This is a genomic window from Tenacibaculum sp. TB-53 (assembly GCF_059716285.2).
This window is the reverse complement of record NZ_CM202790.1, coordinates 1,616,543-1,674,213: the sequence shown is the minus strand read 5'-3', so window position 1 is coordinate 1,674,213 and position 57,671 is coordinate 1,616,543. Positions and strand designations below refer to the sequence as shown.

The following is a 57,671-nucleotide window of genomic DNA, read 5'->3' as shown; positions in this document are numbered from 1 at the left end:
AGATAAAAGTATTCCAAAAAGTGCTTTTTATGAGTATGCAACAACTAAACAAAAACAGTTGTTTGTAGATGTGGTTGATAAAATTAGGTGGCAAAACAAATTAGCAGCGGATACAATTAACTTAACAGGTGTTGAAGTACAAGAAATTCAAATCTTTGAAATACAATTAAAACAAAAAAAGAATATTGAATCCGTATTGCCTATTATAGAAAAAGCAATCCCTTATCATATCATATTTATAATATCATATAATGATGAGGTAATGTTGTATACATCACAAAAGCATGCGCATCCAGTTAATGAAAATAATGCAGTAGTAGATTGGGTATTTAAGACAGATTGGTTTTTAGATAAAAAAGAAGAATACCAATTAAATTTAAAAGTTAGTTTAGATAAGATTTTTGAAGATTTTTGTTTCAAAATTTCAAATAATAGTAATATAGCATCAGAAGAAGATTTAAAATCTTTAATTGAAAAAGAACAGAAAATACAAGAGCTAAAAAATCAAATATCTAAAATAGAAACACAAATAAAAAGAACGAAACAATTCAATAAGAAACAACCTTTAAATAGTAGGCTCAATTTACTTAAAGAAAAACTCAGTTTTCTTTCATAGATATAAGTTTTTAAAAAAAAAACTTGACAACTTGACTAAAGTCAAAAAGCCAACTTTTAAAAAAAAATATTTTTTTCATTTTTTTTGACATTTTCTTTCTGGCAAAAGTACACGATAATTAAACAAACACTCCCCCCTTAGTTTGAGGGTGGCGGAATACCCCCACTATTGTTTAATTTAAAATTTAAAAAGATGGTTACTATTAAAGGACACAAACAAAGAGAAAACTCAGAAGGAGAAAAGTTTAATGTATTAGTTGTTCAAGGAGGTGTTACTCCTGTAAAAAGTAAAGATACAGGAAGAATGTATTTTACAGCTAAAACAGCAACAGTTTCATGTACTTTCGATGAAAGTATGTGTAAAGATTTAGTGGGAACAAAATTCCCTGGTGAGATTGTTAAAATAGAATGTGAACCTTTCGAGTATGTTATACCTGAATCAGGTGAAGTAATTACATTAACTCATCGTTGGGAATACCGAGATGAAATCTTAGAAGAAATCAACGAACAATTAATACCAGAAAGAGATGTGATATAATCACATTTTGATATTACTAATAATCAAAGAGCCATAATAGGCTCTTTTTTTTTGATATATACATTAATTAAAAATTCATTTTATGAAATTACAACAAGCAAAGAAAGAACAAGTTAAACTCCGTATTGGTTTGAGTGGAGCTTCTGGTTTTGGTAAAACCTATTCAGCACTTTTATTAGCCTATGGTATAACCAATGATTGGAGCAAAATAGCTGTTATTGATACAGAAAATGGTTCAGCCAATTTGTATGCGGAACTAGGCAATTACAACACAGTTGCATTGCATTCACCTTATGCACCAGAAAGGTATATTGAAGCTATTGAATTATGTGAAAAAGCTCAAATGGAAGTAATCATCGTTGATTCAATTACTCACGAGTGGAATGGTACTGGTGGTTGTTTACAAATTCATGAGCAACTTGGGGGTAGGTTTCAAGATTGGGCAAAAGTTACTCCAAGGCATCAAGCTTTTATTGATAAAATACTACAATCAAACTGTCATATTATTACTACTGTACGTAGAAAAATAGATTATTCTTTAGATGTTAATTCTAATGGAAAATCAAAAGTAATCAAGCATGGAACAAAGGAAGTTACTAGAGAAGGCTGGGAATATGAGCTTACTGTAAATTTCGAGTTAGTAAATGATAAGCATTTAGCAGTAGCAAGTAAAGATAGAACAGGCTTATTTATGAATAAACCTGAATTTATTATCTCTTCTGGAACTGGTAAACTACTTAAAAAATGGTGCGATACTGATACTACCATTGAGAATATTTTCAATGAAATCAATCAATGTTTAACAGTTGAAGGATTAAGACATATTTATACTAAATACCCTAATCTACAAGAAGCTATTAAAGAAAAGGTATTAGAGAGAAAACAAGAAATAGAATCTTCTAATTCTGAAGTTATAGATAATAAACAAATTGTTGAATCCATAAAACCAAGTAGTAATGGAGTTAGTTCTTAATAACGTAAATTCTCAATCGAATCTTACACCTCCAGAAAAGAGAGATAATTCAAAATTTAAAAATCCATTTATCGAAGCTAACACAAAAGAGGTTACTGTTAAGCATTTGATCGATGACACTATTTTACCTGTATTCTCAAAAGACAATGAAGTTACAATTAGCCATGCAGAGTTTATTAATACTACAATAGAAGCGTTGGAACAAGTATTCCCTACATATCAATTCAATGAACCTAATGTTAGAGTTTCACATATTGTAAAAGGAAGAATACCAAGTGCTATTGGTAAAACCGTTAAAGAGCTTGAAGAACATGAGAAAACTATTTATTATGAAAGAATGGCTTTCTGTATTGAAATACCAAGTATTAGACAAAACATAAATGGTAATGATTTATCACTTGTAGTTGGAGGTGTAAGAGCTTTTAATAATGAGAATTTATATAGTAAAAAATCATATGAAAAGTTTAAAGTTTTTATTGGTTTTGTGAATGCTGTATGTACAAATTTATGTGTTGCTACTGATGGTTTTAAAGATGATTTAAAAGTGCTAAATACTAATGATTTACAGCAAGGAATAATTAATCTTTTTAAAGCTTACAACCAAAAGAAACATTTAGGGAATATGGAAAGGTTAAGTAAGTTTTACTTATCAATGGAACAAGTGGCTCACTTAATTGGTAAGATGAAAATGTATCAATATTTAAACAATTCAGAAAAGAAGCATTTATTTCCTTTGGATTTTAATGATACTCAAATAAATACTATTGCTAAAAACTACTTCAAAGATGAAAATTTCAATGTTTCTCCTGAAGGAATGATAAACTTATGGGAACTATATAACTTATTTACAGGAGCAGTAAAAAGCACTTACATAGATACTTTTCTGCAACGTGAGTTACGAGCATACGAGTTTATCCAAGAACTAGCTAATTCACTACAAAATGAACAGCCTAATTTTTTTCTCCATTAATAATATTATAGCCAAAAGTGATAAAAGTAATGTATAGGATTTTGGAGAAAATGAAGTATGAGAAAAAATGAAATAGTATCGTTTAATAAATATTATGCACCCAATAGAATTTTAGTTGTTACTCCTTGGAATAAATTAATTAGTCTGCATTGTCCTTTCCCTGTACAGTTTTTGTACAATGTTGATAGGTTTAAGAAAAATCAAATAGTGATAGTAGAAGCTACAGCATTAGCTCAAAATGGAAAATATGTATTTAAAATAAAGGGTAAATGGTTTTTCTACTATCATTTTGAGATTTTATGCTATTTAATTTAGCAAGCTATGTATAGCTAAAAGTGTAATTTAGGAGTTATGCTGTATTAACTTTTGAGACGGTTTCTCCTTTATCAAAAAACCACTGAAAAGAACAACTAGTTTTGATTGCATTACTTACATTTACTACATTTGGAATTAACACTTTGTGCAATAAGTGCATGTAATGCAATTATTTTAATTATGAATAATAGTTTTTTTAGAATTAATGATTTCACATCAAAAAATAGGTTTGATAAATTAAGGAATAATTTTATAAGTCAAGATATTGATTTTTATAATCCTATTGTCAAAAATGACTTTGATAAAACAAACCCTAAGATAAATACTTATGAAATTATTAAAATAGATGAAGAAATAAGTGATACAATAATTATAGAGCAAGAGTTTATTAAAGATTTTCTTCTTTCCGGAATAGAAAGCATTGTTAAAAATGAGATATTTGATTTTGATAGGTATTGTCATGAAAAAGGAGTAGTAACCAAACAAGCTAAGAAAGAATTATTGAATCAAAATCAAAGTTTTAAAAAAGAGCTTAAGGCCATAAAAAATGCTAAATATTTAAATGAAGAAGTCAGATTGGCATTAACAAGCTCAATAGATAAATTAATCAGTCGATGCAAAGAACGTATTGATTCAAACTACCGTAAAATACCAAACAGATTAAAGTTTAATTGGAGAAAAAACAAAATACAAGCTTTGTTCTACCTTTTATGGAAAAATGACTACATAAGTGCAAGTAAAGTCTCTGATATAGGTAATATTCTTGATTTTAGTATAGAGTATTTAAAAGATGAAAATAACCAAGAAGGTATCTACGTAGAAATGAATGACTCTAGAAAAGAACTTTCAGATTTTACTAGAGCTAAAGGGGATAAAACTCCGATAAAAGAATTACAAGAAATTTTCTCTAAGGCAGATTTTTACAATCACTAAAAAATCAACCGCCATTTTATTTTGGCGGTTATTCAATTCTGTAAACCACCTCACCTTTGACACATTAAAAGTCAGAGGTGTTTTTTTATCATCTAATTATACCTGACGTAATTAATTGTTTAATACCGATTTGTATAATTAGAGGTTAAATAAAATAAATCATGGTAGACAAAGTTAAGAGAGCTATTATTTTTAGAGAAATGTTTAATAGATATAAAAAACGTCCACTAGACAAATTCCTTGTTAGAGGTATAAAAATAGGTTCATTTGGACTTGTATTTGGACCTAGTAAAAGTGCTAAAACCACTTATTGCGAGTACTTAGCATTATGTATTGCGTGTGGAAGAAATGATTTCTTAGGAGATAAGATTGATATTACAGCTCAAAAAGTTTTATTCCTTGGACTAGAAGAATTTTGGGCTAACCGAGTTAGTAGAAATCTCAAACAGTATAACTCATTGAGTGATGCAGAAAAGAAGTTGTATGAAAAAAACTTCCTTTATCAACCTCTTGATTTTTTAAGATTTATACAAAAAGATAAAGATTGGAAAGAACTAAAGAAGTTGATTGAAGATTCAAATGCAAAATTTGTCTTTATAGATAGTATAACTAGAATGAACCACGGAAACTTAGAAGATAGTAGTGTTGCACAAAAAATTATGCAAAAATTACGTGATATCTGTTATGACTTAAATATCACTTTGGTATGCATTCATCATACACCTAAAATGTACGGAAAATCAATTACAATGGATTCTATTAAAGGTAGCTCTGTATTTGCACAGGAAGCTGATTTTGCAATAGGAATTAACCATGTGAATAAGAGACGCTATCAAAAAGATGTATTCTTTCGTTATATATCTGATGATATTGAGACTGTAAAAGAATTTGAAATAGATAAAAATGTTTGTGTTAAATTTATTCAAGAGACTAGTGAATATAGTATTTTAAATGGAAATGACAGAAGGAAAACAGATGATAAGAGAGAAACGTTTGTAGAATATTTTAAAGAGACTCCGTGTAAGGAACATAAGACTTCGGATATAGTTAAACATTTTACTACAACTTTTTCTATCAAGGAAAGGCAAGTGAAAAATTATTTAAAAGAGTTTGTAGCTGATAAAAGTCTTGTAAACCCTAAAAAAGGGATTTATGTTTACTCTGGTTGCGATAGTTTAAGAAAGGAGGTTGATAATGACTAAAAATAAAAAAGGTAGCGGTATTATATATACCGTTACCAACAATAAAACAGATAAAGTAGTCTATGTTGGTATTACTACTAAATCTCTTTCTTCCAGAAAAAAAGACCATGAACAGAGAGCAAAAAGAGGTAAAACTAATTTGTTTCAAGAAACTATAGCTACACTAGGTGCTGAGAATTTTAAATGGGTTACAGATAATACTTTATATGAAAATGATGAGTTAGCTCAAAAAGAACAGGAGTTAATTGAAAACTATAAGAAACAAGGTGTTAGGTTGCTTAATGAAGATAGAGGTGGTGGGATTCAAAAAACTGTGTATCGTTATAATGTAAAGGATGGTAGTTTAATGAGTAAATATTTCTCACTTGAAGAAGCGTCTAATTCAGTCAATTCAACTAAACAACAAATTAGTAGAGCATGTATTAATAAAACTCAATATAGGAATAACTATTGGAGCTATAGATTACAAGTACCTTTTCAGCCTAAAAAAGATAATAGATTAAAGGGAGTAATTCAATGTTATCCATCTTCAGGAAAAACAATTAAGATTTTTAAATCCATAGCTGAAGCGAGTAGGGTAACGGAAGTAAATAAAAACAGTATAGCTAAATGTTGTAGAGGTGAGAGAAAATTAGCAGGGGGGTATTTTTGGAAATATAAATAGAGTTAAAAATGTAAGAAGTAAGTAAATAAGGTATGATTTAAGGTAGTCAAAAAAGAAGAGCAGGATGAAAGTACTATAAATACTAATGATATACTCACAGGTTCGAATCCTGTCGCGATCACAATAAGCCTTACTAGTTTTAGTAAGGCTTTTTTGTTTTTGTAGGTTTTATAGTAGATACAGATTGTTTTCTTAAAATAGTAAAGACTTACTCCTTTTAATAATTATACTTATATCTTGTGAATTTGGTGTGTAATTAGGTGTACCACTTTTTATTTTTGGTGTACCATTTTTTCAGCAAAAAAATTGTATTATCCCCCCCCCAAAAAAAAATATCAATGAACATAAAAGCCAAACTTTTTGTTTGTGATGAAGAAAGAGAATTACTTTCTACAAGTTTAAATTACAATAGACTTACTGATTGGAACGGTAAACCTACATCAGCCTTGATGGGAGGAGCTTTTACAGTTACCTATGAATCACAAATGTATGATGATACCTTTATTGAGTGGATTATAGCCGATAGAAAAGATAATAAAAGACCAGAAAAGAAGGGACAAATACTGTTAAAGTTAATGAAGAAGGAACTTCATTAATGTAAGTAAAACATGAGTTTGTTATGTGTTTAAATAGTTTATTAAGTGGTTTTTATGCGTTAATTTATCGCGCCTGGTTGTATTTTACTTTTTAAATTTAATACTTTGGAGTATAGCCATAGCTTCTTTAAGATTAATGTCATAAATATTTTTAAGAGAAGAATAATTGTAATTATAATATTCCTTATTATGTTCAAAATATACACTATATCTTTTATAGTTTTGTCCATTCCAATTTGATTCGGTAATAACAGTATAGATATCACCAAGTTGACTGTTTTTAACTAGTCTTACTTCAAGAGGTGTATTTGTTTCTTTTTTTTGAATTAAAGAAAATAATTCACTTAGTGTTGACGGCTTTTCTTTTAGTTGATATTGAAAAATAGAGACTAAATTATTAAAATGATTTTCTCCTTTTTTAAGAGGGGTATAACCTACATAACCATGATGTTTAATAGGTCTCCAATTGTTAGGTTTAACAATTGTAAAGTTCTGATTATTTATCCAATTCTGTGTTTCAATGTCAGTTTTAATTGTCTTGACTGAAGAGCAATTAAATAACGTTAAAATCAATAATAAAGAGATAATTTGTTTCATATAGTTTTGTCATATTAAGTGGTGTTTTTCTTTTCTTTGAAGCTATTAAATTAAGCAAGTATACGTCAAACTAAAAACAAAAAGTATAAAATTTATTGTTTTTATCTCGGCTCTTTGTTGTGAACAGTATTTTTATTTTTTAAGTTCAGTAAACCACCAAGTATAACACAAGACATACCAATTAAGTATGCTATGTAAAATGGCTCGTTAAAAAAGATTATTAAAAAAATTGATGATAAAACAGGTGTTAAAAAAACAAATGGCGCTATAAGAGAAGCTTCTCCAATTTTAAGAGCTTTAATCCAAAATATATACGAAAGACCATTTACTAAAAATCCATTAATTAGAATTGGTATAACAGTATTTAAATTAGGAATCTTAAATTCAGAATAAAAGTTCATTGATAGAAAAGAAGCGAAACTAGCTGTTAAAAAGTAAATGGTTAATAATAGTATATCATCCATTTTTATTTTTTTACTTAACACAGAAAACAATGCAAAAACAAATGCTCCTGTAAATACTATTAAGTCGATATTTATATTTTCAAATTTTAATTGTTCAAAATCCCCTTTTGTGAGAACTAAGAAAACACCTATAAACCCCAAGAGAATAGATATTGTTTTAAACATTGTTAGTTTTTCTTTCAAAAGAATGAGGGATAGTAAAACAATTAAAATAGGCCAAGAATATTGAACAATTAACACCTCCATTCCTGGTGCATTAGCATAACCAAAATATAATAATACATAATACAGATAGGTGCCTAAAAAACCTAAACAAATAGCTTGCAACCATTTGATTTTTGCAATATAATATAGTTTTTGAAGGCTTTTTTTATAAAGGGTAATACCAAAAAAAAACAGTAAAGAAGATAGACTTGACCAAAAAAGAAATTGATGGTTATCTAATTCATTTTGTCCTAATTTAGATACAACAGGTATCAATGCCCATAAAAATACACAGACTATAATATAGATGAAAGATTTATTCATAGAAGTTTACTTTTATTAGAGTGCACAAACTTCTATTTTCTAATTATAATCTAATAGGACTATTTAGGATTAGTATGGTACTATTTGGAATTCAAATTTAATTTAGAAAATTTTCTATAAGTTATAGGTGTTTTTTCAAAGTGTTTTTTAAACGCTTTTATAAAATAAGAGCTTTCAGAGTAACCAAGTTCTCCTACAATTTCTTTAACACTTAAGTTACTGTAACGTAACATTCTTGCTGCTTCATTTAATATATAGGTTTCTAGAAATTTAGCTGATGTTAGCCCAGTATTCTTTTTAAGTATTTGATTCAGTTTTTTTTGAGAAGTAGCCAATTGCCTAATATAGAAAGCCAATTTTTTTTGTTCTTTATATTGTGTTCTAACCAATTGTACAAATTGTTCTAATATTTTCACATCATTATCCAAGTCTTCTATTTCTGTAAAGCTTTTAAATCCCTTTATTTTAGTGAGTAGTATATGTAAATAATCCTGTAAAATTGTGATAGTACTGTTTTGGTTCTTATTAAAATAATGATTTAAAAGATTGAATTCATTATTAAATATTTTAATTTCTTCACTCGGTATTTTGACATAAGCTTGATTAATGTTGTGAAACAGTAGAGTAGATTTATTTTGAAAACGGTCTAATAAACTATCGCAAAAACTAACAACATAACCTTGAACATCTTTGTTATATGTTATTTTGTGTAAATAATAAGGTGCTAAAAGAAAAATAGTCCCACCTGTAAAAATATATTTTTTATCCTCTATTACATGAACTCCAGAACCACTTTCAATCCAGACAATTTGATAAAAAATATGTCGATGTAATGATGTTCCATCATTATTTAAGGTTTGGTATCTACCATCAATAATTTTGTCTATTATAATTTTTTTATCATACTTTTTAAGTAATTTTTCAAACTCTTTTTTTATCATTAAATAATCTTTTATAATTGTGCACAACGATCTCAGCTATGGTTAGTGCGGGATTGAAAAACGATTAATTTTTGATTAAGCACTTAGCCAAAACTTTTTACTTTTTTTTATTTTTAAAGCCAAATTTAAAAATTTTGGAGTCTTAGTAAATAAGCACAACCTTTTCGGTTTAGTACTTGTTAGGTATGTTTTATACACCCTGTTGTATACAGTAATTTTTAACAGCAATCCCAGTAAAAATAGGCTTTTGAAAAATTCTTTTTAATTAGATTCTCTTCGCTTATAAAAACATGTCCAAGTCCACTGTCTCCAAACATTATATGGTCATCGACATCTATTTGTAAAACTTGTATATCATTTTTTTGGTCAACATTGTAATCTCTTGGGTCAGACTGAGTAAATTCCGCATACCCTCCAATTTTATGTCCCATTGCATTAAAATATTCTCCAAATAATTTCTCTTGTTCCTCATTCAAACTTTCATTAAAATCCCAATAGTCACCTCCATCAAAAAGATAATCGAATTGAGAATCCTCTGAACCTCCTTTATCAATTCCTTTTTCAAATGACAGTTGATGAAGTTTATAAACAGGCATTTCATCATAATCCTTTTCATTAATGAACGAAAAATCGCTTATCGGTTCTTTACTTAGCTCTTCAAGTGAATGATAAATGATAGCATAATCTTCTTCATACCAATCCGTTGCTGATAAGAATAGTTGAAGAATTCCGTTTGCAGGGAAAGGTGTAATTTGTGGAATTTGTTCAAAATTCAGTTGAGCAACCATTACCATAGGTTTTCCATTTCCATCTTTTGGATATTCTTTATCTCTTGGAAAGAATGGACTTCCTAGAAATTTGCTGTCTTTCAAATCTAAATTATCTTCAAGAAGCTTTTCTTCTCTTGGCTTTGCATTTATGCGCACGAATTCTCGTTCGTACTTTTTTAAATCGAACTCAAATTTCTTTATAAAGTCAGGAATCATTGATGTTTCTTTTATTGTGCACAACGGTCTAGGCTAAGAAACGTAGGGCTTTCGAAGCGATTCACTTTCCACCGAAATCAAAGTTTGTTAAATGAGCGAACCTTTCTGTAAGCCTTATCTGCCCTATGTTTTCTTAGCCATTGTTGGCAATAGTGTTTTTATTTCATAATCTCAATGTTTCGTCTTTGACAGACGTCTATAAAGTCTCCAATATTGAAACTTAGCAGATAGTCGATTTTCAATTTATTGTCGTCTAGCATCGCCCTGATAACTGAGTCAACTAGGCTTATCGGTCTATTAAACAGTAAAGTGGTCTCAAACGAATGATTCAATGCGAAATCTTTGTACTCAGTATCATCGATTATTTGAACATTATTTAATCCTAAGAGTCTTTCAAACTCCTTCATCCAATCGCTTCTTTTTGTAAAGCGTGTGTTGATTGACTCATAGAGTGTTGGAAAAGGCATCACTATATTTCCCAATTCAAGATATTCAGCAAGTTCATTTGCTTCTACATGATATTGGTCGCGTTGGTCATATAGAGCGTACCAAAAACCCGAATCAACTATTATGTTATTCATCTCCGTCCGTTATATCAGTGTCTTTCTGTCCATAACCTTCCCAAGGTGAAGCTCGCCTGTTTCCAATTATAAACTTTCCGCTGATTTTGTGGATTCCTTTATCAAGTCTCGCTCGAACTACGTAGATTCTATCACCTGGTTTAAAAGCTACGTTTTTCTCTAGGTCCTTTTTTAATGTGCTTAAAAGCTTTGCGTCAGTTCCATTGAATTCATAATTCAAGAATGCAATGCTGTTTCCTGCTTCTTTTGCATCGTTATTGTCGAGCCAAGCATAAAGTCCCGGAAAATCTCCTTTGATCCCAAGGTCATATGATATCCAAATTGCTTTTTTTGCCATGTTATCTTCTTTACATTATTGCCAACGGTCTCGGCTATGAGTAGTTGCGTGGGTTAGCGATTAACTTTGCAAGTACACACCAAACTGAAAATCCGCGAGGATTTTCAGAAGTAGGCGAGAACAAGCAATTACTTATAGCCATTGTTGGCAACTGGCTTTTACTCGAATAGTTTATTAATTTCTTTAAATACTTTTTCAAAATTATCCAATGTCTCTTTTTCAAAAAAATCTTTATCCACACCTAATTTAGCCAATTCATTTGCAGGTCTGTAATGATTAAAACGGTCTTTTGAAATATGTTTGTTAATCTGAATAATAATTTGATTAATACTAGTATTTAGGTCTGTTTCTTTAATATCTGTATATTCTGAATGAGCTAAATTGAAAAGTTTTAAATAATCAGTTTTAACGAACAAATCTTCAAGGTCTGCTTTTGTATGACTGTCTAGGAACTCGTCAAAAAACCTTACTTTACTTTTATGAATTATTTTGTCTGCTATCATTTTATCCATTTTTGCTTTCCCTTTCGCATCAGTATAAGAATCCAATAAGCAAACCATTTCTAGATTGGAACCTCTTAATAAAGAAATAAAGGTTGCAACTTTCTCCAATCCTCCTGTTGGAACAATTGTAATATCATCTCTAATTCCTTCTCTTCCTGCTGATTCAAGAATTGCCGATAAAGCGGTTAAGATTATTAAATCCGAAACACCTTCCACAAGTAAATTTTTCTTACTTACGAATAAGTTTTGTGCGATGTCATAACCTAACGCTGCTTGTAAAGGAAACAAAGTGTTTGGGTCTTTTTCTTGAATACTATCCGAAATTATAGAGCCTTTGTCAGTTTCGAGTACGGTTCTAACTCTATCCAAATTTTGAGGTGAAATCATAAATGGCGAATGAGTTGTATAGATAATTTGATAGTCTTCTGACAAGTCTTGAAGAAATCTTAACAAATCCGCTTGAGCAGAAGCGTGAAGATTTAAACCTGGTTCATCGAGTAGAAGTATGTAGTTAGAAGTATTGTCTTCTTGTATTTTTTTAAACCAAACCAAAAATGAAAAAAACCAATTAAAACCTTTACTTCTATTTTTTAATGGTAATGATACTCCTTTGCTTTTCACACGAACATCTAAAATATGCTCAACAATTCGAGTATTATTTCTTTGGTCAGTTTCTTCTTTTTTGTCTAATTGAAAAGTTATATGAAGATTTGAATTTGACTTCCAATACTTGAAGAGTTCTGCTGAAATTATTGCTTCTGTTGCTTCAAGTTCAGCTATAAAGTCTTCAAAGTCATCCGCCTTTAAAAGTTCTGTAGTATTTATGTCGGCTAATTCAAATAATGCTTTTGCAGTTTTATATTCGTTTTCTTGAAGCTGATTGCTTTCAAGTTTTTCAATATTTATTCTAGAAGGTAAAGTGAAATATTCATCGTAGTACAAAAATTTCGGAAGGTTTACGTCCAAATAATTGCGAAAAATATATTCTTCAATTGGGTTGTCAAATGAAAGCTTAAATTCAAAGTATTTTTTTAATCCTTTGAAAGCACTTACATAGTTTTCATCCTTATAAGTTGCTGCTAATTCTTCAAACTCTTTAGCTGTTTTTACTTTTTCTAATTTTTCCGTAAGAGCATTGCTTGATACTCCGAGTTCTTTTGTTTTATGCTCAATAAACTTCTTTTTGTCTGCTGAAAGATTACCTATTGTTCTTCCCGAGGTTTTGTATTTTGTTGTAACAGAAAAGGTTGTCGATTTTAGTACATCTTTTCCAACATCATCACTAATTTCGTTTATTAACCAATCTTCAAGTTCATATGTGCAAGTTATTGCTTTTGGATTTTCTCCACTTTTATCAATCTTCTTTTTTTCCTTTCTAGGGTAGTCGTGAGTTAGATTAAATTCAAATTGTTCGTCTTTTTGAAAATAGTTGGTTTTAGCAATTGCCTCTAAAGCAGATGTTTTACCTGATTCGTTCATACCAACCAAAATCGTTATGTCTTTATTCAGGTCAAATTCTTGGTCTGATTCAAAAGATTTGTATTTGTGTATTATTGTTTTAATTAATTTCATAGTCTTTGTTTTTCAGCTTGTTGCCAACTAGTTTATATGCGTAATAAAATTACTTATATATTCCTTTTACGGTAGGATATGCGGAACTTTTAGCAATTTTATTAACACTTTCAAATATAAAGAAATAAGATAAAAAAGTGCAAATTTTTTATCGGGATTACAAACGAAGTCTAATAGGGGTGTCTTTCCTCTTGAGTAATAGGAGGAACTTTAACCAAGTTGACACACTTTATTGAATACTCCCATAACACGGGTCGCTAATATCACGGCACGGGTCGCTAATATCACGGCATGCTCCGCAGACACCGCGGCACGGTTCGCTAATATCACGGCATGCTCCGCAGACACCGCGGCACGGTTCGCTAATATCACGGCATGCTCCGAAGATACCGCGGCACGGTTCGCTGATATCACGGCATGCTCCGCAGACACCGCGGCATGGGTCGCTGATATCACGGCATGCTCCGAAGACACCACGGCAAGGGTCGCTAATATCACGGCATGCTCCGCAGACACTACGGCACGGGTCGCTAATATCACGGCATGCTCCGCAGACACCACGGCATGGGTCGCTAATATCACGGCATGCTCCGAAGACACCGCGGCATGGGTCGCTGATATCACGGCATGCTCCGAAGACACTACGGCACGGGTCGCTAATATCACGGCATGCTCCGTTAACACCACGGCACGGGTCGCTGATATCACGGCGTGCTCCGTTAACACTACGGCATGGAGAGCTAATACTACGGCAATAGATAAATTAATAGCACTCGTAAAAAAGCTGACAGCGGTGCTAGCCGTAGCCTTAAATCCCAACAGATTTCATAAAAGCTCTCGGAGAAAACATTAAAAGAGCTTAAGAAAAAGCTACCAACCAATGCTTAAAAGTAGAATTTTGTTAGTTGTAGTATGAGTAAGCAGGTGTAAACAGTATTGGTTTTTACTATTAAAGATTACTTGAAAGTATCATCTCGATTGAAAAGAGGAATCTTATTAAAGTGAGTAACTCCTATTGTTGAGATGTCTCATTACTCATACCTCATGCTATCGACACGAACCCTATTGATTTTAGTTAATTTATAAAACTCAGGTTATACCAAAATTTTATCAAAGGTATAGACCATTTTTGCTAATTTCGCCGCTTAAAATTATTTGTATGATTACGGTAGATCAATTAACGGTTGAGTTTAGTGGTAACACCTTGTTTAGCGACGTTTCGTTTGTAATAAACGAGAACGATAAAATTGCCTTAATGGGTAAAAATGGGGCAGGAAAATCCACCATGATGAAAATTATAGCAGGAGTTTCTAAACCTACTAAAGGAGGCGTTCGTAGTCCGAAAGATACCGTAATCGCTTACTTACCTCAGCATTTGTTAATGGAAGACAATTGCACGGTAAAAGAAGAAGCGTCGAAAGCATTTGCATCTATTTTTGCTATGAAAGCTGAAATGGACGACCTCAACAAACAATTAGAAACCCGTACCGATTACGAATCGGATGATTATATGAAAATCATCGAGCGCGTATCAGATTTAGGGGAGAAGTACTACGCGTTAGAAGAAATAAACTACGAAGCAGAAGTAGAAAAAGCTTTAAAAGGATTAGGATTTAAACAAGAAGATTTTGAAAGAGCGACCTCAGAGTTTAGTGGAGGTTGGCGTATGCGTATTGAGTTGGCGAAAATCTTATTACAAAAACCCGATTTAATTTTGTTAGATGAGCCTACCAACCACGTAGATATCGAATCGGTAATTTGGTTGGAAAATTTCTTATTAAACAAAGCCAAGGCGGTAGTAGTAATTTCGCACGATAAAGCATTTATCGATAACATTACCAACCGAACCATTGAAGTAACGATGGGGACTATTCACGATTACAAAGCGAACTACTCACACTATTTAGAGTTGCGTAAAGAGCGTCGTGCACATCAGTTAAAAGCTTACCAAGAACAACAAAAATTTATTGCAGATACCAAAGCATTTATCGAACGTTTTAAAGGAACCTATTCAAAAACGAATCAAGTAGCTTCGCGTGAACGAATGTTAGAAAAATTAGTTCCTGTAGAAATAGATGAGGTAGATACTTCAGCATTAAAACTGCGTTTTCCACCATCACCACGTTCAGGAGACTATCCTGTAAAAGTGGAAGGATTGACGAAGCAATACGGAGACTTAACCGTATTTAAAGACGCAAGTTTTTCCATAGCTCGTGGAGAAAAGGTGTCGTTTGTAGGAAGAAATGGAGAAGGAAAATCGACCATGATTAAAGCAATTATGGGAGAAATTGATTTTGAAGGTGAATGTGGTTTAGGACACAACGCCAAAGTAGGATATTTTGCTCAAAATCAAGCATCATTGTTAGATCCTGAATTAACAATTTTCCAAACCGTAGATGAGGTTGCCGAAGGAGACATTAGAACACAAATCAAAAATATATTAGGACGTTTTATGTTCTCGGGCGATGATTTAGAAAAGAAAGTAAAAGTACTTTCTGGAGGAGAGAAAACACGTTTGGCAATGGTGAAATTGTTACTAGAGCCTGTAAACGTGTTGATTTTAGATGAGCCTACAAACCACTTAGATTTAAAATCGAAAGAGGTAATCAAAGAAGCCTTATTGCACTTCGACGGAACGTTGATTTTAGTATCTCACGATCGTGATTTCTTACAAGGATTATCTCAAAAAGTATTTGAATTTAAAGACCAACGTGTTATAGAACATTTTGAAACGATTGATGCTTTCTTAGAACGTAACAACATCAAAGCGTTAAAGGAGATTGACCTGTAAAAAACGTCATTGCGAGTGGAACGAAGCAATCTGTATATCGTGTACCGAGTAAAAGATAGCCAAGTCGTTCATTTCGACTTCGCTCAATGAGCCTCCTTACTATGACGTCTCGATTACTGTCATTTCGAGTGATAACGAGAAATCTTATTCATGTGAGTAACTCCCATTGTTGAGATTTCTCGTCGCTCATAAAATCGCTCTGTCGAAATGACGTCTAAGTTATCGTCATTGCGAGTGGAACGAAGCAATCTGCTAGTCGATGGAGAGATTACTTCAGTCGTACCTCCTTCGTAATGACGAGTAGAGAAGACGGTTTAGTTCACTCCACAACACTTTTTATACTTCACTCCACTATCACAAGGACAAGGATCGTTTCTGGAAATATCAAGGCGTTTTAAATGCAGGTTCATGTCGTCCATATCTTGTTTAAAGATTTGCTCTAGCAACGCATAAAGCTCAGGATGTTTTCTAGCTAATAACTTCGGACGCTCAAAAAAGTATTCACTAGCTACTGAGAAAAATTCTGCTTTGTTAGTTCCGCCATACGGATTGATATCAGAAGCGTCGTTATATATTTCTTCAATCTTTTTGTTGATTAAGTCTACCCACGGAATACTGTATTGCTTTTCTAATAATACATGTGGTACTCCGTCAATATTACCATCTAGTTTATCAATTAAATGTACAAACTCATGGATAGCGGTATTCTTTTTATCGGTTTCATTCTCAAAACCTAGATGTAAAGCAGGTTTCGATAAAACCATTTTTCCTTCTAAATATCCGTTACCTACCATTCCTAAAATTCTTCGGTTGTCTCCTTCGGTTTCAAAATGCTCGTTGAACATAGCAGGGTATAAAATAATTTCTTTGATATTAGGATAACGCCATTCAGGAAAATTAAAAATAGGAATTACAGCACTAGAAGCTATCAGAAGTTTGTCCATAATCGTAACTGTAACATCAACACCAATAACTTCATGATTTAACATGAATTCAAAAACTTTGAATTCAAACAATTCTTTTTCATCAGGAGTGAGTGCGTTGTAAAAAGCGACTTTTTTAGTTAAAATAACTTTCCATTTGTTTGGAAAAGGAGTTGTAGGTTGTTTCCACTTTGGTGTTGAGGTGCTTTTTTTGAATACAAGAAAAATACCTACGAGTATAATTATAGATAAATAAGTCATTTAAAATAGCATTGAGACTACTAGTAATTTTTTTTTCAAATATATAAAAATAGGGTAGAGTACAAGCGTCATTGCGAATGGAATGAAGCAATCTGTATATCGTGTACCGAGTAAAAGATAGCCACGTTGTTCATTTCGACTTCGCTCAATGAGCCTCCTCGCTATGACGTTTAGGTATGGTCATTCTAATTAACTTAACGTCATTCCAAACGGATGTGAGGAATCTCATGAAGAGAGTAACTTCTATTCTTAAGATCTCTCACATTCCGCGTTGCTTCAGTTCGAGATGACGGTATGTTTCGTCATTGCGAGTAGAACGAAGCAATCTGCTAGTTGATGGAGAGATTACTTCAGTCGTACCTCCTTCGAAATGACATATTATTACAATTAACTTAACGTCATTCCAAACGGATGTGAGGAATCTCATGAAGAGAGTAACTTCTATTCTTAAGATCTCTCACATTCCGCGTTGCTTCAGTTCGAGATGACGGTATGTTTCGTCATTGCGAGTAGAACGAAGCAATCTGCTAGTTGATGGAGAGATTACTTCAGTCATAACCTCCTTCGTAATGACGTTTTATTTATAATTATTGTGAGGGAAACGAAACAATCTTCTTTAGTAATAATATTTAAGTTTCTGTTTTTGAGTGTTTTGTAGTTTAATATTGGTTTTATTGAGTGTTTGTTAAAAATCAACTCCTTATTTTGTGTAAATGTTAAATTTTATATTGTTTTGTTGTATTGTTTGTAAATGAAGTTCGAAATGTATACATTGGCAATGAGATTTTAGTTCTATAACTTAAATCTTAATTTTATAAAGTAGTAACCTTAAATTCCCCAATAATATGACTACAAAAACAGGTTTTATAACTGTAGCAAAAGAACAGATCAAGTTCTTGAAATTTCCAAAAGAAGAGGTGTTAAACAAAAAGAAAGCAATAGTAAATCGTATTTTAGATTTACAGCGGGCTTTGTCTTTAGGAAATTTAGAAAGAGAAAAGGTAAAAATATTTTTTATGGATGTGGATGGTTTAAAGAGAGTAGAAACAACCGTTTGGGGTATTACTGATGCCTCGGTAATTTTAAAAGAATCTACTATTATTCCATTAGAAAGAATTGTAAGAGTTGCATAAATAAAAAAGACCTCGAAATTTCGAGGTCTTTTTTATAGGTGTTATATTTATTAAGCTTCTGCTTCCATATAATCTTCAATAGGATTACAAGAACAAATTAAATTACGGTCACCAAAAGCATCGTCTACACGGCGTACTGAAGGCCAAAACTTATTGTCTGCAATATAATCTAAAGGAAATGCTGCTTGTTTACGAGAGTATGGTAAATCCCACTCATCAGCAGTTAACATTTCTTGCGTATGTGGTGCATTTTTAAGCGGGTTGTTAGGATTTTCTTTACTCGCTTCGGCAATCTCTTTTCTAATAGAGATTAACGCATCACAAAAACGGTCTAATTCAGCGACACCTTCCGATTCGGTTGGCTCTACCATAATTGTACCCGCTACAGGGAAAGATACCGTAGGCGCGTGGAATCCGTAGTCCATTAAACGTTTCGCAATGTCAGTAACTTCAATTCCGTTTTGTTTAAACTCACGACAGTCTAAAATCATTTCGTGAGCAGCACGGTTCATTTCACCAGTATATAAAGTGCTATAATGTCCGCTTAAACGCTCTTTAATATAGTTTGCGTTTAAAATAGCGTTCTTAGTAGAGTTTGTTAACCCGTCAGCACCTAACATGGTAATGTATCCGTAAGAGATTAAACATACCAATGCAGAACCCCAAGGAGCTGCTGAAATAGCCGTAATGGCATTGTTACCACCAGTTGCTATTACAGGGTTGGTAGGTAAAAATGGAACTAATTGAGGAGCCACACAAATTGGTCCAACACCTGGTCCACCACCACCGTGAGGAATCGCAAATGTTTTATGTAGGTTTAAGTGACAAACATCGGCACCAATAGTTGCAGGATTTGTTAATCCTACCTGTGCGTTCATGTTTGCACCGTCCATATATACTTGTCCACCATTATCGTGAATAATTTGCGTAATTTCTTTAATCGCCTTTTCAAATACTCCGTGAGTAGATGGGTAGGTTACCATTAAAGCAGCTAAATTATCAGCGTGTTTTTCAGCTTTAGCACGTAAATCTTCTACATCGATGTTTCCTCTTTCATCAGTTTTGGTAACCACCACTTTCATACCCGCCATAACAGCAGATGCAGGGTTCGTTCCGTGAGCTGATGCAGGAATTAAACAGATGTTTCTGTGGGTATCTCCATTTGCTTCGTGATAGGCTCTAATAGTCATTAATCCGGCAAATTCACCTTGCGCACCAGAGTTAGGTTGTAAAGAAGTACCTGCAAAACCAGTAATAACGTTTAATTGGTTTTCAAGGTTATCTAACATAATTTGGTATCCTTCTGCTTGGTTTAATGGAGCAAATGGGTGAATATTTCCCCATTGAGGATTACTCAATGGTAACATTTCAGAAGCAGCATTTAACTTCATGGTACAAGACCCTAAAGAAATCATTGAGTGATTTAATGCTAAATCTTTACGTTCTAATTTTTTGATATAACGCATCATGTCAGTTTCTGATTGATACGTGTTAAATATTTCGTTATCTAAGAAAGAAGTAGCTCTTTTTACGTCTGCAGGAATTACATCTGTTGAAGTAAATTCAGTAACTAAAATATCTTTGATATTGAATGCTTGTTCAAAACAATCAACAATTTCATTGATTTCCTTTAAACCTACTGTTTCGTTTACAGAGATTGAAATATGCTCTGCATCGATGTAGTTAAAGTTGATTCCGTTTGCTTCTGCTACTGGACGTAACTTGTCAGCTTCAACTTCCACTAAAATAGTATCGAAATAAGCACTATTCTTTTGTTTGAAACCTAAATCGTTTAACGCTTTTGCTAGAGTTGTAGTGCTCGTGTGTACACGATCTGCAATGTATTGTAAACCATTTTTACCGTGGTATACAGCATACATACCTGCCATAACCGCTAATAATACTTGTGCAGTACAAATGTTTGAAGTTGCTTTTTCACGTTTAATGTGTTGCTCACGCGTTTGTAATGCCATACGTAACGCACGACCACCATCAACATCTTTGGTAACTCCAATAATACGACCAGGTATACTACGCTTGTAAGCTTCTTTAGTAGCAAAATATCCAGCGTGAGGTCCTCCATATCCTAAAGGAATACCAAAACGTTGTGTAGTACCTACGACAACGTCAGCACCAAATTCAGCAGGAGCTTTTAACTTTACTAATGATAAAATATCAGCAGCAACCGCTACTTTAATGTTATTTGCGTTACAGTTAGCAACGAAGTCAGTATAATCATATACTTGTCCGTGCTTACTAGGATATTGTACGATAGCACCAAAGAACTCTTCTGAGAAGTTAAACTCTTCGTGGTTACCAACAACTAATTCAATTCCGATAGGAATAGCACGTGTTTGTAATACCGATAAGGTTTGTGGTAAAATTTCTTCTGAAACAAAGAACTTGTTTACGCTTGCTTTTTTTTGTGCTCTTTCACGAACATCAAATAATAAAGCCATGGCTTCTGCAGCTGCAGTACTTTCATCTAATAATGAAGCGTTAGCTAATTCCATTCCTGTTAAATCACAAATCATAGTTTGGTAATTTAACAAGGCTTCTAAACGTCCTTGTGCTATTTCAGCTTGGTAAGGGGTATACGCAGTATACCATCCTGGGTTTTCTAAAATATTACGTTGGATAACACTAGGTAAAATAGCTTCGTGATATCCTAAACCTATATAGCTTTTAAAAACTTTGTTTTTTGCACCTAATTCGTTAATGTGATTTAGGTATTCATATTCGCTCATTGCAGGGGCTAAATCAAGCTCTTTTTGTAAACGAATATCGTCGGGAATAGTTTCATAAATCAATTGGTCTAAACTCTCAATGCCAATTGTTTGAAGCATTTGGTCCTGATCTTTAACACGAGGACCTATATGCCTAAGTTGAAATGAATTTGTGTTCATTATTGTGTTGTTGTTTTTCGTGCCTCAAAAATAGTGAAATTGGTTGATTTGATACTACATATTTTTTTGTTAAAAACAATATTTTATTAACCAAAACAGCTGGTTATAAACAGAAAAGTTATTTTTGTTAGATGAACCTTTTTAAAAAAGTACTTGATTTTTATATAAATTCTAGTATCCATGTAGCCTTATCGGTGATTTCTTTGTTTATAATTACGGAATTATACTTTGGTTTTTCGTCTGATGAATCACTCGGTTTTTTTGTGTTTTTTGCCACAATTACTGGGTATAATTTCGTTAAATATGCAGGAGTAGCGAAACTCCATCATCGAAGTTTGACTAAAAACTTGCAAATCATTCAAATATTTTCGTTGATTTGTTTCTTGCTAATGTGTTATTATGCATGGTTACTACCTTTAAGAACTTTATTGTTTTTCGTGCCTTTAGGGGTTTTAACTTTTTTATATGCAGTGCCTTTTTTAAGTGGATTCCAAAAAAACTTACGAAGTATTGGCTATTTAAAAATAATAGTAGTGGCCTTGGTATGGGCAGTAACTACGGTGTTATTGCCAATATATGCTAGTGAAATTTCTTTCACAACTAAGGTGTACTTGTGTCTAATACAGCGTTTTTTGTTGGTAATAATATTAATCCTTCCTTTTGATATTAGAGATGTGCAATACGATGCTATTTCTTTACAAACAATTCCTAAAAAAATAGGTTTAGAAAATACTAAAAAGTTTGGGGTTGTTTTGCTTGGGGTGTGTTTGGTGTTGGAGTTTATGATTAGTCCGAATACTCAATATCGTACAGCTTTTTTATTGGTGTTTTCCATATTGTTAATTTTATTGATGAGAGCAAGAGTAAATCAGTCTAAATACTACAGTTCTTTTTGGGTTGAGGCAATTCCCATTTTTTGGTTGTTATTTTTGTTAGTTTAAGATTGAAGCTTTTAGCAGGTATTGAAACTTGAAAAGTAATAGCTTGTAAGCAGCGTGTTTTTTATAGTTAAAAACTGAAACTAAAGGGTTTTGTAATATGTGTTTTTAAGAAAACCTTTGTACATTCGTTGGCTTAACAACACAACAACAAAAATACAAATTAAGTAACATGAATTTAGTAAAACGAAATTTCGTTTTCGATTTCGATAGCACACTTACCAGTGTGGAAGCATTAGATGTTTTAGCCGAAATCACCTTAAATGGGAGTCCGAAAAAAGAAGAGGTTATTCAAGAAGTAACCCGCATTACCAATCAAGGAATTGATGGAGAAATGTCCTTTACGGAATCCTTAGAAAAACGTATTCGGTTATTAAGTGCTAAAAAATCTGATTTACCTTTATTAATAGAGGAGTTAAAACAGAAAGTATCTCCTTCCATAGAAAGAAATAAAGAGTTTTTTGAAAGCTTTTCTGATGATATTTATGTGATATCAGCTGGTTTTAAAGAATTTATAGACCCTATCGTTGCTGAGTATAACATTCCGTCGGAAAGAGTATTCGCAAATACTTTTGAGTTTGACAAAGATGGAGTTATTGTTGGATTTGATACCCAAAATCCATTATCTAAACATAATGGAAAGATAGATTGTTTAAAATCCTTAAATTTAGAAGGTGAAGTACAAGTAATTGGAGATGGTTATAGTGATGCTGTTACCAAAGAAGCAGGTGTTGCTGATACTTTTTTTGCTTATACAGAAAATGTGTCGAGAGATAAGACAATAGCAAATGCCGACCATATTACTCCAAATTTAGATGAATTTTTATACGTTAACAAATTGCCTAGAAACCTATCATACCCAAAGAACAGAATTAAAATATTATTATTAGAAAACGTGCACCCTGATGCTTTTACAAAGTTGACAGGTGATGGATTTTCTGTAGAAACTGTTTCAAGAAGTTTATCGGAAGATGAATTGATTGAAAAATTAAAAGATGTTCATGTGTTAGGAATCCGTTCTAAAACACAAGTAACTCGTAAAGTAATTGAAGCTGCTGAAAAATTAATGGTGGTTTCTGCTTTTTGTATTGGAACGAAGCAAATCGATTTAGAAGCATGTAAAGAAAATGGAGTAGTAGTTTTTAATGCACCATATAGTAACACTCGTTCGGTAGTAGAATTAGCAATTGGAGAAATCATTATGTTGATGCGTAGTGTGTTTCAAAGAAGTACAGAAATTCACAACGGTCAATGGAATAAAACAGCACAAGGTTCAAGAGAGGTGCGTGGTAAAAAGTTAGGAATTGTTGGATACGGAAACATAGGAAAACAATTATCTGTATTGGCAGAAGCTTTAGGAATGGACGTGTACTATTATGATGTTGAAGATAAATTAGCTTTAGGGAACGCAACAAGATTAGATACATTAAAAGAGTTGTTGAATATTTCTGATGTGGTAACCTTGCATGTAGATGATAATTCAGCAAACAAAAACTATATAGGAAAGGAAGAGTTAGCTGAAATGAAAGATGGAGCGCATTTGGTAAACCTTTCTCGCGGATTTGTAGTAGACATTGAAGCATTGGTGGATGCGTTGAAATCAGGTAAACTTGCAGGTGCTGCTGTAGATGTGTATCCTGAAGAGCCAAGAAAAAATGGTGAGTTTTATACTGAGTTAAAAGGATTAGATAATGTGATTTTAACTCCACATGTGGGAGGTAGTACAGAAGAAGCTCAAAGAGATATTGCTGATTTTGTTCCGAACAAAATTATGGCGTATATCAATTCAGGGAATACGGTTGATGCGGTTAATTTCCCAAATATTCGTTTACCTAAGCATAAAAATGCACATCGTTTTTTACATATTCATAAAAATGTACCTGGAATAATGGCAAAGATTAATAAGGTATTAGCAAAATATGAATTGAATATTACAGGACAATATCTTTCTACAGATGAAAAAGTAGGGTATGTAATTACTGATGTTGATAAAGAATATAATCAAGAAGTAATAACAAAGCTTAAAAAAGTTGAAGGAACAATTAAATTTAGAGTACTGTATTAAAAACGTATTCTATGTAATTTTTACTATTCGAGGTTTGCAGTAAAATGTAGACCTTGTTTTTGTTTGTAGTTATTTCTTTAAGGTGGAAAAGTAAACCCAAGCAATAAAAAAGAGTTGTAATGGGATTCTAAACCACAAATAAGAAAGTCCTTTTCCGTTATAAGTTCCCGTTTGATAATTCAAGTTTTCTAAACTAGCTTTTATGTTTGCAGGGAGCATAAGTAGTAAGAAAAAGATAAGAATCCAAGCAGTTGTTTTCTGGTAAACTGGTAATAATAAGCCTATAGCTAATATAATTTCTAAAATTCCTGTTGCTAATACTAAAGTTGGCTTTAAAGGAATAAAATTTGGAATCATTTTACTCATGCCATCAGTAAATAGAAAATGCCCTAATGCAGTAAACAATAGCATAGTGCACATGGCTATTCTGGCAGAAAGCAGGTAGTTAATGTTTTTAGAAATAAGTCTTTGTATTCCTATAGAAACTATAAAAGTTAGAAGTAAAATAAATAATGGTTTCATTGCCTAAAAAGTTTTATCCAAAATTGAAGAAACTTTAAGAAGGAGTCAATGAACTTGGGTTAATAAATTCGTTTTCTAATTCTACTCAGTGCTTGTGGAGTTATTCCAATATAAGATGCTATGTATTTTAATGGAATGTGTTGGATTAATTCAGGTCTTTCTTGAAAAAGGTTGAGGTATCTTTCTTCAGGTGTATTGTTTAAAAGAGAAAGTTCTCGTTTCGATTTTAGTAAAAATAAATTCTCCGCGTTTTTCCTTCCTACTTCATTGCCAATGGAGGTGTTTTGATAAATGTCTTCTAAATCATTAAAAGATAATCTCCATAAAATAGTAGGGGTTAACGTTTCAATACTATATTCAGAAGGAGTTTGTGCTAAAAAAGAGTCATAAGCACTGATAAAGCTGTTTTTAAAAACAAAACCAAATGTTACATCATTTTCAATTTTAGGAATGAATAACCTTAAAATTCCTGTTTCAACAAAAGAAAGATAGTTTTCAGTGGTTCCTTTGGTTAATACAATTTCTTTCTTCTGAAGTGTCACTTTTTGGAGTTTAGAGCAAAAATAGTTAGAATCCTTTTCAGAGATGTCAGCAAAAGATTGTAAGAGTGTTTTTATTTGTTTCATAATTTTATAAACTATCAAAGTCACTTAAATTCTGTTCTATGATATTGGCTCCTTTCTGTAAAATTTGAATATAACTTGTTACGTTCTCCATTTTAAACCTACTTAAAGGTCCAGAAGCACTGATTCCAGCAATCACTTTTCCTTTGTTATTATAAATTGGAATAGCAATACATACCAAGCCTAATTCTGATTCTTCTATGTCTAATGCAAATTTTTGTTGTTGAATTAGTAGTAATTCTTCTTTGAGTTTTGAAGTAGAGGTGATGGTGTTTTTGGTAAAAGGTCTTAGAGTAACCGAATCTAGAAAGTCTTCTTGTATTTCTGGTGAAGCAAAAGCTAGTAATAATTTTCCAATAGCACTTCCATTAATGGGAGCATAAGAACCTATAGAAGTACTTATTTTAAGTCCTTGTAAACTATCAGCTTTATTAATGTGTAGCACTTGCTGCTCTTTTAAAATACCCAATAAAACCGTTTCTTGAATTTCTAAAGCTACCTTTTGTGTAGGTTCATTAGTTAAATTTCTTAGTGATTTGTATATTGAAACTCGATTGCCTAATTCAAACAACTTACTGCCCAGTTGGTATTTCTCATTATCATTCTGTTGTACAACATTCAACGAAACTAAAGTACTTAGTAATCGGTATACGGTACTTTTGTTATGGCCTGTTTTAGCAGCTAGTTCTCTAACACCCCATTCTTTTTTATTACTGGTAAAAGCATCTAAAACCGTAAATGCTTTGATGATGGATTGATTTAAACTTTTGGAATCTAGCTTCATTTTTTTGGAAAATTATTGACTAATATAATAAAGTTATGTAGATTTATGAAACAACGTTTTATTATATGAAACACTTTAGTTTTTTATTTAGAATCAAAAATGAAGTATCTTTAGTGTTTTGAAATGGTTTTTAGAAATAAAGATAAGTATGTACAAACCAACACTTGATTACGCACAGCAACAAGATAAAGAAGATAAATTAGCACACTTAAGAGCACAGTTTCATATTCCTAAAGATGCAAAAGGGAATGATTGGTTGTATTTTACAGGAAACTCTCTTGGGTTGCAACCAAAACAAACACAACAATACATTCAACAAGAATTAGACGATTGGGCAAAATATGGAGTAGAAGGTCATTTTGAAGCTCGAAACCCATGGATGCCATATCATGAGTTTTTAACCAATTCAATGGCAAAAATAGTGGGAGCTAAACCAATTGAAGTAGTGGTGATGAACACGCTTACGACCAACTTACATTTGTTAATGGTGTCGTTCTATCAACCGAGTAAAACAAAGTATAAAATCGTTATAGAAAGTGATGCTTTTCCTTCGGATAGATATGCAGTACAATCGCAATTAAAATTCCATGGATTTGATACAGAAGAAGGACTGATAGAATGGAAACCTCGTGAAGGAGAAGAATTATTGCGTATTGAAGATTTAGAGAAAATAGTAGATGAGCAAGGTGATGAAATAGCCTTGTTGTTGATTGGAGGAGTAAATTATTATACAGGACAGTATTTAGATATCAAACGTATTGCAGAAATAGGACATGCTAAAAACTGTATGGTAGGGATTGACTTAGCACACGGTGCGGGAAACATTTCGCCAGAATTACATGATAGCGGAGTTGATTTTGCAGCTTGGTGTACCTATAAGTATTTAAATTCGGGTCCTGGAAGTTTAGCAGGATTGTTTGTACATGAAAAACATGCACATAATAAAGAGTTACCTCGTTTTGCAGGTTGGTGGAACCATAACAAAGAAACTCGTTTTAACATGCGTCAACCCTTTGATGTAATGCCAGGAGCAGAAGGTTGGCAGTTATCAAATCCTCCTATTTTATCGATGGCAGCAATTAGAGCTTCATTAGATATGTTTGAAGAGGTAGGAATGGAAGCGTTAAGAGCTAAATCGGAAAAATTAACGGGCTATTTTGAATATCTAATTAATCAGATTGATACCGATAGAATTAAAATAATTACGCCATCGAATCCGAAAGAAAGAGGCTGTCAATTATCTATCCAAGTAAGGAATGCAGATAAAAGTTTACACAAAAAACTAACCGAAAATAATATTATAACCGACTGGAGAGAACCTGATGTAATTCGTTGTGCACCAGTGCCAATGTATAACAGTTTTGAAGATGTATACAGAATGGTTGAAATTTTAAAAACATTGCTATAAATGAAAAAAGTAGTTGTTGTTGTTTTAGTTCTATGTAGTTTTAGTAGTATAGCTCAAACTAAGTATCAAAAAGATTTTGATTATTTGTGGAGTATGTTTGATGGATTCTACGCTTACTTTGATCAAAAACAAACAAATTGGGATGAGGTAAAAAAGATTTATCAAAAAGAGGTAGAAAATGTTTCGGATGATTCTCAGTTTATTAGGTTAATAGAGAGTATAACGTACGAACTATACGACCCTCATACGGGGATTAACCGAAATTTAAAATCTTCATTTCGACTAATTCCAACATCAACTGATGCATGGGTAAAAATAAAAGATGGAAAATATTACATAGCTGACATTAGGTCGGGTTTTGAAATTGAGGAAACAGGATTAAAAGTTGGAGGTGAATTACTTAGTATTAACAATCGTAAAATTGAAGATTTAGTAGAAGAAGTATTGCCAAAATCTTTTAAAAACCCAAAAGACGATGTAAAAGAGTTTTTTGCGAATTTGTGGTTTGCTGGAAAGCATAATGAAGAAAGAGTGATTCTAGTACTAGAAAATGGAAAAGAAAAACAATATAAACTAAACAAACCTACAGCTTCAAAAAAAGAAAACGGAACTTTAAGTTCAAGAATTATAAAAGGAAATATAGGGTATATAAAGCTAAATAATTCTTTAGGAAACAATGAGGTAATTAAAGCTTTTCCTAAAAAGGTAGATGAGTTTAGAGATACCAAAGCGATAATTGTAGATTTAAGAGATACACCAAGTGGAGGTAATGCCGAAGTAGCAAAAAGTATTATGGGAAAGTTTATATCGGAAACAATTCCATATCAAAAACATGAAAAAGTAAGTTTAGAAAGAGAGTTTGGTATAAAAAGAAGTTGGATTGAGTTATTAACACCTTTAAAAAATCCATATAAAAAACCAGTTATTGTATTAGCAGGAAGGTGGACAGGAAGTGTAGGAGAAGCAATAGCACAAGGTTTTGATAACATAAAATCGGCAACAGTAGTAGGGACTGAGATGGCAAAATTGTTAGGAGCTATTGAATGTGATAGGTTACCAAATACTAAGATCAATTTATGTTTTCCTGTTGAAAAACTGTTTCATGTAAATGGCACACCAAGAGAGGAATTTATACCTGAAGTTCACACTAAATCAAGTGAAGAAACATATAAAAAAGCGATTAAAATACTAAATGAGTAAAAAAGACAACATAGTAATCATAGGTGCTGGTTTATGCGGAAGTTTATTAGCACTTCGTTTAGCACAAAGAGGCTATAAGGTAGCAATGTATGAAAGTCGTCCAGATTTACGAGTTACCGATATTTCAGCAGGACGTTCTATCAACTTAGCATTATCTGATCGTGGTTTTAAAGCACTTCGTTTATGTGGTGTAGAAGAAAAAGCGCGTGAAATTTGTATTCCGATGTACGGACGTTTAATGCACGATAGAGAAGGGAATACGTTTGCTTCTAATTATTCAGGTAGAGAAGGAGAATATATCAACTCTATTTCGAGAGGAGACTTAAACGGAATCTTATTAAACGAAGCGGAAGCACACGAAAATGTAAGCATTCATTTTAATACAGAGTGTACTTCGGTTGATATTGAAAATACCGTGGCGCATTTTAAAAACTACAATACGAAGGAAGAGTTTTCAGTAGATGGAGATGTGATTTTTGGAACAGATGGTGCAGGATCTGCATTGAGGAAAAGCTACTATTTAGAAAGAAAATTCTTGTTTAGCTATTCGCAGAATTTCTTGACACATGGATACAAGGAATTAGAAATTCCTGCAGACAAGTCAGGGAAACACCAAATAAGTAAAGATCATTTACATATTTGGCCTCGTGGAGAGTACATGTTAATCGCATTGCCAAATTTAGATGGAAGTTTTACGGTAACCTTGTTTTTAAGTTACGACGAAGGAGAATACAATTTCAACAACTTAACTTCCGAAGAAAAGATAACTGAGTTTTTTGAAAAAGAATTTTCAGATGCCTTAGCGTTGATACCAAGTATTAAAGATGAGTTTATTAACAATCCGACTGGGGCTTTAGGAACAGTAAAATGCTCACCTTGGCATTATCAAAATAAAACCTTGTTAATGGGAGATGCAGCACATGCGATTGTTCCGTTTTATGGACAGGGGATGAATGCTTCGTTTGAAGATGTAACGGTATTTGATACGATTCTAGATACGCACGAAGGAGATTGGCAAGCTACTTTTAAAGCGTATGAAAAAGCACGTAAAGAAGATACTGATGCGATTGCTGATTTAGCTATCGATAATTTTTACGAAATGCGTGATCATGTAGCAAATCCATTATTTAAGCAAAAGAGGAAGTTAGAAATGGACTTAGAGAAGACGTTTCCAACAGAATATTTTTCAAAGTATTCTATGGTAACTTTTAATGAAGAGATTCCGTATGCAGAAGCGATGAAAAAAGGACGTGCGCAAGATAAAGCTCTGTTAAATATGGTGGCTCATCATGATTTAGATGCAATCACCGATTTGAATGAGGTATTAAAAAAGGTGCAAGAAGAAACCAACGAAATTTTAGAAGAAGATAAAATTGCTGGATTTAGATAGTTGTTTATTGTAGTTCTCTTTTTAGTTTCAAAAGTTCTTGTTCTAAAAAAGAAAGTTTGTTTTCTATAGAGGTGTTAAGGTCAGGAATTCTATTGAAAAATACATATTGTATTTTCCACAATTCTTTAATATCTGTAATAGAAAATGTTTTATCGGGGATGTTTTTATGGTTTGCACGTAGAGTTACAGAATCGTTTTCAATGTATAGTTTGCGTAGAATCAATTCATTTTTAACAAGAGTTAGTGTGAGTTCTCCATTTTTTAAGTTCTTTATAGTGTTGTTTGGTGTAAACTGGCCTATTACTATGTCGTTAGGGTATAATCCATTATTGTGATTAGCCATTTCTAAATTAGAAACGGTATAAGCTCTGAGTTTTTTTTGAGAGTTAATAGGGAGTTGAATTTTGGATAAATCATCAATAAAAGAAGTTTTGTTGTGGTGTTTTATGTATTCTGTAATTGTCTTTTCGGTTATGCAAGGTATAATGGTGAAGGTTTCTTTTGATAGTTTTTCAGTTTCTAGGGTTAAATCCTCTTTAAACTGAAGTAAATTATTAACTGTGAGCTCTGAAGTTAATAAATTGTCTATAGGAATGCTAAAATAATTAGCAATTTTTATAATGGTATCAATTTTTGGTTCGCTTCTGCCTTCTTCATAAGCGCCCAGTGTAGCTCTCTTAAGGTTGAAGAGTTCTGCAAAAGCTTGCTGGCTTAAACGTTTAACACTTCTGATTTTTTTTATGTTTTTACCAAAGAATGACATGTTTTTTGCTAATTTTATTTGCTGAATGTTTTTATTTTTGTATATTTGAGCAAACAATATTAGCTAATTATTTTTATTTTTGCTAATTTTTTTAGTTTAAAAATTAGTAGGGGGATGTTTAAAATTAATTTTTTTGAATCTATATTGCTAATAATATTATGTTAAGTGTCTTTGATTTTAGAAACTTTTTGTAATATTATCGCTTAAAAAGAATGCTATATTAACTAATCAAACTGCTTAAAAATGAATACACATTTTAGTAAGGTAAAGGAGTTTTTACTTGGGTTAAATTTCAATATAATAAAAGAAAATCAAGAAGAAGGTATTTTTGTTGTTGAGAAAGAAAACGAAGGAATTAAAAACTTAATTATAGGAGTTGCAAATCCAATTATAATTTTTGAACAATATATCTTTAAAATTAAAGAGCCTAATCAAGAAGTTTTTAGGAGTTTACTGCAAAAGAATAGAGATATAATCCACGGGGCTTTTGTCTTAGATGAAAGTGGAGAGCGTGTTATTTTTAGAGATACACTTCAATTAGAGAATTTAGACGCTAATGAGTTTGAAGCGAGTTTAAACTCACTTAGCTTACTCTTAAGTGAATACTCAGATCACATTATTAATTTTTCAAAATATTAAAAAAAATAGATATGAATTTTTTTAAAAGACTTTTTAAAATAGGGCAATCAGAAGCAAATTCTGCGATAGATAAAATGGAGGATCCTATTAAAATGACAGAACAAGGAATTAGAGACTTAAAACTGAATTTAGAGAAGAGTTTAGAATCCTTAGCGCAAGTAAAGGCGTTGGCTATTAGAGCTAAAAATGATGTAGAAGAATTAACATATAAGGGTCAAGATTATGAGCAAAAAGCTGTGTTGATTTTAAAGAAAGGACAAAATGGTGATATAGAAGTATCTGAAGCAGATCGATTAGCAAAAGAAGCTCTAATGAAAAAAGAAGAGACAAACCATAAAATAGGAATGGTAAAAAAAGAAGAAGCTCAGTTTAATGACTCAGTAAGTAAATTAGAGTACAATATTCAAGAGATTAAACAGAATATTAGTAAATGGGAAAATGAATTAAAAACATTAAAAGCAAGAGTTAAAGTTTCTAAGGCAACTAAGAATTTGAATAAACAAATGGCTGATATTGATAGTGCTAGTACTGTTGCTATGTTAGAGCGTATGAAAGAGAAAGTGAAACAAGAAGAAGCTTTGGCTGAAGCTTATGGAGAAATAGCGAAATCATCTAAATCAATAGATCAGGAACTGTCAGAGGCAGCAGATGTAACTGAAACTTCGGCAGAAGAAAGTCTGTCAAAATTAAAAGAAAAATTAGGGTTAAATAGTAAAGAAGAATAAAATTGAACACTTTTACTGATATTATATTTTCATCTGTTAACTTACCACTTACAATACTGGTAATTATACTTTTGTTGTATTGGATAGTGACAATGATTTCAGGAGTTGATTTCGATTTAGATATAGACGTAGATATCGATGCAGATTTTGATATTGATACAGATTCAGGAATAGAAGGAGGAAATGCAGATTTTCATGATGTTTCAAATGCAGAAGTAAATAAAGAAGATGTACTAGGCAAGAGAAGAAAACCATTAAAATGGTGGCAAATTTTTCTGATTTACTTCAATTTTGTAGGGTTACCTTTTATGTTTACGTTTACCTGTTGGATTTTTATTTGGTGGATTTGTACGGCATTTTCTACTGTTTTAACAGGAAGTATAAACAATAGCTTTGGTTTTGCATTAATGTTAATAGGTTTTTTACCCTCGTTGTTTATCAATAAAATTTTTACAACACCTTTTAAAAGTTTTTTTAAGAGCTTAAATCAACACGGAGATTTACCGATAGATATAGTAGGTAGAGTAGGAGTTTCTTTATCGAACATCAAAGAAGAAAAATTAGGTTCAGCTGAAGTAAAAGCTGAAGGGACTCACTTATCAATAAATATTAAATCGTTAGATGGGAGTCCTATACAATTTAGAGAGCAAATCTTGATTATAAAACAAAGCCAAGATAAGTCTTTTTATTACGCACAATCATATATAAATTAAAAACAAATTATTTAAAAAAAGAACTATGACAAACAGTTTATTACAGGTTATTGGAGTAGGTGTAGGTTTAATTCTATTCCTTATTATTTTATACTTTGCTATAATAGCAATGTTTTACAAAAAAGTACCGCAAGGGCAAGCATTGATACGTACAGGTTTCGGAGGAACTAAAGTAGCAACAGATAAAGGAATGTATGTAATACCTGTATTTCACAGAGTAGAAATTATGGATATTTCTGTAAAGAAAATTCAAATAGAACGTTTAGGTAATGATGGATTGCTTTGTAAGGATAACATGCGAGCAGATATTAAAGTTGCCTTTTTTGTAAGAGTAAACAATGAAGTAGAATTTATTAAAAAAGTAGCACAAACTATAGGTTGCGATAGAGCATCAGACATTTCAACTCTAGAAGATTTATTTGAAGCTAAGTTTTCTGAAGCTTTAAAAACGGTAGGGAAAAAATTTGACTTCACAGAGTTGTATGAAGCTCGTAGAGAGTTTAGAGATGAAATTGTTGATATAATAGGAACTGACTTAAATGGATACACGCTGGAAGACTGTGCAATTGATTACTTAGAGCAAACATCAGTATCTTATTTAAAAGCAGATAATATTTTAGATGCAGAAGGAATTAAAAAAATTACTGAATTAACAGCTGCACAAAATATTAAAGCAAACTTGATAAAAAGAGATGAAGAGAAAACTATTCGAAAGCAAGATGTAGAAGCTCGTGAAGCTATTTTAGAATTAGATAAACAATTAGCGGAAAAAGAAGAACAACAAAAAAGAGAAATAGCCAACGTTAAAGCAAGAGAAGAAGCTGAAATCTTAAAAGTTAATCAAGAAGAGCTATTAAAATCAGAATCAGCAAGAATAGCAACAGAGGAAAAAGTACAAGTAGCAGAAGAAAACAAACAACGACAAGTTATTGTAGCGGCTAAGAATAAATTACGTACAGATGTTGTTGAAACTGAAAGAGTAGAAAAAGATAGAATGTTAGAAGCTACTGAACGTGAGCGAATAGTTACATTGGCTCAGATTGAAAAAGAAAAGGTAGTTGAAGTAGAGAAGAAAAACATACAAGATGTTATTCGTGATCGTGTTACTTTAGAAAAAGGAGTTGTTGAAGAACAAGAGAATATGAAAGATATTCAGGCGTTTAAAACAGCAGAAAGAGAAAAGCAAGTTACCATTACGTTAGCTGAAGCAAAAGCTCAAGAAGATTTAATTAAAACAATTAAAGAAGCTGAGGCTCAAAAAGAAGCTGCAAAACAAAAAGCAGAAGAAATAAACATTGAAGCGCAGGCACATAAAGAAGCAAGTGAAAAAGAAGCTGATGCTCGTAAGACATTAGCAGATGCAAAAGCAAAAGAAGAAGCTACTTTAGGAATGTCAGAAGCTCAAGTAATGCATGCCAAAGCAGATGCTAGTGAACGATTTGGTACAATGGAGGCACTTATTATTGAGAAGAAAGCAAAAGCAGAGGCTGTAGGTATTGAAGCAAAAGCTGAAGCACTAAGAAAAGAAGGAATGGCTGAAGCGGAAATTATAAGAGAAAAAGCCTTAGCAGATGCAGCTGGAATTGAAGAAAAAGCAGCAGCAATGAAAAAACTAGATGGTGTAGGTAAAGAACACGAAGAGTTTAAACTGCGTCTAGAAAAAGATTTAAAAGTAGATTTAGCGCACATCAACATACAAAAAGATATTGCAGATGCACAAGCTGATGTTATTGGACAAGCATTAAAATCTGCTAAAATTGATATAGTAGGAGGAGAGACTATGTTCTTTGAGCAAATAATGGGACAAATTACTAAGGCTAAAGGACTAGATAAGATGATTGAAAATAGTAGTAATTTACAAGAGGTAAAGGATGCTATTTTAAGTAGTGATGATGTGAAAGGAAACTTAATGGAACGCGTTAGAGATTTTGCTGTAAAATACGGAATTTCTTCTGATGATATTAAAAACCTAACAATTGCTAACTTATTAATGACTCTTAAAGAAAGAGCAACATCTGATGACGATCAAACGCTTTTAGGAAACCTTTTTAGCTTAGCAAAAGGTTTAGATATATCTAATAAAAAAATGAGTTAGAATAACACTTGCCCGGGTATTGATTTTTCAATACTCGGGATTTCTTTTAATAAGTGTTTTAAAATTAATTTTAACTCGTAATTTTATATGGATAATCAACAACTTGATGGCGGAACTTATGAGATTATTCAGAGCCGTCTTCAAAAACAAAAAAAAGAGCTACTAAATAGGTTACAAAGATTAAATGATGCTAGAAAGCATGTGTTTGGTACAATTGAAACAAAGCTTATAGCAAATGATAGAATTAACACAGAAAACAACTGTATAGCTAGAGATATTGTATCTCTAGGAAACACTTCAATCTTTGGATATAATGTTCATTTTGGACTAAGAACAGATATTAAGTTATCGGATGTTTTCAGCGCTTATGAGTTTAAAGACAATCGTTTTCAGCCAAAATCATTAGATTTTCTTCATAATGAAACTTTCATAACTGACTTTACTAACCTATACAAGTATTATCGAAATACTATTTTTGCAAAATTTGCAATTATAGATAATTACCTTCACATGGTTTTCCAGTTAAGTGAGAGTAAAACCGATGTGAAAACTTTTAAGTGGTTAATAAAGGAAAATGAATTAGTATATGTTGATAATAGAAGTGAGCATGAATACAGGTTTCCAAAGCAACATGAATTTAATTGGCAAGAAGTAACCCGAGATATGCACCGTTATGGTACTTACTCTCATATTTCTATTTTAGATAAAGTTTTTGTCGAAACTATCGGAGGTGATTTAACTATTAAGATAGAAGATAACACTGATGAAGGAAAAGGAATTCTTGAAGAGCCAGTAGAACATGTTGATCAAACATTAGATGATGGTCAGTTTCGTTATGCCGATTTAGGAAACCTTATTCTATTAGAGATAAAACCATTTCAGGAAGAAGCTCGTTATTTTATTTATAATCATAAGTTACAAGAAGTTCAAAAAGTAAATAGTGTTAAAGACTGTGCTGTATTATTACCAGACGATCAAGGTCTTATTTTTCCTGATGGATATTATTTACAAACAGGGCAGTATAAACTTTTTGAAAATAACGCTAAAGACGTTAAGTTCCAAGAGAAAATAGTTTCTCCCAACGGAGAAGACTTTTTATATGTGTTTTATGCTACAACAAGAGGGCTATATATATTAATGTCTTATAACATTATTGAGCAAGAGGTAAAAATACCTATTGTTTGCAATGGTTTTACAATTTTAGAGAATGGAGAATTGTGTTACTTCAAAACTGAAAATGAGCAAACAAAACACCATGTTGTTCAAATTTGGCAAACACCTTATGTAAAAACAGACAGTATTCCATCATTACATGAAGATACCTTACTTTATAAGATTGGTAATAAAGATATTGTAAAAGCAATGGCAGAGTGCCATGAATTAATAACACTTTTAAATAAAGAAGATAGTTATGCTGGTTTATATAGTGATATAGCTAAGAAATCTAATGATATTAATAGTAGTTATTACTGGATAAATGAGCCCGAAACAGAACAGTTAAGTGTACCTGTTGCAGAAATTAACGATGCAGCAAATGCTGCTATTGATGAATTTGAAAAGGTAACTCAATTAAAGCAACAAGCAGCTAAAGAAGGCAAGATTATTCAAGAAAAATCTAATGAACTTTTAAGTAAGATCAAAAGTACTTCTTTTAAGACCATAGAAGATTTTGTTGACTTATTAAATCAACTACGAGTATTAAGAGGGCAGGTCATAAGCTTGAAAGATGTTCGTTATATAGCAATTGACATATTAGAAGAAATTGAAAACTCAATTGAAGAACAAAACACAATAATATCAAAAAGATGTGTAGAATTTTTGTTGAATGATCAAGCTCTAAAACCCTACCATAAACGCGTTCAAGAAAGGCAAGATGATTTAACATCTATAAAAAAGGTAGTAGAAGCTAAAAAACTTGAAAAAGAAGTAGATCAAATAACAACAGATTTAGAACTTTTAATTGAAATTGTAACAAATTTAGAAATAGAAGATACTTCTCAATCGACTAGAATTATTGATAATATCTCTTTAATCTTTGCTACATTAAATCAATTAAAAGCAGGAATTAAAAATACAATTAAAACTTTAGGAAGTAAAGAAGCTAAGGCAGATTTTTCTGCTCAATTAAAACTTATAGATCAAAGTATTATTAATTACATTGATATGGCTACTACGCCAGAAAAATGTGATGAGTTCCTCACAAAAATAGCAATTCAGTTAGAGGAAATTGAAGGTAAGTTTGCCGATTTTGAAGAATTTATTTCCTTAATTATAGAGAAGAGAGAAGAAGTTCATAATGCTTTTGATGCCCGAAAGAGTACAATACTCGAAAAAAGAAATAAGAAAATAGAAGCATTAAGCGCTGCTTCTGAAAGAATTTTAAAAAGTATAGCAAAAAAGGCACAAAGTTACCCCTCAGTTGAAGATATTAACGGATATTTTGCTGCTGATTTAATGATTAACAAAGTTAGAGATATTGTTAATCAATTAAAAGATTTAGAGTCAGTTGGTAAAGCTGAAGCTATAGAAACACAACTTAAAGTAGCTAAAGAAGATGCATTAAGAAAATTAAAAGATAAACAAGAGTTATATGAAGATGGTGAGAATATAATTCGCTTAGGAAAACACAAGTTTGGAGTTAATAAACAACCGTTGGATTTATCAATAGTTTACAAAGATCAAACGTTACATTATCATTTAACAGGAACCAATTTCTATCAAGAAGTTGAAAATGAAATTTTACTTAAATCTGAAAAATATTGGAATCAAGAACTAGTTTCTGAGAACGATTTAGTGTATAGATCTTCTTATTTGGCGTATAAATTATTTACTTCGTATTCAACAGATGAATTATTAAAGCTAAACGAACAAGGTTTATTAGCGTTAGTTCAAAATGAAAGTGGAAGCTTGTTTGCAGAAGGATATGTAAAAGGCGTGCACGATATTGATGCTTTTAAAATATTGTATACACTAGTCCATAAACATCACGAATTAGGTTTGTTAACATACGCTTCAAACACTAGAGCATACGCTCAATATTTCTGGAACTCTTTGCCTAAAGAGCGTCAAGATTATTATAATTTTTCAATAAAAGCATCAGGAGATGTCTTACGATTCTTTCCTGAAAGTGAAGAATACGATTTTTTAATAAATAAATTACAAAAAGAAATAACTACTCTTTCAGAAGAAACTTTATTGTTTTCTAAAGAGGTAGGAAAAACAATAGCTAGTTACCTATTTAACCAATTAAAAAGCACTAATTCATTTATAATAAGTGCTATTGCGTTAGGAATAAAAGAAGACTTTATAAAGTATCTAACAAAACAAGATGCATTACATGTGTTTAAAAGTAATCTTGAAAAGACTACAGATTATAGCGCAAAAATTCAGCTGACTAAACAATGGGTAAGCTCATTTATATCATCTATTGATGGAAATGAAAATTACACAGATGAAGTAATTTCGTTATTATTATTTCACCATGAGCCTAATGCTGTTTTACATGCAAACCCTGAAGAAACCATTAAAGAGTTAAGAGGAGAACACGATACTATTATTGAAGGAAGTTTTGAATTTAATTATCATAGTTTCATTGAAAGATTAGAGTTTTTTTCAAAAGAAGACGTACCTAATTTTTTAGCATACAAAGAGGCGAAACACCTATTGGTAGAAAATTTAAAAGAGACATTAAAGTTAAATGAATTTAAGCCAAGAGTATTATCTTCCTTTGTTCGAAATAAGCTAATAGATGAAGTTTACTTTCCCTTGATAGGAGATAACTTATCTAAGCAGTTAGGAACGGTTGGAGATAATAAACGTACAGACAGAATGGGGATGTTACTTTTAATATCACCCCCAGGTTATGGAAAAACTACTTTGATGGAGTACCTAGCCAATAGGTTAGGATTAATCTTTATGAAAATTAATGGACCTGCCATTGGTCATGAGGTAACCTCAGTCGACCCGGAAGCAGCAACAAATTCAGCTTCTAGAGAAGAACTCAAAAAGTTAAATTTAGCTTTTGAAATGGGAGATAACGTAATGTTGTATTTAGATGATATTCAGCATTGTAATCCTGAGTTTTTACAAAAATTCATTTCTCTTTCAGATGGAACAAGAAAAATAGAAGGAGTATATAACGGAAAGCCAAAAACATATGATTTAAGAGGAAAGAAGTTTTGTGTAATTATGGCTGGAAATCCATATACTGAAAGTGGAGATAAGTTTCAAATACCTGATATGTTGGCTAACCGAGCTGATATATATAACTTAGGAGATATTATAGGAGATACAGATCATTTATTTAAACTTAGTTTAATAGAAAACTCATTAACATCAAATCCTATACTACACCAGTTAAGTAGTAAATATTTTGAAGATGTTTATGCTTTGATAAATAGAGTTGAAAATAATACTGAAGAAGGGGAGTTGAAAGGAAATCATACAAAGCAAGAGATTCAAGATTATATTTCGGTATTAGAAAAAGTAATAACTATAAGGAATACCATCTTAAAAGTAAATAAAGCATATATTGAGTCGGCTGCAAAGGAAGATGAATATAGAACAGAACCCTCTTTTAAGTTACAAGGTTCATATCGAGACATGAATAAGTTAGTAGCTAAAGTAGTACCAATAATGAATGATAATGAGTTAAAAAGACTGGTATTGTCTCATTATGAAAGTGAATCTCAAACATTAACATCTTCTGCTGAAGCAAATTTATTGAAGTATAAAGAATTAATAGGAGATATATCAGAAAACGAAGCAAACCGATGGAATGATATAAAAGAAATTTTTGTTAAGAATAATAAGCTAAAAGGTTTGGGGAATAAAAATGAAATGGCTCAAATATTAAACCAAATGATGTCATTTTCAGATAATTTAGAAGGTATTAAAGAGGTTTTAAGAAAAGGATTGCAAGGATAAAATGAACACAATAATTATTTTGTTAAGAGGGATTAATGTTTCAGGGAAAAATAAAATTCCGATGCAAGAATTAAAAACACTGTTAGAAGAACTGGGATATAATACTATAAAGACCTATATCCAAAGTGGCAATATTGTGTTAAAAACTAGAGAAGACTCAAAAGAGGTAGAAAAGAATATTCATACAAAAATTAAAGAAAAATATGATTATGATGTTCTTGTTCTAGCAAAAGAAGTAAAAGAAATAAAAGAGATTCTTCAAAACAACCCTTATAGTAATTTAAACGAAAAACAAATATATTTTACTTTCTTATTCAATGAAACTACAATAAAAGAGATAGAAGTAGATGCGAAAGAAGATGAATACACCATCTTAAAAGATGTGGTTTATGTAAATGCAGCTGGAGGGTATGGGAAAACAAAATTGACGAATAATTTTTTTGAAAGAAAGTTAAAAGTTTCAGCAACTACTCGTAACTTTAAAACCACGAATAAATTAATAGAGTTAACCAGTTCGTAAATGTCATTTCTATCAAAGGGAGAAATCTCATGAAAAATGCATTTGAAATTAAAAAATATAAAACATGGATAGTAAAGTAATCAAAGGAAAAGCAATACCAAGAGGAAAGTTTCCGCATGTAAAACAAGTAGGAGATTTTATTTATGTATCTGGAACAAGTTCTCGAAGACCTGATAATTCTTTTGAAGGTGTTGCCGTAGATGAGTTTGGAACGACCAACTTAGATATTAAAAAGCAAACCCGAGCGGTAATTGAAAACATTCGAGATATTTTACAAGAAGTAGGAGCAGACTTATCAGATATTGTAGATGTAACTTCATTTTTGGTGAATATGAATGATTTTGGAGGCTATAATGAAGTATATGCTGAATATTTTGATTATAACGGACCAACGAGAACTACCGTTGCTGTACATCAATTACCACATCCTCATTTATTGATTGAAATTAAAGTGGTAGCGTACAAAAAGCAAGAATAAAGAACAAAGAACCATTAGAAAAGAAAAGAGACTTTTTCCTCTCTTGGTTTCTTTAATCTGTGAATGAAATGACTATTAAAAATTATATAAACGGAGAATTCGTTATACCGGTAGCAAATAATTATATTGATAATTATAATCCATCTATTGGAGAAGTGTATGGTCAAATTCCTAATTCTACTAAAGAAGATGTAGCGTTAGCATATGAAGCAGCTAAGAAAGCTTTTCCGTCTTGGTCAAACACTACCTTAAACGAACGTAGGGATATTCTTTCTAAAATAGCACAGTTAATTCAGCAAAGGTTACCTGAATTGGCAAAAGCTGAGGCTAAGGATAATGGAAAGCCTTTAAGTTTAGCTACAGTGATTGATATTCCGAGAGCTTCATCTAATTTTCAATATTTTGCAGATGCAATTACACAATTTTCATCCGAAGCTCACGAAAGTGTAGGTTTAGGAGCGATGAACTTTACGTTACGTCAACCGATTGGTGTAGTTGCATGTATTTCTCCATGGAATTTGCCACTTTACCTATTTACGTGGAAAATAGCTCCAGCAATAGCTGCAGGAAATTGTGTTGTAGCAAAACCGAGTGAAGTTACACCTATGACAGCCTATTTGTTAGGGGAGATTTGTAATGAAGCAGGTTTACCTAAAGGGGTATTAAACATAGTTCACGGATTAGGAACCACCACAGGACAAGCCATTATTGAACATCCAGATATTAAAGCGATTTCATTTACAGGAGGAACAGCAACAGGTGCTCATATTGCACGTACTGCAGCGCCAATGTTTAAAAAGTTATCGTTGGAGTTAGGAGGAAAAAATCCAAACATCATTTTTGCTGATTGCGATTATGAGAATATGTTAGCGACTACAGTTCGCTCTTCATTTGCAAATCAAGGTCAGATTTGTTTGTGCGGAAGTAGAATTTTTGTAGAGGAAAGTATTTACGAGCAATTCAAAAAAGATTTTGTTCAAAAAGTATCGCAATTAAAAATAGGAAATCCTTTTGATGAAGATACAAATATTGGAGCCTTGGTATCGAAACCACATTTAGAAAAGGTAAAATCATACATAGATATTACGGAACAAGAAGGAGGGAAGATTTTATACGGAGGTGACAGAGTCACTGTTAAGAATTGTGAGAACGGTTACTATTTACAACCGACGATTATTGAAGTTTCAAGTAACAAGTGTAGGTTAAATCAAGAAGAGATTTTTGGGCCTGTAGTTACTTTAATGTCTTTTAAAACAGAAGAAGAAGCTTTACAGTTAGCTAATGACGTGGTGTATGGATTGTCATCAACACTATGGACAAACAATTTGACAAGAACCATGCGTATGTCTAAAGAATTACACACAGGAATTGTTTGGGTGAATACTTGGTTATTACGTGATTTAAGAACACCTTTTGGAGGTCAAAAAGCGAGTGGAGTAGGGCGTGAAGGAGGTTTTGAAGCATTACGCTTTTTTACAGAACCCAAAAATGTATGTATAAAATATGAATAAAGAAATAAAGGAAAAAATAATTGCTGTTTGTGAAGAGAAGATTGTTAAAAAAGGAGAAAATGTAGGGCTTTCGTTTTATGCATTTTTCAAAAATAAAAATGACAATCCGAAAGTACTGATGGAAGTGGCTACTTGGTGGATTCAAACACATCAATTAGATCATTTTGAGAAAGCGGTTAAGATTAAACAAATGATTCAGAATAACGAATAAAATGAATTTAGATATACAACATAAAAACGCCTTGGTATGTGGTAGTACACAAGGAATAGGAAAAGCAGCAGCAATACAATTAGCTCAAGAAGGAGTAAATGTAACGTTGGTAGCTCGTAGCGAAGATAAATTAAAAGCGGTGTTAGCTGAGTTACCAAATAATAACCAAAATCATGGATATTTAGTTGCTGATTTTACCAATCCTGCAGACTTAAAAGAGAAGTTAGAGGCAACAAATTTACAGTTTCATATTTTGGTGAATAATACAGGAGGTCCAGCAGGAGGTCCAGTGTTTGATGCTACCCTAGAAGAGTTTGAGCGTGCTTTTACCATGCACTTAAAATGTAACCATGTATTGGTACAAGCTTTAGTACCGTTTATGAAAGAACAAAATTATGGTAGAATTATAAATGTAATTTCTACTTCAGTAAAACAACCTCTAGATGGTTTAGGAGTTTCGAATACTATTCGTGGTGCGGTTGCTAATTGGAGTAAAACCTTAGCGAATGAATTAGGTCAATTCGGAATTACAGTGAATAATGTGTTACCAGGAGCTACAGCCACAGAGCGTTTGACAGAAATTATCAATAATAAAGCAGCAAAAACAGGTAAAACTATCGATGAAGTTGCAGAAATGATGAAAAATGCATCGCCAGCAAAACGTTTTGCAAAACCTGAAGAAGTAGCTAATGCTATTGTGTTTTTAGCAAGTGAAAGAGCAAGTTTTATCAACGGAATTAATGTCCCTGTTGATGGAGGAAGAACAAAATCTTTATAAAAGAGATCAAAAATAAAGACTTTTAGAAACAAGACTATTTAAGTATCTTTAAAACAATCTAAAAGCCTAAAAACCTAAATAAAATGAGCAAGTTAGTACAACCTTTGAATTTCAAAAAGTGGATTGATGAAAACCGTCATTTACTAAAGCCACCAGTAGGAAATAAACAGGTTTGGGATAATGGTGAGTATATCGTAATGGTTGTTGGAGGGCCTAACAATCGTAAGGATTATCACTACAATGAAACACCAGAGTTTTTCTATCAATTAGAAGGAGATATGGTGCTAAAAATCATTGACGACAAAGGGGAAATGATTGATGTTGAAATTAATGAAGGAGATATTTATTTGTTACCAGGGAAGGTGCCACACTCACCACAACGTAAAGCGAATACAGTAGGTTTAGTTATTGAATATCCACGTGATGAAGGAATGATGGATGCCTTGGAATGGTATTGTGAAAATTGTGGACATCAATTATACCGAGAAGAATTTGCTTTAGATAATATTGAAACTGATATGCCAATAATTTTTGATAAGTACTATTCTGACAAAGAGAAATGTACTTGTGATAAATGTGGTACTGTGATGGAAGCACCAAACAAAGCATAAATTTTGCAATAGAAACTAAAATGAAAAAACGCAAATTAAGAATAAACGGACATTCGCATTTATTGCCTTATCCAGAGCAAATTCCGCAGTTTATGAAAGACAAAGGGATTTTTTGGGTAGATAAGGATAGAAAATTCATGTTACAAAAAGACTGGAGTCGTCCCGTGACGGACTCTAGTTTCTTTTTAGATGAAAAACTAGCATGGATGGAACATTTTAAAATTGATCATGCAGTGGTTTTGAACCTATCTCAATTATATGGTAATGGACTTCGTTTAGAAGAAATGAAGCAAGCGTTACGTTTTCAAAACGATTTTAATGCACGTGTTCAACATGATAATCCGGGGAAGTTTACTTGTGGTTTTGTGGTGCATCCGGGGTTTGTTCGTGGAGCTTTATGGGAAATAGAGCGGTGTGTTGAGGTGTTAGGGATGCGTTTGTTGTGTTTGCCAACACACTATATGGACACTATTGGTACATGGCGTTGTATTTTTGACGAGGAAAATGAACCTATTTTTGAATTAGCAGATAAGTATAATTTAGCAGTTGAAATTCATCCGTATGACGGGGAGAAATTCATCAAACTACAAAATACAAGTTGGCGTTTTCACTTAATTTGGATGTTGGCACAATGCGCAGATGCCTATCACTTTTTAACGTTAAATGGATATTATGAAAAATATCCTAATATGCGAGTTTGTTTTGCGCATGGAGGTCAGTTAGCACAAATGAATTTAGGGCGTCGTATTCAAGGATTTGATGGAAGACCTGATTTGTTTGAAGGAAAACAACACCCTCGTAAAGCTGTAGGACATAAAAACATCTTCTTTGATACATTGGTTCATGATACTGGTTCTTTGGATTTGTTGATTAAAAATCAAGGATCTAAACAAGTATTAATAGGGCTGGATGATCCATATCCACTAGGAGAGATGGAGAGTGAAATTCAATCATCATATCCAGGGAAAATTTTAGATTTAGCTATTGATAGAAAGATTATTAATGAGCAAGAGAAAGACGAAATGTGGGAGGATAATGTATTACAGTGGTTGTTTGGAGATGATAAAAAAGCGAAAAAAGATTTAGTATCTAAAATTTTACAATAAATGGCTGAAGTAACACAGTTTCATAACCTATTACATACGTGTATTTCTTTTATTGGAGCTGTGTTATTATTAGCAATCTACTATAATATTACAAAGCGATTTAAAGAAGTTTTAGAAGAAGGAAATTCAATTAAAAGAGTTGATAAAGGCTTGTTGTATTTTAGCTTTGGAATGTTGGTTTGGGTGGTTTCTGGTATTTGGGCACTTTCTGCAAGTTATTTTACTTTTGAAAAAACAACAATTCATCAAGTAGGAATAAACATTCTGTCTACAATAAATAACTTATTTTGGTTAATGGCATTATATTATGTGCACGATGCCCCCCAATTTATTTATAGAAATGAAAAGAATGTAAAAATTATAGCGATTATAATTGTTATTGTGGCTTCCATAACTTTATCATTTTCTTTTTTATATGGTAATGATTTTTATTACGGAATAAAAATAGCAGCACTTCCAGATGTTTTACTAACAACTTTTTTATGTTTTTTAATGGGAGTTTCTTTTTACAAGACTTTTATGCATCGAGACTTAAAGTTGGTAGCTTTTATATCAGTTATAGTAATCTTTTTGTTGTTCGTTTCCCAATTGTCGGACATTTTTATTGGTTTTGATAATGAATTTGCAAATCAATTAATTAGGGTTGTAGCAAAAACATCGTTAGTATCGGTTTTTTTAGTATTGGCAACAAGTTGGGTAATACAACTGGCTCATACACCAAAACCTAATGAAATGAAAATTCAGTTTTTAGACTGGTCACTGATAAAGCTTACCATTCCATCTAAAGGAATAGTCAATGCTAAAGTAGATTTTGGCTCAAAAACAACACAGTATAAAAACCTACTAACATTTGCTTATAGAAGAAAGTTTTTAGAGGCGGAAAAACAATCAATTATAGTTAATTCAGGAGGTGATATAAAAAGTCAAACCTATGTTACACGAATTATAGATAATATAAATTCAATTTTAAACCTAGAAGAAGAAAAATTAGATCGTAAAGATCTAATTACGTTTGTAGGTGAAAGTAAATATCGTTTGCGAATTCTTCCTGAGCATATAATTATTGATGAAGCATTGTTAGAAGAGTACAAACAACAATTATAAATTATTTAGCTCTCCTAATAGCTTTATGAGTTTTCCTTTAGTTTTAGCGTATTCGTACTGGTTTTTAATTTCTTTCAATTTACTTTCTATTAATTTTACTTCTCTATAGTTAATTAAAAAAATAGAGCTTTCTCCTAAAGAAAATTTACGTTCTTCACTCTTTACAATTGTATGATAGTCTTTCACAAGGTTTTTTAAAATATCATTTTGCTTTTTGTATGATGTAATTTCTTGCTTGGTAGCCGTTATTTTGTTTTGTAAAGAAACTTTAGTTGATGCAATTTCAAAGTCGATATCTTGTAGTTTTAGCTTAGCAAGTTTTAAATCTCCTCTAGATTTACGTAAGAATAGAGGAATGCTAACTTGAAGAGAATTTTTATAATTAGCGGTGCTAAAAGCATCAAAATTATCCACTTTTGAAGCAAGGAAGTTATACTGAAAATCTACTTTAGGTAATAGGTTGTTTACTTTTAGTTGCTTATTTATTTCTAGGTTTCTTTTCTTTAACTCTAGTAACTTTAATTTAGGATGGTTTTCAAACTCATTATCAAATAAGGTGGTTACAGAAGTATTTAGAATAATATCAATATTAGAAAAAGTGCTACTATCAGGAATTATTTCCTCTTTTATTTCCATAGGAATATTATTGCCTATCCATAAATAATTAGAAAGCTCTAACTTAGATTTAATGTATTTAATATTTGCTTTTTCTAGGTCTAACTTTCTGTTTTTTAAATTGATGTTAGCTTCTAAAGTATCAATAGCTGGTTTATCACCTGCTGTAAAACTTTTTTTTATGTTCTTTAGTCTGATATCAGCATTGGCATAATAATCTTTATAAATATTATAACTTTGGTAGTACTGTAACCAGTTTAAATAGGTGTTGATGGCTTCAAATAAAATATCGTTAACGAGTAACTGTTGTTCTAGTTTACCTTGCTGTGTGTAGAGTTTAGCTTGTTTTAAAGTAGCCATTCTTTTATTAATGAATAAGTTTTTTGCTAAAGAAACCGATACACCAACATTATATAGTCCTTTTTCTGGAGTATTGTGTTCAGGGTTTAAATATTGACCAGAATTATTCTCATAACTACCTTTTAGCTCTATTCCATACCAAGTCGGAATTTTAAAGGTTGAGTTTAACTTTTTGTAATAGTCTTTACCTTTAAACTCTTTTCTATCGTAATCTACTTCTATTTTAGGGTCAAAACCACCTCTAGCTTTTAATAATTTAGCCTCATTGGTACTTGTAATAAGTTCCGCTTGTTTAATAACGGGATGGTGTTTCTTTACATAACCTAAATACTCTTCTAAACTAAGTTGAGTACTTAAATTATCCTGTGCTGTAGCTATAAAGCTTAGTAACAAAAAAAGGATGTATAGCCTTTTCATTTAGTTGTCTTTTTAATTATTAGTTAGAGTGATGTTTTAACTTGCTTTAATCTACTAAGAAGTTTATTATTCCTCTTTTTTAGCTTTTTTATCACCTCCTTTGTTATCTGGTTGATAAAAGTTGGGAGGAAAGCTATTAATTTGTCTCCATAACTCAAACCAAATAGGTACATTTTCTAATAAAGCAATAGTTTTTGCACCTGAACCTACTCTAATGGCTTTCGGCCAAGGTTCTTCTTTTTCATTAGGAACAATTAGAACACGGTATTTTCCATTACTACTAATAAAGTTTTCAATAGCTACAATTTTAGCACCATAAGTTCCGTATGATACATTAGGCCAGCCACTAAAAACCATTGCGGGCCAACCATCAAACTCAACACGTACCTCTTCACCAATATGAATTAGAGGTAAATCTATAGGTTGTATATACATTTCAACAGCTAAATCGTAATTTGCAGGCATAATGTTTACTAATTTTTCACCTTCTTTAAACGTTTCACCAATACCAGATTTTATAGCTTTATTAATGTAACCGTCTTGTGGAGCAGTAATAAATAATAAAGAGCTTCGCTTGTTGTAATTAGCTAAGCTAGTTTCAAGTTTTGAAACTTGAACATCAGCTTCATAAGCACCAGATTGTGCACTATACAAGCTGCTTTCTGTTTTAGATAATTTATCAGCATAAGAAGCTTGTGTACTACTAATAGCTAATTGTGCATTAATAATATTGTTTTTAGAAGTAAAGAATTTGTTTTCTTGAGAAATTAATTTAGCGGATAACTCTTGAAGTTTTGCTCTTTTTTCTTCAACATCCTTTACAGCTTTTAAACCTTCTTTTTCTAAGGTAACAGTTCTATCAAATTGAGTTTGAGCTATTTTTTGCTTAATTTTAATAGCTTCAAAATCAATACTATCACTTTTAGCTTTTAAGTAGGCTTGTTTTAATTTGTTTTTTGCTTGCTCTAGTTTTAATTTACGTTCTCTTTTAATAGCTATAATCTGATTTTGCAAGGCACTAATCTTATTGTTATATGCTTTAGCAGAAAGTGTTTTAGAGTTTAACTGTTTACCAGTTCTTTCGGCAAGCTTAGTATCAAAATAACCACTTTTTATCTCAGAAATTCTTAAAATAGTATCTCCTTTTTTAACAAAATCACCTTCTTGTACAAACCATTCTTCTATACGCCCAGGTATTTGAGATTGTAATGTTTGTGGTCTTTGGTTAGGTTTTAACGTAGTAACAAGCCCTTCGCTAGATACATTTTGTGTCCAGGGTAGAAATAAAATAATTATTAAAATTACAGAAAAAACTAATAAAAAGCTTTTAAATAACTTATGATACTCTTTGTTAAAAATTTCTTTTCCAGATTTGAATTTCGTAATATCTATTTGGTCCGAAACTGTATTTTTTGATATGTTTAACATGATTACTTACGATTTAAAGTTAGTAATACTGCCTTTTTCAAGGGTAATTTGTTTATTACATTTTTCTTTCCAATGTTCATTACGGCTAACGATAATTAAGCTCCATGGTTGAGAAACATTAGTAATAAAATCGATAATTTTCTTAGCTTCATTTTTTTCAAATTGGTCTAGAGGGTCTTCTAAAATAAGTAGTTTAGGTCTTTTAATAATAGCCCTTGAAAGGATGATTTTTTTTGCTACAGTATAGGCAATAAGTTTTCCTTCAGGTTTTAAATAAGTATCTAAACCTTTAGGTTGCTGCTTTAAAAATTCTGTTAATCCCACAACTTTAAAGATGCTATATATTTCTTCATCAGTTATTGAAGAGTCACCAAAAGTTATATTTTCTCTAATAGTTCCTTTAAAAGGAGTTTCTTCAGAAAGAGACAAGCCTAAGTTAGATCTGTAATTATTAATAAAAATGCCCTTTAAAGATAAATCATTTATAAATATATTACCAGAAGTAGGCTCTATTAAACCAGAGATAAGTTGAATTAAACTAGATTTTCCTGAGTTGCTACTTCCTTGAATTAAAATTCTATCTTGTGGATTAATTTCAAATGAAATTTTATTTATGACAGGTTTTTGTCTATTATTTACAATGTAGGAAACATCTTGAAGTTCAATTTTAAAAGGCTTATCTTTATTAATGTTACTGCCTTTTTGTGGCTCTATAGGTTTGTCAATAACTTCCCCAAGCTTTTCTATAGATGTAAGTACATCATAAAAAGATTCGAGTCCAAGTATTAGTTTCTCTACAGAGTTCATAATTAAAATTATAATAATTTCTGCAGCAACAAATTGACCAATATTCATTTGTTGAGTAAGAACCAAAAAACCACCTATAAGAAGTAACCCAGCAGTAATAATAACTTTAAAACTAATCATTTGAATATATTGCATAACAAGCACTTTAAAATGACTTTCTCTAGATTTTAAATAATTATCTACTAAAATATCGCTTTTTTCAAGGGCTAACCTTGTCTTTCCTGATAATTTGAAACTTATTATAGTTCTAGCTATTTCTTGTAACCAATGAGCAACTTTATACTTGTTTTTAGATTCTTTTAAACTAGTATCTAAACCTTTTTGTGCTGTATATTTAAATACAACATAAATTAGTAACATAACTAAAAATCCAAAAACAATAAAAAATGGATGATAAAAAGATAATAGTAATAAAGCAAAAACAATTTGTAATATGGCTGATGGAGCATCAATCAATATTTTAGAAATACCTTTTTGAATGGTTAGCGTATCAAAAAAACGATTGGCAAGTTCAGGTGGATAGTAGTTTCTTAATTCTATCATTTTAATTTTAGGAAAACGATAACTAAGCTCTATGGATGCTCTTGTAAAAATTCTTTGTTGTATGGTTTCAATAATTCTAAATTGCATTAGTTTTAATATTCCACTAAAAACAACGCCAGAAGTAACTAAGATGACTAAAACAATCCAGGAAGCTGATACTTGTGCCGCTTGTAACAAGTTTATAATGGCTTGTACTCCCAAGGGTAATGATAGTGCAACAATTCCTTCAAAAATGGCATAATATGCTATTTGTAAGGTGTCTTTTTTTTCTAGATTTATTAATCCTAGAAATCGCTGCCATGGAGTTAGTTTATTTTTCTCTTTCATTAGAAAGTACGTTTAAAGTTAGTTCAATAAAAAAGGAAGTGGTAGTTGTACTTTTATCACAATTAGTTAGTGATTTAAAATGAGATTTTACAAATTGCTGATGTAATATACCTTCAATTATAGTACTTGCAAGTGTTAATGGATGTTTATAATTATTGTTATAATTACTAATTATTTCAGCAAAACGTTTTACTACTTCTTTGTACAATTTAAAAAAACCTTCTTTATTTTCTGTATCTACTTCTTTAGTAGAGTATGATTTTGAGTTCTCGTTAATTACAATTAAGTTAAGTAATGCCTCATTAATATGTGAAAAATTATTGTCTTTCTCAGCTTTTCTAGCTAGAACTTCTATGGCCTTAATTAATTTCTCTTTTGGGTTACTAATACTGTAAGTTTCGATTACCAATAAATATTGAATCCACCCCCAATACCAAGAAGTTAAGTAAACTAAGAGTTTATGTTTACTTTCAAAGTAACGATAAATAGAACTTTCGTTAGAGCTTATTAACTTTCCTAGTTTTTTAAAATTAAAATTCTCAAAACCAATTTCTTCAATAAGTATAATACTGTTCTCTATTATTCTTTTACCCAAATCAGAGGTTTCAGGGTCTTTGATGTATATTCCTGAAGGGATCTCTATTTTTAAATTTGATAGTAAATTTTTCATAAATAAAAATTAATAGCGCAAATATAATAGTAAAACTATTAAATAAGCGTTTGTAGATATTAATAAGATGTTAATTTTTTGGTTACAAAAACTTACAAAAGCTTATTTTTTACTACAATTAACTACATACCTTTAGGTTTTAGATGTCGAAAAATATATTCGTATAAACTTAAAATTTATGGAATATATGAATTCAAGAACTGATGTTTTAGGGCATCCAAGGGGACTTTTATACTTATTTTTTGCTGAATTATGGGAACGCTTTTCTTTTTATGGAATGCGAGCTTTATTGGTGTTGTATATGACAAAACATTTACTTTTTTCTGATGAAATGTCTTTTGGTGTGTATGCAGCATATATGTCGTTAGTGTATGTGACTCCTATGATAGGAGGTATGCTTGCTGATAAAATATTAGGATTTAGAAAAGCAATTGTTTTAGGAGGTGTGTTAATGGCATTAGGACATTTCTTTTTGACATTTGAACATCCGATATTTTTTTATGGTTCGTTATCTTTAATTATCGTTGGAAACGGTTTTTTTAAACCCAATATATCTTCGTTTGTTGGAAAGTTATATGCTGATGGAGATAATAGGAGAGATGCAGGATTTACCATATTTTATATGGGAATTAATATTGGTGGAGCAGTAGCTCCATTATTATGTGCTTGGTTAGCTGAATTATATGGTTGGCATTATGGGTTTGTTTTGGCTGGAATAGGAATGTTGTTAGGCTTGTTAGTTTTTAAAGGTGGACTTGAGAAAAATGTTTTTGAAGATAAAGGCTTAGTACCAAATCAAGAATTATTTGATGAGAAACAATTTGGAGTAAAAAAAGGAAACTTAATAACAATTGCAGCACTTTTGTCTGTTCCTGTATTTGCATTGATAGTTTATTACCATGAGTTTGAGCATTACTTAGTTTGGATTGTTTCGTTATTTCTGATATTGTTTTTAATTAAGATTTTACGAACTGTAACTTCAAAAGAACGTAAAAAACTTTCTGTAGCTATATTTTTTACCGTTTTGTATACATTGTTTGCAGCAATTTTTGAACAAGCAGGTAGTTCACTGACTTTATTTGCAGATAGAAATGTCAACTTAGTAGGAATAAATGCAGCTCAAACAAATAGTATTAATTCTACTTTTATAATTCTAATGGCAGTCCCATTTTCAATGCTTTGGGGGTATTTGCATAAAATACATAAGAATCCAAACTCTGTTATAAAATTTGGATTAGGATTATTGTTTTTAGGGGTAGGTTTTATAACTTTTAGCTTGTCAGGTTATCAAGTTGATGAATTAGCTAAAACTCCAATGATGTATTTGATTTTAGGGTACTTTATACTAACAACAGGAGAACTGTTTTTATCTCCTATTGGATTATCTAAAATGACAGAGTTATCTCCAGTAAAGTACATTGCTTTTATAATGGGCGTATGGTTTTCAGCAAACTTTTATGGTCATTTTTTTGCAGGTAAAATAGCCAATTTAACAACAGTTGTTAACGGTAGTTTAGGAGTATTTTCTAAGGGCTTTTTTGGAAAAGTAACTGAATTATTAACCGGTTTATCATCCACAACCGTTATGGGGCAACCTGAGGTTTTTCACCAATTGTACTCATATGTTTCTGTGTATGCCAACCTAGGAGTAATATCAGTAATAATAGGTTTATTAGTCATTGCTTTTTATAAGCCTGTAAAAAAATGGATGTTTGAAGTACATTAAAACTAAAAAAGCCTCAGAAATTACTCTGAGGCTTTCAAATATATGTTTAATCGGTTTTTATTTAAAAACAGATGTAATGTTTAAAGCAACTTCATCCCAAGTTTTAGAAACACCATCAGCACCTTTATGTAAGTCTTTACATGCAGTATTTAAAGACTCTAATGCTTTATTAGCTTGCCAGTCTGTAATTTTCATAGTTGCATTTAAACTAAACTTTTTTCCGTTTAATGTGTAGTTAAAAGGAAGTTTTTTACTAACACCATTCATGGTAATATTAGCATAACCAATAGAGTCATTTTCTAGAACTAATTTTCCGGAAAGTAATTCAGTTTTATCCATTACTCCAAAGAAAAACTTTTTAATTTTAAAGTCTCTACTAGTGTCTTTTGTGAAAATACTACTTACAGGAATAGAAAATTCAGCATTATTTATAGCGTCTTTAGCTGTGTTAGCTTCACCACCAGCGGTAATGTTTACTTTTTTAAATTCTCCATTTACTGGTATTTTCTCAGTAGTTTTGTAAGCTGTCCAGTTTATAACATTGTCGGCATTTTGTAATACGAATGCAGCCTTGTTTTCTACTTTAATTTCCTTATTTGTAGTTTTTGTTTCTTTTTTTGCTTCAGATTTACAAGATGTCATTTGAAAAGCTGTAAAACAAATAACTAAAGAATAAACGATTTTTTTCATGAGGTTTATTTTATAATTGAGTTTACTAGTTTAATGTATTCTTTTTTTGCTTCTGACTCACTCATACCTCTAAGCTGCATCCAAGCATTAAATTTAAAGGCATTTCGTAAGTCACTATTATCATTAAATGTAAACCTGTCTCCTTTTACAGCTTGTTTATAGTAAGCATATAAACGTAGCATAACATCAGGAGGAAGCTTTTCCTCTAGTTTAGATGCTTTTTGATAAGCTTCTTTAAACTTTAAATCTAAATCATCTTTCATAATTGAGGTTTGTGCCTATAGATAGTTTACATTATGTAATGAATGTACAAATATACGAAGGGAGCAAGGAAAAACAAGCTGTCTAGCCTATCTAATAAGCCTCCATGACCTGGCATAATTGTACCACTATCTTTCACGTTAGCTTGTCTTTTAAACTTAGATTCTACTAAATCCCCTAAAGAACCAAAAATAGCAACTATGATAGCAATAACTATCCAGTTTAAGATAGAAAAAATTCCAGAGTATTGACCAATAGCAAAACCTGCAATTATTGAAAATAATAAACCGCCTATAAACCCTTCAATTGTTTTTTTAGGAGATACTTTTTCAAATAATTTTCGTTTTCCAAAATTTTTACCCACTAAAAAGGCAAAACTATCATTAGTCCAAATAATAAATATTATATAAATAACTATGTTTGGATGATAAGAACCATTAATGAAAGGAAGGTTCATTAAGAAGTAAAATGGTAATACTAAATATATAACTTGTAAAAAAAGTTTTTTAGCTAAAGTATCTGTTTTAATTAGTTTGGAGCTAATAAGTAAATAAATCAAAGCAGTAGATCCAACTATAGTAATGCCAAATAAAAAATCAGTGTACTTAAAAGTTGTATTCTTAAAAGTTAAATAAACAACACTAGCTAAAAGTATATATGGAATTATATTTTTTGTTTGTATAATTTTAGAAAGTTCCAAAATACAAACAGTAGCAAACAAAGCAAGTAATCCTATGTATGTTTCTGCAGAATAAAGAATAGCAGAAATAAATAGAATAGCATAAACAAGTGCGGAAAGACTTCTTACAAAAAGGTTAGACATATTTTAAAGGTCTTCAAAGAGCAGCAAATATAAATCTTTTGTGTTATTATTACCATAACTCAAAAAATTATCATCCTCAACTTCAAATTTATAATTCTTAACAGAACTAATATTTGTTGGAATATTACCGCTAAAATGTGTTTTAATACCTGTTAATCCTTCTCCAGTGTTTTTTACAAGCTGGCTCGTAGTTGCATAAACTATAAAATGTTTAGAAAGAGAAGCTATTTTATGACTGCCTAATTGATTGGATGAAAATAAAATTTCTCCTTTATCGGCAATTAAATGTTCACAAGAAGTAAAAAAAGGTACAGATTCTGAGGAATGGTTTTGTACAGAAATATCAATTTTTTCAGTAATCTTTAATAAATCAAAATCGGTACAAGTAATTTTGCGCCAATTGTTTTCTTGTAAGATGTTCTTTAAATTATTACTTACTTCGTTTATTGATGTACAGTATAAAAATTTTCCTCCTTTATTAATAAAATGATGAACAAAAGAATCATCTAAAGACAAATAAACTTCTTGTTCGTTGGCTTTTTTTTCTTTAGATGATTCTTGATATATTTTAAATATTTTTTTGAAAAAATTCATTAAAATAAAAACTATTCTTCTGTTGTAATTTGAGGTTTTTCTTCTTTTCCAAAAGGTCTGTCTCCAAATATTTTTACTAAATCGTCTTTAAATATAACTTCTTTTTCAAGTAATAAATCAGCTAATTCAGTTAATTTATCTCTGTTTTGATCTAGTATGTCAACAGCTCTTTTGTATTGATTCTCTATTATTTCAGAGATTTCTTCATCAATTTTTTGTGCAGTTGCTTCACTGTATGGTTTTACAAATGAATCATTACCTGAAGAATCATAGTAAGTAACGTTTCCTACTTTATCATTTAAGCCATAAACAGTAACCATAGCTCGAGCTTGTTTAGTAACCTTTTCTAAATCACTTAACGCTCCAGTTGAGATTTTATTAAAAATTAGTTTTTCAGCTGCTCTACCTCCCATAGTAGCACACATCTCATCAAGCATTTGTTCTGTTTGAACAATTTTTCTCTCTTCAGGAAGGTACCAAGCAGCTCCTAACGATTGACCACGAGGAACAATAGTTACTTTTACTAAAGGGGCAGCATGTTCTAACATCCAACTAACAGTTGCGTGACCAGCTTCATGAAAAGCAATTACTTTCTTTTCTTTAGGAGTAATAACCTTATTTTTCTTTTCTAATCCACCTACGATTCTATCAACAGCATCTAAAAAGTCTTGATGTTCAATAGCTTCTTTACCTTTTCTAGCAGCAATTAAAGCGGCTTCATTACACAAGTTAGCGATATCTGCACCTGAGAATCCAGGTGTTTGTTGTGCTAAAAATTCTAAATCGGCATTAGCAGCTAATTTCAAAGGTTTAATGTGAACCTCAAAAATTTCTCTACGTTCGTGTAGGTCTGGTAAGTCAACATAAATTTGACGATCAAAACGACCAGCACGCATCAAAGCTTTGTCTAATACATCAGCGCGGTTGGTAGCAGCTAATACAATTACATTAGTATCAGTACCAAAACCATCCATTTCAGTTAATAATTGGTTTAAGGTATTCTCACGTTCGTCATTACCACCAGTCATACTGTTCTTACCTCTAGCACGTCCAATAGCATCAATTTCATCAATAAAAATGATTGAAGGAGATTTTTGTTGTGCTTGTTTAAATAAGTCACGTACACGTGAGGCACCAACACCAACAAACATTTCAACAAAATCTGAACCAGATAAAGAGAAAAAAGGAACTCCAGCTTCACCAGCAACAGCTTTTGCTAATAAGGTTTTACCTGTACCAGGAGGTCCTACTAATAAAGCTCCTTTAGGAATTTTACCTCCTAATTTGGTGTATTTTTCAGGGCTCTTTAAGAAGTCTACAATTTCTTGAACTTCTTCTTTAGCACCTTCTAAGCCAGCTACATTTTTAAAGGTAGTTTTAACTTTAGTGTTTTCGTCAAAAAGCTTAGCTTTAGATTTACCAATGTTAAAAATTTGCCCTCCAGCACCACCGCCTCCAGCAGCACCAGACATTCTTCTCATAAAGAAAAGCCAAATAACAATCAATAAAATAAAAGGAAGGAAGCTAATAATGGTATCCATCATGCTAGTCCTTTCAACATTAACTTTATCGAAGTCAAGATTTTTATCCTCTTTTTCTTTGTTAATTTCATTTTCAAAATTTTGTAAATCACCAAAGTTGTAAGTGTAAAGAGGAGATCCTTTTCTGTAAAATGGAGAATCTGCTAGTTTTTTATGCTCTTCTTTTTTCTCAGCTTCAGGCTTTAAAAATATTTGAGCAACATTATTGTTTTCTACAACGATTTCTTTAATATCGTTTGCTTGAAGAATTTTAGTAAACTCGTTTTTTGTAATATTACGAGAACCTAAATTACCAGAATTAAAAAAGCTTAATCCTAGTAGGATAACTATTATTGGTATGTATAGCCAAAATGAATTAAAACTAAATTTTGGCGCATTTTTTTTATTATCACTCATAAAAAGGTGTATAAAATGTTAGCAATTATGCTGG

General features: G+C 31.5%; 55 protein-coding genes (2 of these 55 running past the window's edge). 30 read left to right on the top strand and 25 right to left on the bottom strand.

Features of this window, described 5'->3' with window-relative positions:
- The 5 genes from AC3VJB_RS07645 to AC3VJB_RS07625 form a co-directional block, all read left to right on the top strand.
- Positions 1-616, top strand: the 3' portion of a protein-coding gene (locus tag AC3VJB_RS07645) for a DUF4391 domain-containing protein (protein WP_497666985.1). Its footprint begins 35 nt before the window's first position; the window shows 616 of its 651 coding nt (coding positions 36-651); its start codon lies off the left edge, out of view; the stop codon is at positions 614-616.
- Positions 617-808: 192 nt separating this feature from the next.
- Positions 809-1,153 (top strand): hypothetical protein, encoded by a 345-nt coding sequence (locus AC3VJB_RS07640; RefSeq protein ID WP_497666984.1) that lies wholly within the window; start codon positions 809-811, stop codon positions 1,151-1,153.
- 82 nt (positions 1,154-1,235) lie between these two features.
- Positions 1,236-2,126, top strand: coding sequence for an AAA family ATPase (locus AC3VJB_RS07635; RefSeq protein WP_497666983.1), 891 nt, complete (start codon positions 1,236-1,238; stop codon positions 2,124-2,126).
- Positions 2,110-3,096, top strand: coding sequence for a DUF3871 family protein (locus AC3VJB_RS07630; RefSeq protein WP_497666982.1), 987 nt, complete (start codon positions 2,110-2,112; stop codon positions 3,094-3,096). Before AC3VJB_RS07635 ends, AC3VJB_RS07630 begins: the two co-directional genes overlap by 17 nt.
- Before the next feature lie 57 nt (positions 3,097-3,153).
- On the top strand, positions 3,154-3,411 hold the full coding sequence (locus AC3VJB_RS07625) for a hypothetical protein (RefSeq protein ID WP_497666981.1): 258 nt from the start codon (positions 3,154-3,156) through the stop codon (positions 3,409-3,411).
- Positions 3,412-3,445: 34 nt separating this feature from the next.
- Here the strand turns inward: AC3VJB_RS07625 and AC3VJB_RS07620 are convergent, their stop codons facing one another.
- Positions 3,446-3,571, bottom strand: a complete 126-nt coding sequence (locus tag AC3VJB_RS07620) for a hypothetical protein (protein WP_520980982.1) — start codon at positions 3,569-3,571, stop codon at positions 3,446-3,448.
- Between the two features lie 20 nt (positions 3,572-3,591).
- Here AC3VJB_RS07620 and AC3VJB_RS07615 point away from each other — a divergent pair, with 20 nt between their 5' ends.
- The 4 genes from AC3VJB_RS07615 to tssD all read left to right on the top strand — a co-directional run bounded on the left by AC3VJB_RS07615 (position 3,592) and on the right by tssD (position 6,806).
- Entirely contained in the window at positions 3,592-4,344 is a 753-nt protein-coding gene (locus AC3VJB_RS07615) for a hypothetical protein (RefSeq protein ID WP_497666980.1), read from the top strand.
- Positions 4,345-4,505: 161 nt separating this feature from the next.
- A complete protein-coding gene (locus tag AC3VJB_RS07610) occupies positions 4,506-5,546 on the top strand; it encodes an AAA family ATPase (RefSeq protein ID WP_497666979.1) in 1,041 nt (346 codons plus the stop codon).
- Positions 5,539-6,210, top strand: coding sequence for a GIY-YIG nuclease family protein (locus tag AC3VJB_RS07605; RefSeq protein ID WP_497666978.1), 672 nt, complete (start codon positions 5,539-5,541; stop codon positions 6,208-6,210). The genes AC3VJB_RS07610 and AC3VJB_RS07605 overlap by 8 nt, the downstream gene beginning before the upstream one ends.
- 338 nt (positions 6,211-6,548) lie before the next feature.
- Positions 6,549-6,806: a type VI secretion system tube protein TssD gene (gene tssD / locus AC3VJB_RS07600; protein WP_437822839.1), complete on the top strand. Its 258-nt coding sequence runs from the start codon at positions 6,549-6,551 to the stop codon at positions 6,804-6,806.
- Between the two features lie 84 nt (positions 6,807-6,890).
- On the opposite strand, the gene AC3VJB_RS07595 is transcribed toward tssD, so the two are convergent.
- The 8 genes from AC3VJB_RS07595 to AC3VJB_RS07560 all read right to left on the bottom strand — a co-directional run bounded on the left by AC3VJB_RS07595 (position 6,891) and on the right by AC3VJB_RS07560 (position 14,134).
- A complete protein-coding gene (locus AC3VJB_RS07595; protein WP_073181375.1) occupies positions 6,891-7,403 on the bottom strand; it encodes a hypothetical protein in 513 nt (170 codons plus the stop codon).
- Positions 7,404-7,504: 101 nt separating this feature from the next.
- The gene (locus AC3VJB_RS07590; RefSeq protein WP_253679843.1) at positions 7,505-8,395 is read right to left on the bottom strand and encodes a DMT family transporter; all 891 of its coding nucleotides are present in this window, start codon (positions 8,393-8,395) and stop codon (positions 7,505-7,507) included.
- 80 nt (positions 8,396-8,475) lie between these two features.
- Positions 8,476-9,336 carry a helix-turn-helix domain-containing protein gene (locus AC3VJB_RS07585; RefSeq protein ID WP_047789361.1) on the bottom strand — a complete coding sequence of 287 codons (861 nt, stop codon included), beginning with the start codon at positions 9,334-9,336 and terminating at the stop codon, positions 8,476-8,478.
- Between the two features lie 218 nt (positions 9,337-9,554).
- The gene (locus tag AC3VJB_RS07580; protein WP_047789360.1) at positions 9,555-10,322 is read right to left on the bottom strand and encodes a YwqG family protein; all 768 of its coding nucleotides are present in this window, start codon (positions 10,320-10,322) and stop codon (positions 9,555-9,557) included.
- Between the two features lie 158 nt (positions 10,323-10,480).
- Positions 10,481-10,903, bottom strand: coding sequence for a hypothetical protein (locus AC3VJB_RS07575; RefSeq protein ID WP_497666977.1), 423 nt, complete (start codon positions 10,901-10,903; stop codon positions 10,481-10,483).
- On the bottom strand, positions 10,896-11,240 hold the full coding sequence (locus AC3VJB_RS07570) for a hypothetical protein (protein ID WP_497666976.1): 345 nt from the start codon (positions 11,238-11,240) through the stop codon (positions 10,896-10,898). The genes AC3VJB_RS07575 and AC3VJB_RS07570 overlap by 8 nt, the downstream gene beginning before the upstream one ends.
- Positions 11,241-11,398: 158 nt before the next feature.
- Entirely contained in the window at positions 11,399-13,315 is a 1,917-nt protein-coding gene (locus AC3VJB_RS07565) for an AAA family ATPase (protein ID WP_497666975.1), read from the bottom strand.
- 210 nt (positions 13,316-13,525) lie between these two features.
- A complete protein-coding gene (locus AC3VJB_RS07560) occupies positions 13,526-14,134 on the bottom strand; it encodes a hypothetical protein (protein ID WP_497666974.1) in 609 nt (202 codons plus the stop codon).
- A 340-nt stretch (positions 14,135-14,474) separates the two neighbouring features.
- Between AC3VJB_RS07560 and AC3VJB_RS07555 the strand changes: the two genes are divergently transcribed.
- On the top strand, positions 14,475-16,106 hold the full coding sequence (locus AC3VJB_RS07555; protein ID WP_073181369.1) for an ABC-F family ATP-binding cassette domain-containing protein: 1,632 nt from the start codon (positions 14,475-14,477) through the stop codon (positions 16,104-16,106).
- Between the two features lie 314 nt (positions 16,107-16,420).
- On the opposite strand, the gene AC3VJB_RS07550 is transcribed toward AC3VJB_RS07555, so the two are convergent.
- A complete protein-coding gene (locus AC3VJB_RS07550) occupies positions 16,421-17,290 on the bottom strand; it encodes a zinc-dependent peptidase (protein WP_497666973.1) in 870 nt (289 codons plus the stop codon).
- Positions 17,291-18,135: 845 nt separating this feature from the next.
- Here AC3VJB_RS07550 and AC3VJB_RS07545 point away from each other — a divergent pair.
- Complete coding sequence (locus tag AC3VJB_RS07545; RefSeq protein ID WP_047789357.1) at positions 18,136-18,423, top strand: hypothetical protein; 288 nt, start codon at positions 18,136-18,138, stop codon at positions 18,421-18,423.
- A 50-nt stretch (positions 18,424-18,473) separates the two neighbouring features.
- Here AC3VJB_RS07545 and gcvP read toward each other — a convergent pair whose 3' ends face one another.
- Entirely contained in the window at positions 18,474-21,329 is a 2,856-nt protein-coding gene (gcvP, locus tag AC3VJB_RS07540) for an aminomethyl-transferring glycine dehydrogenase (RefSeq protein ID WP_497666972.1), read from the bottom strand.
- Between the two features lie 131 nt (positions 21,330-21,460).
- Here gcvP and AC3VJB_RS07535 point away from each other — a divergent pair, with 131 nt between their 5' ends.
- Together AC3VJB_RS07535 and serA are read left to right on the top strand one after the other, a co-directional pair.
- Positions 21,461-22,270 carry a UbiA prenyltransferase family protein gene (locus AC3VJB_RS07535; protein WP_497666971.1) on the top strand — a complete coding sequence of 270 codons (810 nt, stop codon included), beginning with the start codon at positions 21,461-21,463 and terminating at the stop codon, positions 22,268-22,270.
- Positions 22,271-22,439: 169 nt separating this feature from the next.
- On the top strand, positions 22,440-24,332 hold the full coding sequence (gene serA, locus AC3VJB_RS07530; RefSeq protein ID WP_497666970.1) for a phosphoglycerate dehydrogenase: 1,893 nt from the start codon (positions 22,440-22,442) through the stop codon (positions 24,330-24,332).
- A 69-nt stretch (positions 24,333-24,401) separates the two neighbouring features.
- Here the strand turns inward: serA and AC3VJB_RS07525 are convergent, their stop codons facing one another.
- From AC3VJB_RS07525 to AC3VJB_RS07515, 3 genes are read right to left on the bottom strand one after another with little or no spacing between them, the layout of a single operon-like run.
- Positions 24,402-24,854 (bottom strand): DoxX family protein, encoded by a 453-nt coding sequence (locus AC3VJB_RS07525; protein ID WP_159615672.1) that lies wholly within the window; start codon positions 24,852-24,854, stop codon positions 24,402-24,404.
- A gap of 59 nt (positions 24,855-24,913) precedes the next feature.
- The gene (locus AC3VJB_RS07520) at positions 24,914-25,480 is read right to left on the bottom strand and encodes a Crp/Fnr family transcriptional regulator (protein ID WP_173360690.1); all 567 of its coding nucleotides are present in this window, start codon (positions 25,478-25,480) and stop codon (positions 24,914-24,916) included.
- A gap of 4 nt (positions 25,481-25,484) precedes the next feature.
- Positions 25,485-26,261: an IclR family transcriptional regulator gene (locus tag AC3VJB_RS07515; protein ID WP_497666969.1), complete on the bottom strand. Its 777-nt coding sequence runs from the start codon at positions 26,259-26,261 to the stop codon at positions 25,485-25,487.
- A 148-nt stretch (positions 26,262-26,409) separates the two neighbouring features.
- On the opposite strand from AC3VJB_RS07515, the gene kynU reads away from it, so the two are divergent.
- The 3 genes from kynU to AC3VJB_RS07500 are packed head-to-tail and all read left to right on the top strand — an operon-like array spanning position 26,410 to position 30,259.
- Positions 26,410-27,669, top strand: a complete 1,260-nt coding sequence (gene kynU, locus AC3VJB_RS07510; RefSeq protein ID WP_497666968.1) for a kynureninase — start codon at positions 26,410-26,412, stop codon at positions 27,667-27,669.
- Positions 27,670-28,869, top strand: coding sequence for a S41 family peptidase (locus AC3VJB_RS07505; protein ID WP_497666967.1), 1,200 nt, complete (start codon positions 27,670-27,672; stop codon positions 28,867-28,869).
- Positions 28,862-30,259: an FAD-dependent oxidoreductase gene (locus tag AC3VJB_RS07500; protein WP_173360686.1), complete on the top strand. Its 1,398-nt coding sequence runs from the start codon at positions 28,862-28,864 to the stop codon at positions 30,257-30,259. The genes AC3VJB_RS07505 and AC3VJB_RS07500 overlap by 8 nt, the downstream gene beginning before the upstream one ends.
- Before the next feature lie 4 nt (positions 30,260-30,263).
- On the opposite strand, the gene AC3VJB_RS07495 is transcribed toward AC3VJB_RS07500, so the two are convergent.
- Positions 30,264-31,022, bottom strand: a complete 759-nt coding sequence (locus tag AC3VJB_RS07495; RefSeq protein ID WP_047789347.1) for a helix-turn-helix domain-containing protein — start codon at positions 31,020-31,022, stop codon at positions 30,264-30,266.
- 243 nt (positions 31,023-31,265) lie between these two features.
- On the opposite strand from AC3VJB_RS07495, the gene AC3VJB_RS07490 reads away from it, so the two are divergent.
- From AC3VJB_RS07490 to AC3VJB_RS07430, 13 genes are all read left to right on the top strand, one after another.
- Complete coding sequence (locus AC3VJB_RS07490) at positions 31,266-31,661, top strand: CesT family type III secretion system chaperone (RefSeq protein WP_047789346.1); 396 nt, start codon at positions 31,266-31,268, stop codon at positions 31,659-31,661.
- A gap of 11 nt (positions 31,662-31,672) precedes the next feature.
- Positions 31,673-32,386 carry a PspA/IM30 family protein gene (locus AC3VJB_RS07485; protein WP_497666966.1) on the top strand — a complete coding sequence of 238 codons (714 nt, stop codon included), beginning with the start codon at positions 31,673-31,675 and terminating at the stop codon, positions 32,384-32,386.
- A 2-nt stretch (positions 32,387-32,388) separates the two neighbouring features.
- The gene (locus tag AC3VJB_RS07480) at positions 32,389-33,099 is read left to right on the top strand and encodes a hypothetical protein (protein WP_497666965.1); all 711 of its coding nucleotides are present in this window, start codon (positions 32,389-32,391) and stop codon (positions 33,097-33,099) included.
- Positions 33,100-33,124: 25 nt separating this feature from the next.
- Positions 33,125-35,194, top strand: coding sequence for a Band 7 family protein (locus AC3VJB_RS07475; protein WP_047789343.1), 2,070 nt, complete (start codon positions 33,125-33,127; stop codon positions 35,192-35,194).
- A gap of 87 nt (positions 35,195-35,281) precedes the next feature.
- Positions 35,282-40,120 (top strand): DNA repair ATPase, encoded by a 4,839-nt coding sequence (locus AC3VJB_RS07470; RefSeq protein ID WP_497666964.1) that lies wholly within the window; start codon positions 35,282-35,284, stop codon positions 40,118-40,120.
- A 1-nt stretch (position 40,121) separates the two neighbouring features.
- Positions 40,122-40,640, top strand: coding sequence for a DUF1697 domain-containing protein (locus AC3VJB_RS07465; protein WP_497652426.1), 519 nt, complete (start codon positions 40,122-40,124; stop codon positions 40,638-40,640).
- A 64-nt stretch (positions 40,641-40,704) separates the two neighbouring features.
- Positions 40,705-41,118 carry a RidA family protein gene (locus AC3VJB_RS07460; protein WP_253679855.1) on the top strand — a complete coding sequence of 138 codons (414 nt, stop codon included), beginning with the start codon at positions 40,705-40,707 and terminating at the stop codon, positions 41,116-41,118.
- Positions 41,119-41,186: 68 nt separating this feature from the next.
- A complete protein-coding gene (locus tag AC3VJB_RS07455) occupies positions 41,187-42,629 on the top strand; it encodes an aldehyde dehydrogenase (RefSeq protein WP_497652425.1) in 1,443 nt (480 codons plus the stop codon).
- Positions 42,622-42,840 carry a DUF6500 family protein gene (locus AC3VJB_RS07450; protein ID WP_159492512.1) on the top strand — a complete coding sequence of 73 codons (219 nt, stop codon included), beginning with the start codon at positions 42,622-42,624 and terminating at the stop codon, positions 42,838-42,840. The genes AC3VJB_RS07455 and AC3VJB_RS07450 overlap by 8 nt, the downstream gene beginning before the upstream one ends.
- A gap of 1 nt (position 42,841) precedes the next feature.
- The gene (locus AC3VJB_RS07445) at positions 42,842-43,618 is read left to right on the top strand and encodes an SDR family oxidoreductase (protein ID WP_394420752.1); all 777 of its coding nucleotides are present in this window, start codon (positions 42,842-42,844) and stop codon (positions 43,616-43,618) included.
- An 83-nt stretch (positions 43,619-43,701) separates the two neighbouring features.
- A complete protein-coding gene (locus AC3VJB_RS07440; RefSeq protein WP_047789336.1) occupies positions 43,702-44,229 on the top strand; it encodes a 3-hydroxyanthranilate 3,4-dioxygenase in 528 nt (175 codons plus the stop codon).
- A 20-nt stretch (positions 44,230-44,249) separates the two neighbouring features.
- On the top strand, positions 44,250-45,335 hold the full coding sequence (locus tag AC3VJB_RS07435; protein WP_047789335.1) for an amidohydrolase family protein: 1,086 nt from the start codon (positions 44,250-44,252) through the stop codon (positions 45,333-45,335).
- Complete coding sequence (locus tag AC3VJB_RS07430; RefSeq protein WP_047789334.1) at positions 45,336-46,439, top strand: hypothetical protein; 1,104 nt, start codon at positions 45,336-45,338, stop codon at positions 46,437-46,439. It begins immediately after the preceding gene.
- Here the strand turns inward: AC3VJB_RS07430 and AC3VJB_RS07425 are convergent.
- The 4 genes from AC3VJB_RS07425 to AC3VJB_RS07410 all read right to left on the bottom strand — a co-directional run bounded on the left by AC3VJB_RS07425 (position 46,434) and on the right by AC3VJB_RS07410 (position 51,606).
- Positions 46,434-47,831 (bottom strand): TolC family protein, encoded by a 1,398-nt coding sequence (locus tag AC3VJB_RS07425; protein ID WP_047789333.1) that lies wholly within the window; start codon positions 47,829-47,831, stop codon positions 46,434-46,436. The two genes, AC3VJB_RS07430 and AC3VJB_RS07425, sit on opposite strands and share 6 nt — an antisense overlap.
- 66 nt (positions 47,832-47,897) lie before the next feature.
- Complete coding sequence (locus AC3VJB_RS07420) at positions 47,898-49,259, bottom strand: HlyD family secretion protein (RefSeq protein WP_047789332.1); 1,362 nt, start codon at positions 49,257-49,259, stop codon at positions 47,898-47,900.
- 6 nt (positions 49,260-49,265) lie between these two features.
- Positions 49,266-50,936, bottom strand: a complete 1,671-nt coding sequence (locus tag AC3VJB_RS07415) for a peptidase domain-containing ABC transporter (RefSeq protein WP_497666963.1) — start codon at positions 50,934-50,936, stop codon at positions 49,266-49,268.
- Positions 50,920-51,606 (bottom strand): TetR/AcrR family transcriptional regulator, encoded by a 687-nt coding sequence (locus AC3VJB_RS07410; RefSeq protein WP_159615704.1) that lies wholly within the window; start codon positions 51,604-51,606, stop codon positions 50,920-50,922. The genes AC3VJB_RS07415 and AC3VJB_RS07410 overlap by 17 nt, the downstream gene beginning before the upstream one ends.
- 187 nt (positions 51,607-51,793) lie before the next feature.
- Between AC3VJB_RS07410 and AC3VJB_RS07405 the strand changes: the two genes are divergently transcribed.
- On the top strand, positions 51,794-53,332 hold the full coding sequence (locus AC3VJB_RS07405; protein WP_159615716.1) for a peptide MFS transporter: 1,539 nt from the start codon (positions 51,794-51,796) through the stop codon (positions 53,330-53,332).
- Between the two features lie 57 nt (positions 53,333-53,389).
- On the opposite strand, the gene AC3VJB_RS07400 is transcribed toward AC3VJB_RS07405, so the two are convergent.
- The 6 genes in view from AC3VJB_RS07400 to rsfS are tightly spaced (at most 26 nt apart) and all read right to left on the bottom strand, a layout consistent with a single transcriptional unit that may run on beyond the window.
- Positions 53,390-54,022: a YceI family protein gene (locus AC3VJB_RS07400; RefSeq protein WP_159615706.1), complete on the bottom strand. Its 633-nt coding sequence runs from the start codon at positions 54,020-54,022 to the stop codon at positions 53,390-53,392.
- A gap of 5 nt (positions 54,023-54,027) precedes the next feature.
- Positions 54,028-54,285: an acyl-CoA-binding protein gene (locus AC3VJB_RS07395; RefSeq protein WP_047789327.1), complete on the bottom strand. Its 258-nt coding sequence runs from the start codon at positions 54,283-54,285 to the stop codon at positions 54,028-54,030.
- Between the two features lie 26 nt (positions 54,286-54,311).
- Positions 54,312-55,106, bottom strand: a complete 795-nt coding sequence (locus tag AC3VJB_RS07390; protein WP_497666962.1) for a phosphatidate cytidylyltransferase — start codon at positions 55,104-55,106, stop codon at positions 54,312-54,314.
- 3 nt (positions 55,107-55,109) lie between these two features.
- Positions 55,110-55,700, bottom strand: coding sequence for a hypothetical protein (locus AC3VJB_RS07385; protein WP_047789325.1), 591 nt, complete (start codon positions 55,698-55,700; stop codon positions 55,110-55,112).
- An 11-nt stretch (positions 55,701-55,711) separates the two neighbouring features.
- Positions 55,712-57,637, bottom strand: coding sequence for an ATP-dependent zinc metalloprotease FtsH (gene ftsH / locus AC3VJB_RS07380; protein WP_047789324.1), 1,926 nt, complete (start codon positions 57,635-57,637; stop codon positions 55,712-55,714).
- Positions 57,638-57,662: 25 nt separating this feature from the next.
- Positions 57,663-57,671: the 3' portion of a ribosome silencing factor gene (gene rsfS, locus AC3VJB_RS07375; protein ID WP_047789323.1), read on the bottom strand. It continues 360 nt past the right edge of the window; 9 of the gene's 369 nt are visible here — the last part of the coding sequence; the start codon falls outside the window, past its right edge — the gene reads right to left on this strand; the stop codon is at positions 57,663-57,665.

Coding starts and splice junctions, on each gene's coding strand:
- AC3VJB_RS07640 (WP_497666984.1), top strand. CDS start 809: ATGGTTACTATTAAAGGACACAAACAAAGAGAAAACTCAGAAGGAGAA.
- AC3VJB_RS07635 (WP_497666983.1), top strand. CDS start 1,236: ATGAAATTACAACAAGCAAAGAAAGAACAAGTTAAACTCCGTATTGGT.
- AC3VJB_RS07630 (WP_497666982.1), top strand. CDS start 2,110: ATGGAGTTAGTTCTTAATAACGTAAATTCTCAATCGAATCTTACACCT.
- AC3VJB_RS07625 (WP_497666981.1), top strand. CDS start 3,154: ATGAGAAAAAATGAAATAGTATCGTTTAATAAATATTATGCACCCAAT.
- AC3VJB_RS07620 (WP_520980982.1), bottom strand. CDS start 3,571: ATGCACTTATTGCACAAAGTGTTAATTCCAAATGTAGTAAATGTAAGT.
- AC3VJB_RS07615 (WP_497666980.1), top strand. CDS start 3,592: ATGAATAATAGTTTTTTTAGAATTAATGATTTCACATCAAAAAATAGG.
- AC3VJB_RS07610 (WP_497666979.1), top strand. CDS start 4,506: ATGGTAGACAAAGTTAAGAGAGCTATTATTTTTAGAGAAATGTTTAAT.
- AC3VJB_RS07605 (WP_497666978.1), top strand. CDS start 5,539: ATGACTAAAAATAAAAAAGGTAGCGGTATTATATATACCGTTACCAAC.
- tssD (WP_437822839.1), top strand. CDS start 6,549: ATGAACATAAAAGCCAAACTTTTTGTTTGTGATGAAGAAAGAGAATTA.
- AC3VJB_RS07595 (WP_073181375.1), bottom strand. CDS start 7,403: ATGAAACAAATTATCTCTTTATTATTGATTTTAACGTTATTTAATTGC.
- AC3VJB_RS07590 (WP_253679843.1), bottom strand. CDS start 8,395: ATGAATAAATCTTTCATCTATATTATAGTCTGTGTATTTTTATGGGCA.
- AC3VJB_RS07585 (WP_047789361.1), bottom strand. CDS start 9,336: ATGATAAAAAAAGAGTTTGAAAAATTACTTAAAAAGTATGATAAAAAA.
- AC3VJB_RS07580 (WP_047789360.1), bottom strand. CDS start 10,322: ATGATTCCTGACTTTATAAAGAAATTTGAGTTCGATTTAAAAAAGTAC.
- AC3VJB_RS07575 (WP_497666977.1), bottom strand. CDS start 10,903: ATGAATAACATAATAGTTGATTCGGGTTTTTGGTACGCTCTATATGAC.
- AC3VJB_RS07570 (WP_497666976.1), bottom strand. CDS start 11,240: ATGGCAAAAAAAGCAATTTGGATATCATATGACCTTGGGATCAAAGGA.
- AC3VJB_RS07565 (WP_497666975.1), bottom strand. CDS start 13,315: ATGAAATTAATTAAAACAATAATACACAAATACAAATCTTTTGAATCA.
- AC3VJB_RS07555 (WP_073181369.1), top strand. CDS start 14,475: ATGATTACGGTAGATCAATTAACGGTTGAGTTTAGTGGTAACACCTTG.
- AC3VJB_RS07550 (WP_497666973.1), bottom strand. CDS start 17,290: ATGACTTATTTATCTATAATTATACTCGTAGGTATTTTTCTTGTATTC.
- AC3VJB_RS07545 (WP_047789357.1), top strand. CDS start 18,136: ATGACTACAAAAACAGGTTTTATAACTGTAGCAAAAGAACAGATCAAG.
- gcvP (WP_497666972.1), bottom strand. CDS start 21,329: ATGAACACAAATTCATTTCAACTTAGGCATATAGGTCCTCGTGTTAAA.
- AC3VJB_RS07535 (WP_497666971.1), top strand. CDS start 21,461: ATGAACCTTTTTAAAAAAGTACTTGATTTTTATATAAATTCTAGTATC.
- serA (WP_497666970.1), top strand. CDS start 22,440: ATGAATTTAGTAAAACGAAATTTCGTTTTCGATTTCGATAGCACACTT.
- AC3VJB_RS07525 (WP_159615672.1), bottom strand. CDS start 24,854: ATGAAACCATTATTTATTTTACTTCTAACTTTTATAGTTTCTATAGGA.
- AC3VJB_RS07520 (WP_173360690.1), bottom strand. CDS start 25,480: ATGAAACAAATAAAAACACTCTTACAATCTTTTGCTGACATCTCTGAA.
- AC3VJB_RS07515 (WP_497666969.1), bottom strand. CDS start 26,261: ATGAAGCTAGATTCCAAAAGTTTAAATCAATCCATCATCAAAGCATTT.
- kynU (WP_497666968.1), top strand. CDS start 26,410: ATGTACAAACCAACACTTGATTACGCACAGCAACAAGATAAAGAAGAT.
- AC3VJB_RS07505 (WP_497666967.1), top strand. CDS start 27,670: ATGAAAAAAGTAGTTGTTGTTGTTTTAGTTCTATGTAGTTTTAGTAGT.
- AC3VJB_RS07500 (WP_173360686.1), top strand. CDS start 28,862: ATGAGTAAAAAAGACAACATAGTAATCATAGGTGCTGGTTTATGCGGA.
- AC3VJB_RS07495 (WP_047789347.1), bottom strand. CDS start 31,022: ATGTCATTCTTTGGTAAAAACATAAAAAAAATCAGAAGTGTTAAACGT.
- AC3VJB_RS07490 (WP_047789346.1), top strand. CDS start 31,266: ATGAATACACATTTTAGTAAGGTAAAGGAGTTTTTACTTGGGTTAAAT.
- AC3VJB_RS07485 (WP_497666966.1), top strand. CDS start 31,673: ATGAATTTTTTTAAAAGACTTTTTAAAATAGGGCAATCAGAAGCAAAT.
- AC3VJB_RS07475 (WP_047789343.1), top strand. CDS start 33,125: ATGACAAACAGTTTATTACAGGTTATTGGAGTAGGTGTAGGTTTAATT.
- AC3VJB_RS07470 (WP_497666964.1), top strand. CDS start 35,282: ATGGATAATCAACAACTTGATGGCGGAACTTATGAGATTATTCAGAGC.
- AC3VJB_RS07465 (WP_497652426.1), top strand. CDS start 40,122: ATGAACACAATAATTATTTTGTTAAGAGGGATTAATGTTTCAGGGAAA.
- AC3VJB_RS07460 (WP_253679855.1), top strand. CDS start 40,705: ATGGATAGTAAAGTAATCAAAGGAAAAGCAATACCAAGAGGAAAGTTT.
- AC3VJB_RS07455 (WP_497652425.1), top strand. CDS start 41,187: ATGACTATTAAAAATTATATAAACGGAGAATTCGTTATACCGGTAGCA.
- AC3VJB_RS07450 (WP_159492512.1), top strand. CDS start 42,622: ATGAATAAAGAAATAAAGGAAAAAATAATTGCTGTTTGTGAAGAGAAG.
- AC3VJB_RS07445 (WP_394420752.1), top strand. CDS start 42,842: ATGAATTTAGATATACAACATAAAAACGCCTTGGTATGTGGTAGTACA.
- AC3VJB_RS07440 (WP_047789336.1), top strand. CDS start 43,702: ATGAGCAAGTTAGTACAACCTTTGAATTTCAAAAAGTGGATTGATGAA.
- AC3VJB_RS07435 (WP_047789335.1), top strand. CDS start 44,250: ATGAAAAAACGCAAATTAAGAATAAACGGACATTCGCATTTATTGCCT.
- AC3VJB_RS07430 (WP_047789334.1), top strand. CDS start 45,336: ATGGCTGAAGTAACACAGTTTCATAACCTATTACATACGTGTATTTCT.
- AC3VJB_RS07425 (WP_047789333.1), bottom strand. CDS start 47,831: ATGAAAAGGCTATACATCCTTTTTTTGTTACTAAGCTTTATAGCTACA.
- AC3VJB_RS07420 (WP_047789332.1), bottom strand. CDS start 49,259: ATGTTAAACATATCAAAAAATACAGTTTCGGACCAAATAGATATTACG.
- AC3VJB_RS07415 (WP_497666963.1), bottom strand. CDS start 50,936: ATGAAAGAGAAAAATAAACTAACTCCATGGCAGCGATTTCTAGGATTA.
- AC3VJB_RS07410 (WP_159615704.1), bottom strand. CDS start 51,606: ATGAAAAATTTACTATCAAATTTAAAAATAGAGATCCCTTCAGGAATA.
- AC3VJB_RS07405 (WP_159615716.1), top strand. CDS start 51,794: ATGAATTCAAGAACTGATGTTTTAGGGCATCCAAGGGGACTTTTATAC.
- AC3VJB_RS07400 (WP_159615706.1), bottom strand. CDS start 54,022: ATGAAAAAAATCGTTTATTCTTTAGTTATTTGTTTTACAGCTTTTCAA.
- AC3VJB_RS07395 (WP_047789327.1), bottom strand. CDS start 54,285: ATGAAAGATGATTTAGATTTAAAGTTTAAAGAAGCTTATCAAAAAGCA.
- AC3VJB_RS07390 (WP_497666962.1), bottom strand. CDS start 55,106: ATGTCTAACCTTTTTGTAAGAAGTCTTTCCGCACTTGTTTATGCTATT.
- AC3VJB_RS07385 (WP_047789325.1), bottom strand. CDS start 55,700: ATGAATTTTTTCAAAAAAATATTTAAAATATATCAAGAATCATCTAAA.
- ftsH (WP_047789324.1), bottom strand. CDS start 57,637: ATGAGTGATAATAAAAAAAATGCGCCAAAATTTAGTTTTAATTCATTT.